This is a genomic window from Limosilactobacillus pontis DSM 8475, from assembly GCF_001435345.1.
Lineage (GTDB): Bacteria > Bacillota > Bacilli > Lactobacillales > Lactobacillaceae > Limosilactobacillus > Limosilactobacillus pontis.
Genome location: NZ_AZGO01000060.1, coordinates 79,308 through 127,917 on the forward strand (window position 1 = coordinate 79,308; position 48,610 = coordinate 127,917).

The following is a 48,610-nucleotide window of genomic DNA, read 5'->3' on the forward strand; positions in this document are numbered from 1 at the left end:
AAATGCAGGTATAACACACGTGAAAGGATGAATGATTTATGGGGAGCCTGGGTTTTGTTTTAGGGACTGCAGCGGTCGACCACCAGCAGGCGCTGGTCGATCAGCTGGCGGACCAGCTACGGACGGCGCCAAAGACGGACACTTTCTTCTACATCGTACCCAACCACATCAAGTTTGAGACAGAAATTAGTGTGCTCGCCGGCCTGCGTGATCGACTGAATCACGGTGGTAGCCAGGATTGCTTTGCCGCCAGTCGGATCCAGGTACTTTCCTTTAGCCGGCTGGCCTGGTACCTCCTGCGGGACACCCCGCTTTTCAAGCGCACCCGACTTTCCAAGGTTGGCACGGCGATGCTGACGACCAAGATCCTCCAGGAACACGCGGCGGATCTCCGTCTTTACGGCAGTGAGATCCAGCACCCCGGCTTCGTCCAGAAGCTGACCGAACAGTTGTCCGAGCTCCAGGGAGCCAACATTACTGCCGATGACTTTTCCGCTATCCTCAAGCAGGCTCAGGCCGATGATCGAGTCAGGCGCAACCCGGCCTGGCTGGCCAAGATGCACGATGTCGAGTTGATCTACCACGCTTTTGAGGAGCGGATGCAGAAGTATTTCCTGGGAAATAATGACCTCTACCAGCAACTCGCCCAGTACCTCTATTCCCAGCCGACCAGCCGGCACATGCACTTTTTTCTCGACCGGTTCACCCAGTTCACGGCCATGGAGCAGCAGGTCGTCGACGCCATCATCCTTAACGCCCAGACGACCACGGTTTCTTTGACCCTGGACCGTGGCTACCCCGATCAGCGCCACCCTAACCCTAGTGAGTTGCCGGGGAAACGTGACCTCTTCTACAATTCGGCGATGCAGTATCACCGTCTCTGGAAGTTTGCTCAGTCCCACCCCCAGCAGGTCCAGTTGGTGGATAATGTCGAATATGCCCAGACACCACGGGTCAGTGGGGACCTGGCGGAGTTCGACCACTTCTTCCAGCGCTACGCGGCCGCCCCAATTGACCTAACGGCGGGAATGCCACTGGCCGATCCACAAAGCATCCAAGTCCAATCGGTTCCCAACAGGCTGGCTGAGCTCAACCACGTGGCTACCCAGATCCGGCAGCTGGTGGCGACCGGGAAGTACCGCTACCGGGACTTCCTGATCCTGACCCGGCACCTGGACGGCTACCAGACGATGATTGGCCCGGTCTTTGCTAACCACCAGATCCCGGCCTTCAACGACCATGAACGGCGGATGGACAAGCACCCCCTGGTTGTCCTGCTGACCACCCTCCTGCAGATTCCCCTCTATGGCTACCAGACGGCCGACATCATTCAGCTCCTGAAGACCTGGCTCCTGCTACCGGCGGGGGAGGAGGCGGCCAAGCTGGCTGAAGCGGTCTTCACGACGGAAAACTGGTGTCTCAAGCAGGCAATCGCCGGTAAACATGCCTGGATCACTCAGGATCCCCAGGAGATTGCCGACCTCTGGCAGGTCAAAGGGACCAATCCCCAGGCAGCCAACTATGCTCATTCTCGGCAGAAGAAGGTTAATGACCAGCTAGCCCTGATCCGTAACTTTGCCGGTCAGACCCTGATCCCGTTTTTCGATGAGCTCAAGAATGTTCAGACGGGCCGTGAGCTGGCGACCAAGCTCTACCAGTTCCTCGTCGATAATGGGGTGACCGACCGTCTAAACAGTTGGCAAAACTACCAGGCCGACCAGGGCAACCTAGATCTGGCTCGGCAGCCTAAGCAGGTCTGGGCGACCTTCTGTCAGATCATTGAGGAGTACGTCATGATCCTTGGTGATCGTCAGGTGGGGGACGACAGCCGTGCAACCCTGTTGACTAATTTCGGTGAGATTCTCCAGGCTGGTTTTGCGGCGGCCCAGTACTCCCAGATTCCGGCAACCCTAGACCAGGTGGTCATCTCCGAAACCGGGATTACCCAGAGTCAGGGTCACCGGGTCGTCTTCATGATCGGGGCTACCGACGATGTCATGCCGGAGGTCCACGATGACGAGGGTCTGTTGACTGATAGTGACAAGGATCTGCTGAGTCAGTATCTTGATCAGGATTTCCAATACCTGCCGGCTACTGCGGTTGACCAGCTGGAAGACGAGCCCTTCCTTCATTACCAGGGCTTCATGAGTGCCCGGGAACGGCTGATCATCTCGGCTCCCCAGTTTGGTGAGGACGATAAGGAATTGAAGCCGTCGCCATACCTAACCGACGCGGCCCGTTACTTTCAGATCGAAGGGACAGTGATCCCGCTGGTCACCAGTCCCGCCGGCCAGGCGGATGCTAGCCCGTTCGTGAGTGCACCATTGGCTACCAGTAGCCAGCTGGTTCAGGTGGTCCGTCAGCTTGCCGATGATCAGGGGACGGCAATCGGTCAACGACCACGGTGGACCGCTAGTTGGCGACAGGTCGGCCGGGTTCTCAACCGCCTATCTAAAGACGATGAAGAACTCCGTAACCGGTTAGCGATTATCCAGCGGGGCTTTGCTTACCAGAACCAGACGAAGCGTATTACGGCCTCAATGGCCCAGGCCCTCTACCTACACACTGCAGCGGACGAACTGGGACGAGTTCTCTACGCCTCGATTTCTCAGCTCCAGGACTTCTACGTCAACCAGTACGAGTACTTCCTGAAGTATGGCCTGCGTCTGCGAAAGCGTGATGAACTGGCCCTCTCTACCGACCGGATCGGGACCTATTTCCACCGGGCAATGGAGGTATTCGTCAACCTTGTTCGTGCCTCTTCATTGACCTTTGCTGACCTGACTAAGCCGGGGAATCAGGCTGCTCTGACGGAATTCACCAGTCGGGCCCTGGATGCGGCCGACCAGCTCCAACCTGAGTTATTGCGGCTGGTTAGCTCATCCGCCCAGCCCCGCTTCCAGTACCAGCAGCTGACGGCGATTGTCAAGACGATGCTGACGACCCTCTGCCAACAAGCGGCCAATGCTCGCTTTGTTCCACGTGAAACAGAGATCCAGTTCGGTCAGATCAATGGCCAACAGGACAGTGACTGGGCGCCACTTGAGTACCCACTCGACGACCACCGGCACATTCAGCTGCGGGGACGGATTGATCGGATCGATCAAATTGACGTTGATAACCAGCGATACCTCGCCGTAGTCGATTACAAGTCGGGTGATCGTCTCTTTGACCTGACGGCGGCCTACTATGGAATTTCCCTTCAACTACTGACCTACCTCAGTGGGCTCGAGGTCAACCTCGATAAGCTTCAGCTGAACTCGGCTGGCCTTGCGGGGGCCCTCTACCTCCACCTAAATAACCCGACGATTTCGGCGGCCGAACTGCTGAAGGGGTCCACGGCTCACCAGGATCAACGCCTCACCGAGCTCCGTCTCAAGGCCCACCGGTACAAGGGCATCATCCTAAACAACAGTGACCTCCTAGCTAACCTTGCCAAGCAGGGGCACGCTGACCTGGTCTACCCCTTGCGCAAGAACCTCAAGTCGGGGAAAGGCGCCTTGCTGGCGGATGACCAGCAGCTCCAGTGGTTACGGGATAACAACCGTCGCCTAATCATTGATGCCGGTAAGCAGATCCTCAGCGGTCAACTCAAGCTAAATCCTTACCGCCTGATCGACGGCAGCACCCGGCAGACGGGACTAGACTACACGGACTACCTGGATATCTACCAGTTTGACAGCATGCTGGATCAGGGTCTCTACCATGAATTGGATACCCGGATTGCCAAGGAAAAGTTCGATGACGTGCGCAAACAAGAAGAGCAGAACAAAGATGATGGGGAGGATCAATAATGGCAGAATTTAAGCCTACCAAAGCCCAGTCAGCAGCAATCGACACCCGGGGGAAGAACATTCTGGTCTCGGCCTCGGCTGGTTCGGGGAAAACTGCCGTCCTGGTCAACCGGGTGATTAAGTTGATTCAGGAGGGCCAGGACATCGACCGGATGCTGCTGGTGACCTTCACCGACGCGGCAGCCAAGAATATGCGGGATAAGATCAGGGCGGCCCTCCAGAAGATTGTCCAGGACCCCAGCCAGCCCAAGGGGGTACGGGATCGGATGGCCAACCAGATCAACCGCCTGGCTGCGGCCGACATCAGTACCATCCATGCCTTTTGCCTGAAGTTGATTAAGCGTTATTACTACCTGATCAACCTGGATCCCCAGTTTCGGATGTTGACCGACCAGACGGAACAGCTGCTGCTCGAGGAGGAGGTCTGGAGTGCGGTCAGTGAGCGCTACTACGCAGACGCGGATCAAGAGGAGGACGGGATGGCGTCCTTTCGCCAGTTGGTCCTCAACTTCTCAAGCGACCGGGACGATCAGGGACTCGACGACCTGGTCCTAAAACTCTACGATGTGGCCAACGCCCAGGCCGACCCGGCTGCCTGGCTCCAGCAGCTGCCGGATAGCTATGATCTCGCGACGGGGGACGTGTTAGAATCGGCCTTCTACCAGTGCCGGCTCAAACCGGTCCTAATTGAGCGTCTTCGCCAGCTACAAAGCGATGCGGCCGAGGCCATCCAACGGGCTGAAGACGCGGCGCTGGATAACGACATTGCAACCCTTCGTCAGGATAAGGCGGGCCTCCAGCAGCTGATTGACCAGGCCAATGGTGGTGAGGACCGTGACGTACGGGTCGCATTGGCACAGGTACAGTTTGCTGGATTTCGGGGAAAGCCCAAGGATGATGGTGACTTGCTCACGACCTACAATTCCCTTAAGGACGACCGCAACCAGCTTAAGAAAGATTGGGAGCAGTTGGTTAAGGATTACCTGGGAGATGAGTTTGCTGATGCCCAGTTGGTGACCCGGGTTAGGGCACTACAAGGGCAGTTTGCTGACCTGACGAAACGGGCGGTCGACTTACCCACGGCCCAGCGAGTATTGACTCAGGACCAACGGCGCCTCCAGGTGGTACTCGACGTCTTCAAGCCGGTGACCTGGAACTCATTGCGGGCAGCCTTCACCAACCTGGCCTTTGCCAGCATCAAGCGGCTTGGTAAGGACCCAACGGCCGAGATGACCACCGCCCATGAGGCCATCAAGGCGACGCACCAGGGGATCAAGGACCAGCTGGGGAAGATCAACGAGCACTTCTTCATCTATGATGAGGAACAATTACGGACGGTCTCACGGCATGCCCAGGCAATTCTGCGTAAGTTGAGCGTGGTTACCCAGGACTTCTTGAACCAGTATCAGCAGACAAAGCTCAACCGCCACGTCCTCGAGTTCAGTGACCTGGAGCACTACGCCTACCAGATCCTTAATCCGCAGGAAGGCGACACGGACTGGCAAGCCCTGGTCGCCAACCTGCAGGACCACTACCAGGCAATCATGATTGACGAGTATCAAGACACCAACCAGCTTCAGGAGAGTATCCTGATGCGGCTGGCTAAGGACAGTGCCCACAACCTCTTTATGGTGGGGGACGTCAAGCAGTCAATCTACCGTTTCCGGGAGGCCGACCCATCGCTTTTCCTCAATAAGTACCAGCGCTACCAGCACGCGACCGACAGCGCGGCGATCGTATTGGGGGAGAACTTCCGCTCAATGAATAACATCACGACATTCACCAACCTGCTCTTCCGGCAGCTGATGGATCCGACGGTTGGGGAGATTGCCTATGACCAGGATGCGGAGCTCAAGTACGCCGCACACTACTACGACGATGCCGACAAGCCCAAGCCGGTCGAGGTGATGCTCTACGATGCCAACGCCCGCCAGCAGACCACCGCTGCCGATGAAAAGCCGCACCGGGAGACCGACAAGCTGGTTGGTGAGTTTCAGATGGTTGGTCGGCGGATCAAGCAGCTGGTCGCGGGCCACGCCCAGATCTATGACGCTGACCAGCAACGGATGCGTCCCGTCGAATACGGCGACATCGTGATTCTGGAGCGGACTAAGGCGATCAATAACACGTTGATGGAGCAGTTTAGCCGGCTAGACATTCCCCTGACCGTCCACGACGTTGAGAGCTACTTCCAGGCCACCGAGGTCCGGGTCATGCTGGCCCTGCTCAAGGTGATCGATAATCCCCACCAGGATATTCCACTGGTGGCGGTCCTGCGTTCGCCGATCGTCGGCTTGGACAACCAGGAGCTGTCCTTCATTCGCCTACAGAATCAGGCAGCCGACTACTATACCGCCCTGAAGACCTTCACCTACAGCTACCAGCACCACCACAAGATGCGGCCCTACAAGAACGCCAGTGAACTGCTGGACGCCGCCCATCAGCGGTCACTCTATGAAAAGGTATCAACCCTGATGGATCAGCTCGATCAGTTCCGCCATACCGCCCAGCAGGAGACCCTGGTCGACCTGATCTGGCAGATCTACCAGCGGACCGGCTACCTGGACTACGTGGGTGCGATGCGCGGTGGCCAGCAACGTCAGGCCAACCTGCACGCCCTTTACCAGCGGGCTCACGCTTACGAGGACAGCAGCTTCAAGGGCCTTTACCAGTTCATCCGCTTCATCGAGAAGATGCAGGAACACGACAAGGACCTCGGGGTGGCCCCCACCCAGCTGACGGCTAACACGGTCAACGTGATGACCGTCCACGGAAGCAAGGGCCTTCAGTTTCCGATCGTCTTTCTGGTTGACGCTACCCACGGTTTCAACGACAGTGCCAAGCGGACCCCCGCTGTGGTGGACGCCAAGGCCGGGGCCGGGATTCGTTGGCTGGATAGCGACCGGGTGGTTTACGATACCCCGCAGCGTCAGGTAATTGCCGACATGATTAGTCGTAGCGAACGCGCGGAGGACCTGCGGGTACTCTACGTGGCCCTGACCCGGGCAGAACAGCGGCTCTTCATTACCGGCTCCTTCAATGAGGAGACCAAGAAGCAGGGGCTGACGCTTGCTTGGTCCCGCTGGCAGAAAGCCTTCCAGAGTCCGGGGACGGTGCTGAGCCCCCAGCCCCGGCTTGATGCCAACTCGTTCATGGACTGGGTCGGTCTGGCCCTCGCCCGCTATGCCAATGACCGCAACGGCTTCACCGCTCCGGCCCTGGCAGTGGGGGACGTGGAACTGACCGCCAGTGCCCTGGCCGGCGACGACCACCGGGCCGAGGACGCAGCAGCCCAGGACTTTGTTGTCCGGGCCTATGACGCGGTCGGCCTTGCCAAGCTGACGGCCACCGCCAATCCGGCTGACGCCCCGGCAACTATCCCAGTGGCCCCTACCAAGCAGTCGGCTCATCATGTGGACTTTGCCCAGGTGCTCGGCTACCAGTACCCGCACCAGACGGCGACGGTGACGACGGCCTACCAGTCGGTGACCGACGTCAAGCGGGTCTTCGAGGACGATGACCCCCGTCTGGGTCAGCGCGACTACGGGGGTGACTCCGACCAGTTAGATGATCAGGCAGCCAAACGACAGCACAGCGGGATCTACATCAACCCTGACTTTGCGGTCCCAAGTTTCGTCCAGCAGGACACTAGTCGGCCCAAGGCCACTCAGGTGGGGACGGCGACTCACCTTGTCTTCCAGAAGTTACCGCTCGACGCCCCAGTCACGACAAACGTGGTTAGAGACGAGATCGCTGACCTCCAGCGCCAGGGGCTAGTAACCCCGGCCGTTGCCAGTCAGATTAACGTCCCCGGGATTGTGAATTTCTTTAAGACTGCGGTTGGTCAGCAGATCCTGGCTGCACCGGACAACTATCACCGCGAGGAACCGTTTGCGATGATTATGAACGGCCACGAACCGTTTGCCGATATCGCCCCCGACGACGATGACCAGGTCCTGATTCACGGGATCATCGACGGTTACCTGACTGGCGACGATGGGATCATCCTGGTTGACTACAAGACCGACCACCTGCCGACCCAGACGACCGCGGCGGTCAAGCAGGTCGTCCAGAAGTACAGCGGTCAGCTCCGCCTGTATGCCGAGGCGTTGAACATCATGCAACCAAGACCGGTTGTCCAAATGGGCCTATACCTGTTAGAATTGAATGAGTTTGTATCAATTCAAGGTAGAGGTGAGCAGAGTGGCAACCATTAAGGACATTGCTCAGCGCGCCGGGGTATCGGTCTCAACCGCGTCCCGGGCGCTCAATGATAACCCGCGGATCAGCCAGGCGACCCGGCTGAAGGTTAAACGGGTGGCCAGCGAGTTGAACTACCAGCCCAACTACAACGCCCAGAACCTGACGCGGGGTGAATCGAACATGGTGGGGTTGGTCTTTCCAGTAACCAGCGATACGGCGCCGGCCAATCCCTTCCACATCGACCTGATGCGGGGGATCAGCAGTGCCCTTAAACCACTGCAGTACGAAATGGTGGTGGCGATCGCACCAAATCCCCAGGAGCTTTTAGCCAGCGTCAAGTCGATGGTGACCCAGTCTAAGATCCATAACTTCCTGGTCTTCTACACGATGGCCAATGATCCGGTTACCGCCTACCTGCGAAAGAATGGGCTTAACTTCGTGGTGATTGGCCGGCCGACCGCCCAGCACCACGACCGCTTCGTCGATAATGACAATGTCAAGGCGGGGCAGGTAGCGACGGAACAGCTGCTGACCCGGCACGGGGCCCGGCATCCGCTCTTCATCGAGTCGGGTGATAACTGGACCTATGAGTTGGCCCGCCGCGATGGCTACCGTCAGTGCATGACTGCCCATCGGCTGCCGGCCCTCACCTGGGCGGCCAGTCGGGACACGGGCATTAGCCAGTTCCTGGACCACCATCCTGAGGTCGATGGGATTGTCTGCGCAGATGATATCCTCTATGGTCGCCTGAACCGTGACCTGCAACGCTATGACCTGCCGACAGTTTGCTTCAACAACAGCCGTCTGATGGGGATGCTACTGCACGAGAGCGAGCGGGTCGACCTCCAGCCCCGGGAACTGGGTCGAGCGGCGGTTGAGCTGCTCTTCAACTCCCGCAAGGACCACCAGCTGGTTGATTTTAGGATTTATGATTAAGCGATGCAGCTGGGAAATAAGCTTCTCCGCAACTGTACGGTAAAAAGGAGTCCACGATGGGCTCTTTTTTTGCCTAATAACGAGTAAATTGCTACACTAATTGGGTTGATAATTGAGAGATGGGGGAATCAATTCATGGAGAAAGTTTACATTGTGGCGGCCCAGCGGACACCGATCGGCAAGTTCAACGGGGCCCTGGCGTCACTGTCGGCCGTCCAGCTTGGTGCGACGGTGATCAAGGACACGGTGAATAAGGCCGGGTTGGCCGCCGACCAAGTCGACCAGGTCCTGATGGGTAACGTTATTCAGGCTGGCAGTGGTCAGAACCCGGCCCGCCAGGCCGCCATGGCCGCGGGAATGGGCCAGGGGGTGCCGGCGATTACGATCAACGACGTCTGCGCCTCTGGCCTCTCCAGTATCAACCTGGCGGCGAGCCTGATCCAGTCTGGCCAAGCCCGGGTCATCGTTGCTGGGGGAATGGAGAGCATGACCAACGCCCCCTACGTCCTCGAACAGGCCCGGGGCGGCTATCACTTCGGCCATGGCACCCTGATCGATGCCATGCAAAAGGATGCCCTCCAGGACGTCTACGGTGACTACCCGATGGGGATCACGGCGGAGAATATCAACGAGCGTTATCATGTTACCCGCCAGCAGCAGGATGAGTTCGCCCTGGCCAGTCATCAGAAGGTGGTCCGCGCCCAGCAAGCGGGGGTGTTTACTGCGGAGATCACCCCGGTAACGGTCACCGACCGCCACGGCAGTCACGTGGTCGCTACGGACGAGGCGCCGCGCCCCGACACCTCCTTGGCTGCCCTGGCCAAACTAAAGCCGGCCTTTAAGCCGGACGGGACCGTCACGGCTGGTAACGCCTCGGGGATTAATGACGGGGCGGCGGCTGTGGCTTTGGCGTCGGCCAGCGCGGTGGAAGAATTTGGGCTGACCCCGTTGGCCGAGTGGGCGGGGGCCTCCCTGGTCGGGATTGATCCGGCGGTGATGGGCCTCGGTCCTTACTACGCCATCAAACGGCTCTTCAAGACGACTGACCTGACCGACGCGGATATTGACTGCTACGAGGTCAATGAGGCCTTCGCCACCCAGGCCCTGGTCTGCCAGGACTGGCTCGGCCTCGACCCGTCGAAAGTCAACCCGCACGGTGGGGCGATTGCCCTCGGTCACCCGGTCGGCTGTTCTGGGGCCCGGATCCTGGTTACCCTAGTTCACGAGATGGGTGAACTAGACCAGCACACCGGGATTGCCTCCCTCTGCGTCGGTGGGGGGATGGGAATTGCTGCTTTGGTCCGCCGCCAGGGATAATTTTTAAAATTAATTAAATTTTTTTGCCGTGATAAATGCCGTCATCACGGCCTTTTTCTTTATTTTTTCTGCAAACGGTTGCACTAATTTTGCGCAAACGGTTGCACAATTAGAACAATTCTGGTATATTATTATCGTAAAAGTTGTGAAGCGCTTACAAGGGTGTTTCACAAGAGAGCAATTATTGTTGTATGAATTAAGGAGTTGTTTGTAATGAGTCAAGAAAAGTCCGCCGGTGCCGGGCTGCCAGCGCTCTCGAAGTCAACCATTTGGATGATTAACTTCGGGTTCCTGGGTGTCCAAACCGCCTTTACCTTGCAAAGTTCACAAATGAGCCGGATCTTCCAAACCATTGGTGCCGACCCTAACAACCTGGGATGGTTCTTCATTCTGCCACCACTGGCTGGTTTAATTGTTCAACCAATTATTGGTTACTACTCAGACCGTACCTGGGCCCCAAAGCTCGGTGGTCGCCGTCTTCCATACCTGCTCTTAGGTATGATTGTGGCGGTTATTGTTATGTTGCTGCTGCCGAACTCCGGTAGCTTCGGCTTCGGTTATGGTTCACTGGCCGCCCTGTGGTTTGGTGCCATCACCGTTGCCCTCCTGGACCTGTCATCCAACGTGGCCATGCAGCCATTCAAGATGATGGTCGGGGACATGGTCAACGATGACCAGAAGAGTTACGCATACGGGATTCAGAGTTTCTTGTCAAACACCGGTGCCGTTCTGGCCGCTATCTTCCCGTTCCTGCTGACCTGGTTTGGAGTCGCCAACATTGCCAAGAAGGGTGTCGTTCCTGACTCCGTTATTATTTCCTTCTACGTTGGTGCCGCCCTGCTAATCATCACCAGTCTGTTCACGGTCTTCCGTGTTCACGAATATGATCCAGCAACCTACGCAATGTACCACGGAATTTCCGAGGAAGATAACAGTGAAGGTGGTAACTGGATCGAACTGCTGAAGCATGCGCCAAAGGCCTTCTGGACCGTTACCCTGGTTCAATTCTTCTGCTGGTTCGCCTTCCAATACCTGTGGACTTACTCCGCCGGTGCGATTGCCAAGAACGTTTGGAACACGACCAATGCGACTTCCGCCGGCTACCAGACCGCTGGTAACTGGTACGGTGTCTTAGCCGCCGTTCAATCAATCGCTGCCGTTGTATGGTCATACGTCCTGGCCAAGGTTCCTAACAAGTACCACAAGGCTGGTTACGCCGGTAGTCTGCTGCTCGGTGCCTTTGGTTTCCTGTCAGTATTCTTCATCCACTCACAAGGTGCCCTGATCGTATCTTACATCCTGGTCGGGATCGCCTGGGCTGGTATGAATACCTACCCACTGACCATCGTTACGAACGCCCTCTCTGGTAAGCACATGGGTACTTACCTGGGCCTGTTCAACGGTTCAATCTGTCTTCCACAAATTGTTGCCTCCCTGCTCAGTTTCGCACTCTTCCCGTTGCTCGGTGGTTCCCAAGTCAACATGTTCTTAGTTGCTGGGATCGTCCTTGCCTGTGGTGCTCTGGCCGTTGGCTCAATTAAGGAAACCTACGCTGAATAATTAAAATAGTTGATAAATGGATTTATAATAAGGGCGTAGTCGATACACCCTTATTTCTATGAAAGGATTGAGAAAGCAATGAAACGGACATTCGATATTGCTCCATGGCATGTTGCTACCAAGACTTGGGATCCTGAAGACAAGCGTCTCCAAGAATCCATGACGAGTCTGGCAAACGAAAACCTCGGGATGCGGGGCTTCTTTGAAGAAGGTTACTCTGGTGACCACATGCAGGGTCTCTACCTCGGTGGGGTATGGTTCCCTGACAAGACCCGTGTTGGTTGGTGGAAGAACGGTTACCCGAAGTACTTCGGTAAGATGATCAACGCCGTCAACTTCATGAAGCTGGTCATTAAGGTCAACGGCGAACAGCTGGACCTGGCCAAGCAGACGCCAAAGGACTTCAAGCTGGACCTCGACATGAAGCGTGGGGTTCTGGAACGTGAATTCACCGTTGAAATCGGTGGTACGACCATGTACTTTAACTTCGAACGGTTCGTCAGCGCCACCCAGAAGGAACTGGTTGGCCAACGCCTCCACATCAAGAACCGCGGGACCGACGATGCCAAGATTGAAATTACCAGCATGATCGACGCCGACGTCTACAACGAAGACTCCAACTATGATGAACAATTCTGGAACGTCCTCAACAAGAGCGCTAAGGATGAACACGCCGAACTGACCTCCATGACCAAGAAGAACGACTTCGGTACGCCGCAATTCATCGTGGGCATGAAGACGACCACCAAGACCGACCTCGACCACGCCGGCGACGGCACCAGCGACAAGACGGCCTACAACACCTTTGAAGGTACAGTAGCTGCTGGTAAGGAAGTCAATTTCGAAAAGCGGAGCCTGACGGTTACTTCCCGGGACTTCGACACTGAAGAAGCCATCGAAAAGCACCTCGACGAACTGAGCGAGAAGCTTGACGACCAGAGCTTTACCGACCTGCTCGCCGATCATATTTCCGAGTGGGCAGAACGGTGGACCAAGTCCGATGTTGAAATCGAGGGTGACGAGGAAGCACAACAGGGGATTCGTTTCAACCTCTTCCAGCTCTTCTCAACTTACTACGGCAACGATTACCGCCTGAACATTTCACCAAAGGGCTTCACCGGTGAGAAGTACGGTGGTGCTACTTACTGGGACACCGAAGCCTACTGTATCCCAGTCTACCTGGGGGTTGCCAACCCCGAGATCGCTCGTAACTTGCTGACGTATCGTTACAAGCAACTTGATGGCGCCTTCATCAACGCCAAGGAACAAGGCCTCAAGGGGGCACTGTTCCCAATGGTTACCTTCAACGGGATTGAGTGCCACAACGAATGGGAAATCACCTTTGAAGAAATTCACCGTAACGGGGACATTGCCTACGCCATCTACCTCTACACGAAGTACACCGGCGACAAGTCCTACGTTCTGAACGAGGGTGCCGAAGTCCTGACCGAAGTCTCACGGTTCTGGGCTGACCGGGTTCACTACTCACAGAGCAAGAACAAGTACATGCTTCACGGCGTAACTGGTCCGGACGAATACGACAACAACGTCAACAACGACTGGTACACTAACCTGCTCTGCCGTTGGACCCTGAAGTACACCCTGGAAATCCTCAAGGAAGTTGACGACAAGGTTGCCAAGAAGCTGAACGTCTCCGAGGATGAAAAGCGGCAATGGCAAGCAATCGTGGACAACATGTACCTGCCATACGACAAGGAACGCGACATCTTCCCAGAAAACGACGGCTTCATGGACAAGGACCTCAAGCCGGTTGCCGACATTCCAAGCGACCAACTGCCAATCAACCAGCACTGGTCATGGGATAAGATCCTGCGGTCACCATACGTCAAGCAGGGTGACGTTATCCAGGGCCTCTGGGACTTCATCGACGACTTCACCAAGGAACAGAAGAAGCACAACTTCGACTTCTACGAACAATACACGGTTCACGAATCAAGTCTGTCCGCTTCCGTCTACTCCATCATCGCGGCTGACCTCGGCTACGAGGACAAGGCCGTCGAGATGTACGAACGGTCTGCACGGCTTGACCTGGACAACTACAATAACGATACCGTCGATGGTCTGCACATCACGTCCATGACTGGTTCATGGCTCGATATTGTGCAAGGGTTCGCTGGCATGCGGGTTCGTGATGGTCAACTCCACTACGCACCATTCCTGCCAAAGAAGTGGGATTCCTATCAGTTCCGTCAGATGTTCCGTGGCCGGATCCTGAAGGTCAAGGTTGATAAGCACGGTACCAAGATCGACCTGGTATCCGGTGACCCAATCACCATCGACCTTGCTGGCAAGAAGCTCGAATTAAAGTAATTACGGGGGCAGACAGAGAATGAAGTTTGAAGATCTTAAAGGTTTTGCTTTTGACCTTGACGGTGTGATTGCCGACACGGCCCGTTTCCACGGCCAGGCATGGCACCAGCTCGCTGACAAGGTGGGCACCGAATGGACACCCGAACTGGCGGACAGCCTGAAGGGGGTCAGCCGGATGGATTCTCTTGAGTTGATCCTGAAGGCCGGTGGCCACGAAAACGACTACAGCCAGGATGAGAAGATCGCCCTGGCCACGGAGAAGAACGACAACTACATCAAGCTGGTTGAGACCCTGACGCCGGCCGACATCCTACCCGGGATGAAGGCCCTGCTGGATGAACTGAAGGCTAACAATTATCACATTGTGCTGGCCTCGGCTTCCAAGAATGCGCCCAAGGTTCTCAAGTACCTGCAAATCACCGACTACTTCGAGGGGATCGTTGACCCGGCCAAGCTGACGCATGGTAAGCCAGACCCGGAGATCTACAGCGAAGCAGCTAAACTGATGAACCTGCCTGCTAACCAGGTTGCTGGGCTGGAAGACGCCCAGGCCGGGATTGAATCAATCAACCGGGGCGGCGAAACGTCGATCGGCTTCGGCTCATCACTGCAGGATGCCGATGTAAAGTTCGCTCACACTGGTGACGTTTCATTGGCAGCCATTAAGGAACAAATGGACAAGTAACAAATAACAAATGACTCTCATACTACAACCGATCAATCAATGGTCATTTGTTTCTTAAGGAAAATGCGCTCGCGACGGCATGTTGCGGGCGTATTTTTTTACTATTTTAGCTTGTTAATCGTTCAACAATAGGGTATATTATTAGAAAATTATTTAATTATTAGAAAAATCTCATTTAAGGGGGGGAATTAATATGTTTAGCAGGATCGGTCAACTAATCTTTGACAACGAGGCGGTTGCCAAGACTTCGGACTTCACGATGGGCCTGGAGATCGAGATGCAACGGGTCGACGAGACCGGCCACATCAGTCAGGAACCGTATCCTGCCGGCATCGGCGACGAGAAGACCAATCCTTGGCTGACCAACGATTACCTGGAGACGATGGCCGAGATGGTCACCCCGTCGGCCAAGCACGCCCTCGATGCCATGCACTACCTTTACGTCATCAACAACACCCTGCGCTCAGCCCTGGCGCCAGGTGAACTCCTCTGGCCGCTCTCGATGCCGCCCAAGCTTCCCAAGGATAAGACCCAGCTCCGGTTTGCCAAGATGGGACCGAAGAAGGAGGCTTACCTGAAGGAGTGGACCAAGCGCCATAGTTATTCCAAGGGTACGCCCTGCGGTGCTCACATCAACCTGAGCATCGATTCCCACGTCATCCAGCTGGTCCTGGACAAGTGCGGTGACCAGTTTAAAGACGAGGTGGCGGTCCGTAACCACATCTACACCGTCCTTGCCCAGGGCTTCGTCCGCTATCGCTGGTTCATCACCTACCTGTTCGGAGCTAGCCCGATCGCCGAAGAGAACTACTTCGCGCCCGGCCATGAATTGGCCCATCCCATCCGCAGCATCCGTCAGAGCAGTCACGGCTTTGGCACCAAGTTTGCCGGGGACTACACAAACGTCCAGCGCTACGTTGACCGGATTGAGGAGGGGGTCAAGCAGGGCATTTTGACCTCGGACTACGAGTTCCACGACTCGGTCCGCTTTAAGGGGAACGAGAACCTCAAGCAGCTACCACAGACCGGGGTCGAGTACCTTGAATTACGGATGCTGGACCTTGACCCGAGCAGTTCGGTGGGGGTGCGGACGGGGACCCTGCGCTTCATCCGCCTGCTGGCCTCCTACTTCATCATGCACCCGGCGCTTAAGGACGACGAGGTCAACCCGGTGCTCGACCTGGCCAACCAGATGAACGAGGTGGTGGCTGAGGAATCGCCGACCGCCGCCTGCCACTACCGGACTAAGGCCTTGGCCCTCATCAAGCACCTGGAGCGCTACGCCAACCAGATCCAGCTAGGGCCGGAGTACGCCGAGATCCTGGAAGACTTGGAGGACCGGGTCATTAACCCGGCGACGACGCCAAGTGCCAAGTTACTCAACTATGTTCAAGACGGCTCCCTGACTGCCTACGCACTGCGCCGGGCCAAGCGCTACCAGGAGGCGGCCCTAGAGACTATCCAGCCCTTCAAGGGATTTGAGGATGGCCGGGTCTACACCGCCGCCGAGTTGCGCGCCGCTTTGGCAAAATAAAAAAACTGGAGGAAAAGTTCCTCCAGTTTTTTTATTGGGCTGCCCGTTGGATCAGGTCTGCAAAGAGCCGTTGGGAATAATCATAGTGCTTGAACATATTCTCCGGGTGCCACTGGACGGCGAGAATGCGGTCGTTGGCGAAGGACTCAACTGCCTCGGGCACCTGGTCGTCGGCCATCGCCGTGACCCGGAGTGCGGGCGCAATCTCGTGAAGGGCCTGGTGGTGACGGGAGTTAACGTAGGGGCGCCTACCGACCAGCTGGAAGATCCGGCTGTCCTCTTCAACGGTGACGTGGTGGGAGGGCAGGTTGCCCGGGGCTGCCTGAGCATGTTTGAGGGTCTTACGCGGGTCCTCCGACAGGTCCTGGTAGACCGAACCACCAAGGGCGATGTTGATTAGCTGCATTCCCCGGCAGATCCCCATGATGGCCTTGCCAGCATGGACGGCCTCCTTGAGTAGGGCGATTTCGAAGAGGTCCCGCTTGCGGTAGGTTGGGCCCAACGCCTGGTGGGGTTCCTCGCCGAAGAATGTCGGGTCGACGTCAGCCCCGCCGGCGAAGATTATGCCGTCAAACAGGTCACGGTAGTCGGCGGCCAAGGCTGGGTCAATACTGGGGAGGATCACCGGCAGGCCACCCGACTTGACGATCGCCTCGATCAGGGGCCGGGGGGCAAAGGCAGCGTTGCGCTCGTTAATGATGTTGGTGGCCTCGGTCAGGGTGTCAGCAGGGATAGCAATTCGTGGTCGCATAGGATGACCTCCTTAGTTTTCTAATTTGTTTTTAATAATTTACTATAGATCGGGCCAGAAGTCATGATCTGTGCAATTATTATGGATTGATTATACAATTGAATTATCATCAAAAGGAGTGAGAGCATATGGCAGAATTAAAGAACATCAACTCGCCACTGCGGCTGAACAATGGTGTCACGATCCCCTGCGTCGGCTACGGGACCTTCCGCACCCCGGCTGACGTCGCTGAGCAGGCCGTTGCCGATGCAATCGAGGTCGGCTACCGTCACATCGACACGGCCGCCGTCTATGGCAACGAGGAAGCTGTCGGTAAGGGGATCAAGGACTCCGGGATTGACCGGCACCGCCTCTTTGTCACGAGTAAACTCTGGAACACGGAGCGGGGCTACGAATCGACCAAGAAGGCCTTGGATGAGAGCCTGGAGAAGCTGGGGATGGACTACCTGGACCTCTACCTGATCCACTGGCCGGCCAACCAGAAGCAGTTCGGCGACCGGGCTGCCGAGATCAACGCCGAAACCTGGCGGGCAATGGAAGATGCCTACCATGAGGGCAAGATCCGGGCCCTGGGCCTCAGTAACTTCATGCCCCATCACGTCATCGACCTGATGAAGACGGCCAAGGTGGCTCCCGCGGTTGACCAGATCGAGGTCCACCCCGGCTGGCCACACACCCAGGAGGTCAAGTACCTTCAGGCCCACAATATCCTAGTCGAGGCCTGGGGACCACTGGGGGGCCAGGGCGCTAAGGTCCTGACTAACCCAACGATGGAGAAACTGGCCGCCAAGTACGGCAAGACGACCGCCCAGATCAGCCTACGCTGGATCCTCCAGCAGGGCGTCCTGCCGCTACCGAAGTCTGTTCACCCCGACCGGATGGTGCAGAATACCCAGATCTTCGACTTTGAGCTGAGCGACGAGGACATGAAGACGATCAGTGAGCTGCCAAACCTTGGGGGCCAGTGCAAGGACCCCGATGAGGTTGACTTCTAAGGTAAACGGTTTTTGAACAGATGACACCGGATAAACCCGCAGATTTATCCGGTGTCATTTTCGCTTCCGGCGGTTTTCGACCCGGGAAACACGTATAATGTTCAATAAAGACTATTGGAAAGAAGCAAGATCATGAAAAACATCCTATCGGAAATCAGGCAGGGGACCCGCCACTTCAACCAGCACTGGTGGATCTACCTGACCCTCTTCGTCAGCGTGGACCTGGTGATCCAGCTGGTGGTCATCCCCAGCTTTCGCCTGGTGACCACCTTCGTCCTCCAGGCAGGGGCGATTCCGTTCGTCTCCTATCAGAACATCGTGACGATCGTCAGCCAGCACCCCCTGGTTGTGGTGGCCCTATTGCTAGAGTTGGTGGCCCTCCTACTGGTCATCTACTGGCAGTTTGCCATCATCCTCCTCGGGGTGCGTGACATTCAGGACGGCACGATCAGCGTTCGTCGGCTCCTGGCCGAGAGTGGGCAATCCCTCCGTCAGCTTCGGGCTTCCTCACTCCTGGTCCTGCTGGGTTACTTTGTCCTGGTGATCCCCTTTGCCGACCTGGTCTTCCGGACGCCGCTCTTATCAAAGGTTCAGATTCCGGCCTTCATCCTGGATTTCATGACCCGCAACGCCTTCCTGCTGATGGTGCTAATTATCTTCTACACGGTGGTGGTCGTGCTCGGCGTTCGCTACCTGCTGGCCCTGCCGCTGATGGTTTATGAGAAACAGCGGCCACGGGTGGCCCTGGCCAATAGTTGGCGCCAGACCAGTCACGGGCGGTGGTGGCCACTACTTACCCGGATCCTGGTGATCGGCCTGGTTGCCAGTGTTGTTATGGTCGTCTTCTACGGCCTGCTGGTGGGCCTCCAGTTCCTCTTCGATTTATTTCCCGGGAAATTATCCCTGGTGACTGCCGTTGTCGACCTGACCCTGGTCCAGTTGGGTAGTGAGTGCCTGGCCGTTTGGATCGGTGTGGTGACAATCCAGATCTTGGTCCAGCCGTTGGGCAATATCCTAGCCACCAGTCCGGCCACCTTTACGGTCAGTCGGGGCGTCAAACGGACCATGGCCGTGGCCGGGAGCCTGATCGTCCTCGTGACCCTGATCAGCGCCAGTTTTTACCTCACCGGAACGGGTAGGCGACCGGTAACGATTTCACACCGGGGGGTCGCCGAGGAGAACGGGGTCCAGAATACGATCCCGGCGATGGAGAAGACCCACCGCCTCCACCCCGATTACATCGAGATGGACATTCACGAGACCAAGGACCATCAGTTTGTCGTCATGCACGACGAGAACCTTAAGGATCTGACCGGGGTAAACAAGGCGCCCCACCAGCTGACCCTCCGCCAGTTGACCCGCCTGACGGCTCACGAGAACGGCCACCGGGCCAAACTTGCCAGCTTCGACGACTACCTGAGGGTGGCCCACCGCCTCCACCAGAAGCTTCTGATTGAGATCAAGACGACCCCGTACGACTCCAAGGACATGCTGGCGCGGTTTAGTCACCGCTACGCCAGCACTCTCCTGTCCCACCACGATCAGGCCCAGTCCCTGGATTACCGGGTGGTCACGGGAATGCACCGGGATGCACCACGGCTGCCGGTCATCTACATCCAGCCCTACAACTTTACTTACCCAAATACGGCGGCAGCCGGCTACTCAATGGAGTATTCAACCCTGACGGATGACTTCATCAACCTGGCCCACCTCCAAAAGAAGGTCGTCTACGCCTGGACGGTGGACCAGCGACCGGTGATGATGCAGGAGATGTACGATAACGTCGACGGCCTCATCACCAATAACCTCGGTGAGCTCAACGTCGCCATTCAGTCCTACGAGAGCAAGCAGTCCTACGCCCGACGGATCCTTAACTACATCATGGTAATCCCGGGCAGTCAGGAGTTTGAACCATAAACGAGAGGGGATAATCAAATGTCTAAATTGAAAATTTTGGTAGCTGGCTTGGTCCCCGATGAGGGCTTGGTCGAGTTGAAACGCGACTTTGCGGTCGACCACCAGCCGGATGCCAGCCGCGCTTGGATCCTAAAGCACCTGGGGGAGTACGATGGTCTCCTACTGGCCAGCACCCGGGCCGATCGGGAACTGATCGACGCGGGGAAGAAGCTGAAGATCATCACGACCTTTGGGGTGGGGTACGACCACGTCGACGTCGACTACGCCAGGGAGTGCGGGATCGTTGTCACTAACTGCCCGATCAGTGTCCGGATACCGACCGCGGAGATGGCCCTGACCCTAATGCTGGCGACGGTGCGCCGCCTCCACTTCTATGATCACGCAATGCGGCAAGGGGAGTGGGTCAACGTCTCCCAGCCAGTCAACATGGGGACTAGTATGCAGGGTAAGACTCTCGGCGTCTACGGTATGGGGCGGATCGGGGCGGCAGTTGCCCGCTTCGGCCGGATGCTGGGGATGCGGGTGATCTATCACAACCGGCACCGGGTTGACCCGCAACTGGAGCAGGAGCTGGCTGCCCGTTACGTTGACTTTACTACCCTGGTCAAGACGGCCGACGTGCTGACCCTCCACGCGCCGGCGCTGCCGAGCACGCAGGGTGTTTTCAACGCGGCGGTCTTCGCCCAGATGAAAGACACCGCCTACCTGATCAATACGGCCCGCGGCGCCCTGGTTAACCAGGATGACCTGGCCGTAGCCCTCAGGGACCGCCAGATTGCCGGGGCCGGCCTCGATGTCTTCGTCGACGAGCCGGCGATTCCGATGGCCCTGACCAAACTCGACAACGTGGTTCTGTCACCGCACGCCGGCACCGGGACGAGGGAGGCCCGGCTGGCGATTGCCCGGGAGGCGGCCGACAACCTGATTTCCTACCTGCGTGATGGTCAGGTAGTCAACCGGGTCAATTAAAAAACGCCCATCCGAAGAGAGGCGCTGGTTTAAATTCTGCCGACTACTAAAGCGGATGCTTTAGCAGCTTGATGCCAGGCTGCGTCAGTTTTTCAGCCTCTTTCAACCAATTTACAAGTATGTGCTCGGTATAATAGAATCATGGATTAGCAACTTTTACCGACCGTCTGGCTTCGGCTGGACGGCCTTTTTTGCTTATGAGGGGCCCTGCCCACCGCGGGCAAGCCCCCGAACATACTAATAATCTCCGTTCAAAATGGAGTTTTTGACGATCACATAGTCGACCTTGCGGATAGCCTCCAGGTCGCGGCCCCCGGCGTAAGAGATGGCGGATTGCAGGTCCTCTTCCATCTCGCGGAGGGTATCCTTGATTGACCCGCGGAACGGGACCAGCATCTGCTTGCCTTCGACGTTCCGGTAGGCCCCCTTTTGCACCTCGGAGGCCGAGCCCCAGTATTGCTTGTAGCGCTTGCCGTCGATCGTGATGACGTGGCCCGGCGACTCCAGGTGACCGGCTAGCATCGACCCGATCATAACCATCGAGGCACCGAAGCGGACAGACTTGGCGATGTCGCCGTTGTGGCGGATTCCCCCATCGGCGATGATTGGCTTGCGGGCGGCCTTGGCGCAGAGGCGGATGGCCGCTAGCTGCCATCCCCCGGTCCCGAAGCCGGTCTTCAGCTTGGTGATGCAGGCCTTACCGGGACCCACCCCGACCTTAGTGGCGTCGGCCCCAGAGTTTTCCAGGTCCCGGACCGCCTCGGGGGTGGCGACGTTGCCGGCCGTCACGAAGCTGTTCGGCAGGTTCTTCTTGATATATTTGATCATCTTGATGACAAAATCCGAATGACCGTGGGCAACATCAATCGTGACGTACTCCGGATCCGAATGTTCGGCTTTTAGCTGGTCGATGAAGTCGTACTCGGTGTCCTTGATACCGACCGAGATCGAGGCGAAGAGCCCACGCTCGTGCATCCGCTTGATAAAGCCGGCCCGGTCCGCGGGTTCGAAACGGTGCATCACGTAGTAGTATCCGTTCTGCGCCAGCCAGACAGCCAGGTCCTCGTTGATGACACTCTCCATGTTGGCGGGGACGACCGGAATCTTGAAGGTCCGCGGGCCGAACTTCACACTGGTGTCAGCTTCCCGGCGGCTCTTGATGATGCACTTGTTAGGAATCAGTTGGATATCATCATAATCGAACGTTTGCACAAGAATTGCTCCTTTTTGTCATAAAATTACCGTAAGCTATTATGCACTTCCCACCAGCTCACGTCAACATAAACGTGGACTATTTTGACTGGTAGTCGAAAAATAGTTCGGAAAAGTTGTTGACGGCGGGGGGCTTTTTCGGTAGGATTATGAAGTAAAAGCATTTTTTACGAAATAAAACGATGAGGTGAATAGGAAATGTCATCAGTTGTAATTGTTGGTAGTCAATGGGGTGATGAAGGAAAGGGGAAGATGACCGATTACCTCAGCCGGGACGCGGACGTTGTTGTCCGTTCCCAGGGTGGTAATAACGCCGGTCACACCATTGCCTTCGATGGAAAGAAGTTCGCCCTGCGGTTGGTACCGTCCGGGATCTTTGGGAAGGACAGGCTGGCCGTCATCGGTAACGGGGTGGTCATCAACCCACCGGCCCTGCTGAAGGAACTCCACTATCTGCAAGACAACGGGATTGATATTTCCGGTCTGCGGATCTCCAGCCGCTCGCACGTGACCTTCCCATACCACATCCTGCTCGATAAGTGCCAGGAGGCGGCCAAGGGTGATCACAAGGTCGGGACCACCAAGAATGGGATCGGCCCAACTTACATGGATAAGGTTTCCCGGGTCGGGATCCGGATGAGTGACCTACTCGAAAAGGACACCTTCAAGGTTAAGTTACAGCGTAACCTGGCCGAGAAGAATGAGCTCTTCACCAAGCTCTACCATGTTGATCCGATCAGCTTCGACGATATTTTTGAGAGCTACTATGAATATGGTCAGGAACTGAAGAAGTACGTCACCGATACGTCCCGGATTGTCAATGACGCTCTTGACCAGGGCAAGAAGGTTCTCTTTGAAGGGGCCCAGGGGGTAATGTTGGACGTCGACCAGGGGACCTACCCATACGTCACCGCCTCCAACCCAATCGCCGGGGGTGTCTGCACCGGGGTCGGCGTTGGCCCGAATAAAATCGACACGGTCGTCGGCATCTGCAAGGCTTACTCCACCCGGGTCGGAGCCGGTCCGTTCCCAACCGAACTGACCGACGAAATCGGTGACCGGATCCGCGAGACCGGTCACGAGTACGGGACCGTCACCGGGCGCCCACGCCGGGTCGGCTGGTTTGATAGTGTGGCCATGCGTCACGCCCGGCGCGTTTCCGGCCTGTCCTGCCTCAGTCTGAACCTGCTGGACGTCCTGACCGGGTTGAAGACCGTCAAAATCTGCACCTCCTACAAGTTGGACGGCAAGCAGATTGACTACTACCCAGCCAGCCTGAAGGAACTGGACCGCTGCGAGCCCGTTTACGAAGAACTGCCGGGCTGGGACGAGGATATCACCGGAGTCAAGAGGTTCGAGGACCTGCCGATTAATGCTCAGAACTACCTGAAGCGGGTCAGTGAATTGTCTGAGACGCCGCTGGCCACGGTTTCCGTTGGTGCTGACCGGATCCAGACGATTATCGTCAAGAACCCGTGGGAACTATAGTGTTAAATAATTGATTGACTGCCAGAGGGCACCGAGCAAGACGAGAGGGTTTTGCTTGGTGCCCCTTTTGTTTAGGTATGCTTATCACCGAATAAGGATGTGGACATGGGTGATTAAGGGGGGATTGGTTAGTACATAGGCGGGATATGCTGAAATAATGGCACTTGAGGTAACTTTCAAACTACATATGAAAAGAAAATCATATTTAACTTACAATTTTCGTTAGTATTTTAATATTAGGCAATCATCTAACCGTTGATTTATCAATGGATTTAATGATGATGCAATTATCATTTTGGTGTTTTGATAACCAGCATTATAAGCGCGATACTTGCGCTAAATTTTAATTTTTTCTGTATTTATTAACAATGCGAATGCAACGAATAGTGTCTGCTTGATTCCTGAGGTTGATGGGCAGGGGAACATTATTCCTAATAAATATGCGGGGATGCTGTTCTTGAGTTGGGTTGATCCTTCGGCCAAGACAACCAACATTCGTCTAAACTATGTTTCGATGGATAGTAATTATAGCGGGAAGCTTTTACCGGTCTATGGTTATTCGTTTACTCCAGAGTATCAAGGTTTCTTTACCTTGCCGATTTAAAATCAGACGACTGGTCAGGTAAAGTTTATGGACGTTACTGATCCAGATAATCCGATTGAATTGACCAATGGTGATAGCAAGGATAGTTTAACTGGTCAGGTCGGGGATAGTATGGTCCTTACCATTCCACAACAGCAATTAAATGATTACTTGGACACGGACGAGTATGAACTAGCTGACAATAATCCTAATGTAGATGTGAATAGTAAGACAATTAATCCGCGGAAGTTTGCCGTACAGACTACGGATAACGTTATTACGATCAACCTTGTTCAATCACAAAAGGCTGACTTGAAGTTCGTTGACCAGGATACTAGTGGTTGCGATTCTGATAATCCTTACAATAGCCCGGTAATTAATGTTACAGGAATTACGACAACCTATGCTGCCACTGGTAAGCCAGAAGCAGTGATTAGCTTTGGCAAAGGTACACCGATTGCGGACGCTATTAGTGCTCTTAATAAAAAAGGCTATGAACTGGTAAGCAATAATTTTGGTGATAGCACAAAGTTTGATACCGACAGTAAGAATGATCAGCACTTCGTTGTCATTATGAAACACGCTACCTGCCAGCTTAACGACAACCATACGGTTCACGAAACTATCCACTATCAATACGAGAACGGTGATATGGCCGAACCAGACTACATCGCTGAGGCTAGTTTCAATTGGACGGGGACCTACGATGATGTGACTAAACAGACGACTTGGAATTACCCGACTGAAGGCCAAACCTTTGACAAGGTCAGTTCTCCTACGATCAAGGGCTATACGCCTGATCAAGCCTCAATTCCTCAAGTCACGGTTAAATATAACAGTTACAATATCGTGAAGACCGTTATCTACAAGGCTGATAATCAGACCGCTAAGATCACTTACATCGACGATACTGATAACCAGCCTTTATCGACCGACAATGCCAGTGGGAAGTTCGACACGGTAATTACCTTCTCGCCTGACGTCCTAAACAAGATCAACGATTATGAACGGCAGGGATACCGGCTCGTCTCCAACAACTTCGATAACCAAACCTACCAGGCCAATAACGGCGATAACGCATTTACCGTGCACCTTGCCCATAACATCGTCAATGTTTCGGATACGGACACGGTCAATGAAATTATCCATTATGTTTACACTGACGGTTCGCAAGCTGCTCCGGATTACCTGGCCCACGTCACCTGGATACGAAGCGGCAAGCAGGACATGACCAAGACGGGGGAGAAAGATAGGGGAATCATCTGGGATAAGACCGAGCTACAGACGCTGCCGGTCGTTGATTCACCACAAATTTCTGGCTACGTTGCCGATCAGGGCTCAATCCCGGCCCAGACCGTTAACTTCGGTGATAAAGACATCGTCAAGACGGTTACCTACCATGCGGGTGACCAAAAGGCAACGATCACCTACATTGACCAGGCCACGGGGAAGACGCTGAAGATCATCCCCCAGAAAGGGAACGCTGACACGCCTATCCAGTACCTGTCTAAGAACGATCTGCAGGGTTACTTCGATGATGGTTATCAACTGGTTAAGGATGGTAATGGTTATGATCCGAAGGGGGTAGCACCAAACTTCGACGACAACAGCAATGTTGACCAGAACTTCAATATTTACTTGGAGCATACTTACCAGACGATTAACCCGAGTCATCCAGGCAACCCAGGTAAGCCAATTAACAATAATCCGAACGGCGTTAAGTACCAGTCAGGGACGGATGCCAAGAGTCTGACCATCAATGGTACCCAGACGATTATCTATACTGGCCTGCCGAAGGATAAGCAGCTGGCAAACGATACCAGTCAGCATGTTCGATTCACCCATGAGATCGTGATCGATAAGGTCACCGGGCAAACAGTCGAAGACCACGGCTGGACAGGCCCACAGACCTACCAGACGGTCAAGACCCCTGAGGTTGCCGGGTACACACCGGACAAAACAGTTTCCGGTGGGGAGACGGTGACCTACCAGAATCCTGATAGTCAGGATATTGTCCACTTCACGCCGGTTAATGATACTCAAAAGGCGACGATCATCTATGTTGATCAAAATACTGGTGATCACGTTAAGACCGTCACAGAGAGTGGCAAGTCTAATTCGGTCATTGATTATTACTCCGCTAGCGATCTACAGAAATTGAGTGATCAGGGTTACCAGCTTGTCAACAACGGCTATGATCCGGATAATCAGGTACCAAGCTTTGATGATAGTAGCGATATTGATCAGACCTTCTACATCCACTTGGCCCATGGTACGCAGGAGACGACTCGTGATGACACAATCAACGAAACCATCCACTATATCTACGCTGGTGGTAAGAAGGCTCATGATGATGTAATCGCTGAAAAGACCTTTACCCAGAATGGGACCAAGGACCTCGTCACCGGTGATATTACCTGGCGGCCAGTTACTAGCCAACAGTTCGCTAGTGTTAAGTCACCGACGATTTCCGGTTACACACCTGATTATACGGTGGTTCCAGCGGTCACCGTTAACTATGGTGATCCAGATATTAACACCACGGTAACCTATACGGCTGGTCAGCAGGTTGCAACGATTGTGTACGTCGATCGGACAACTGGTCAGACACTGAATACGTTGATGGAACACGGGGCCTCCGATACGACGATTCCTTATCAATCCGCCAATGACCTGAAGACCTACGAGGGTCAAGGTTACGTCCTGGACGATAACCAGTATGATCCGACGACAACGCCGAAATTCGATGACGACAGTAACGTCGACCAGACCTACTATATCTACTTGAAGCACGGTACGAAGAATGTCAGTGAAACGCCAACTGTTCATGAGACGATTCACTATGTCTATGCGGATGGTACTACCGCTGCTAAGGACGTCACTGCTCAGAAGCAATTTAGTCGGCAGGGGACGGAGGATCTGGTTACTAAGCAGATCACCTGGCAGCCAGTTGCTAGCCAACAGTTCGCCAGTGTCAAGTCACCGACGATCACTGGCTACACTCCAGATCAATTGAGCATTCCGGCCATCATGGTTAACTACAACGATGGTGATGTTGTTCGGCGGGTTACCTACACCCCGGCTGAGCTACAAGCCACCATCAAGTATATTGACGATAACACGGGTGCGGTTCTGCAGACTGACAATGGGACTGGCAAGTACCAGGATCCAATCAAGTTCGCTAATGACGTCAACACCCAGATTAAGGACTACGAGGGTCAAGGCTACACCCTGGTTTCCAATAACTTTGCCGGGCAGAAGTACCAGGCAGATAATGCTAAGAATACCTTTTAAGTCCACCTGAAGCACGCTATGGCCGATGTTACCCGTGACAGTGTGGTTCATGAGGCCATCAGCTATCTCTATAGCAATGGGCGGACCGCCCATGCCCCAGTAACAGCTGAGGTTAAGTTTACCCAGCACGGTAGCCAGGATCAGGTAACTAAGCAGATTACCTGGCAGCCAGTTGCCAGTCAACAGCTCACTAGTGTTAAGTCACCAGTTATCGCTGGCTATGTACCGGACGTTACCGAGGTACCAGCAATTGCGGTCAACTTTGGCGGCAGTGATATATTCAAGAGCGTTATCTATACTAGTACTCAACAACAGGCCATAATTATCTACGTTGATCAAACAACAGGCCAGAACCTGAAGAGTGTTGAACAACACGGGGATGCTGATACCACAATTCCATACCGTTCCAAGAGTGATCTCCAAGGTTACCTTGATAATGGGTACCTATTAGTTAAGAACGGTTACGATCCAGCTGATAAGGCACCAAGTTTTGATAACGATCAAAATATTGACCAAACCTTCTACGTTACGTTGAAGCATGACATTCAAACGATCAATCCGGAGCACCCTGGTAAACCAGGCCAGCCGATCAATAAGAATCCGGGTGGCCCAAAGTATGGTCCACACACGGACGCTAAGAGTTTGACCATCAATGGGACCCAGATGATTCACTATGTTGACCAAGATGGAAATTCAGTCGCTCCCGATGATAATAGTCAACACGTTCAATTTACTCATGAGATCGTGATTGATAAGGTAACCGGCGAACAGATTGCTGACCATGGTTGGACGACGGCGCAGACCTATAAGCAGGTGAAGTCACCGACAGTCAAGGGATATACCACTGATCAGACAATGGCGGGCGGTAAGACGGTTACTCATCAACAACCGGATAGCGTCGTCTACGTTCACTATATGCCGGTTGCCCAACAACGGGCTAAGATCGTCTTTGTTGATCAGGTGACGGGAGACGACCTGAAGACTGTTACTCAGAGTGGTCAGTCTGATACGGTTATTCCATACTTATCTGAGGACGACCAGGCCACCTTTGCTAATGAACATTATGTTCTGGTCAAGAATGGTTACGACCCGGCTGGCAATGCACCGAACTTTGACAGCAACGATGCGGTCGATCAGATCTACTACATCACGTTAAAGCATGGTACCCAGCCGACGACCAGGCAGAGTGACGTTACGGAAACGATTCATTACGTTTACAGTAATGGTAAGCCAGCTCATGATGATGTGGTTGTGACTAAGCATTTCACCCAGAATGGGACTAAGGACTTAGTCACTGGTCAAACTGAATGGCAGCCAGTAGATAGCCAACAATTTACCAGTGTTATGTCTCCGGAGATTGTCGGTTACCAGGCAGATAAGAAATTTATTCCAGCCATTACGGTTAACTTTGGTGATGGTAATGTGACTCGGACAGTCACCTATAGTAAAGTAGTCCAGCCGACGAAGCCAACGAGTCCGACGCAACCGACGGCTCAGCCGACGAAGCCAACGAGTCCGACGCAACCGACGAATCAGCCGACGAAGCCAACGAGTCCGACACAACCGACGGCTCAGCCGACAAAGCCAAGTGGTCAACAACCAACAGGTTCAAGCGTACCAACACCGCGGCCAGTACCAGCTGGTCGGCCGACTATTCCAACGGCTGCACCTGAGCCGGTACCGGTAGTTCAACCAGTAGCCAAGGTGGTTACTGCCCAACCGGTCAGCCTGCACCAGGGTCAGCCGACACCACGGGCGGCGCAACGGAACAACACTACCTTGCCACAGACCGGCAACGCAGAAGTTGTTTCTGCCGCTGCTCTTGGCCTGATGGGCTTAGCACTTGCCGGCGGTTTTGCTGCCACGAAGAAGCGTCATGAATAACGCCAGTCTTGGCATTGATAGACCCTAAACACAAATTAAATTAAACCCCCTAAACCATGACGAATAATTTGGGGTTACCACTGCCAAGCAAAAGCGACTCACGATCAATTTGATCGTGGGCCGCTTTTCTTTTGGCCGCGTGGTACAATTGAGGAAAATGAAAGATAAGGGAAATAACAATGGCATTGACGATAACCACCGTGCGGCAGTACCTTGACTGGCCGCTGGGACAGACGATTAACCAGGAGGATCTCAAGCGCCAGCTCGGCGTTCACGTGACCGGCAACAACGGTGAAGACCTGACCGACAAGGCCCTGTTCAACCTCACCCAGGTCAATATCAATCAGGAAGGGGAGTACCCGGTGCTCATCAGCGTGATGGACGCCACCGGCCAGACCGCCCAGACGAGTGTGACCCTGGACGTGCGGCCACTGCGGAGCCAATCAAGCCAACCAACCGCACCAAGTCAGCCGACCCAGCCGACTAATCAGACCGCGATGCCGCAGAAGAAGCGTGGATGGCTTTGGGGTCTGCTCGCGGTGATCGTGATTATCTGCCTACTGTGGGGCTGGTCGAGCCACCGGCGCCAGCAGCAGGACCAGGCGGCTAATAACGCCCAGCAGAGCAGCCAGATTGCCAACAATTCCAGTAGTGTTTCCAAACTGAATGGTGATAACCAAAAGCTGGCTAACCAGGTCGCCGAGCTCCGGGGCGCTGTCAAGCAGTACCAACACGATAAAGACCAGGACGCCCTCAACCAGCGCCTGGATAAGATTGAAAATCAAAACCAGCAGCTGACTAACCAGGTCAATAATGACAGCACCAAGAGTCGGCTGAACCAGGTTACCAACGTGGTGCAGCAGGTACGTCAGGACCCGGACAACGGGATTCAGATCGTCAACGACCTGAAGAACCAGAGCGGCTTTAAGAATATTTGGAACAACATCAGCAGCATGGTTCAGGGCTGGATGGACAAGTTTGCGGAATAGCAATGTTTGACAGGGTCCAGATTGGCCCGTAAAATAAATACAATTACCTTTAATGGCGGTTCCGTGAGGCCACCAAGGGGCGGTAGAAAGTCGACGACGCTTCTTTAATGGTAATTTTTGAAGTGTCGTTTATTGAAAAGGAAGAGGAGTGGCAAAATGGCACACGAAGTTGTTGATGGATCAAGCATGCAGCGGGCGCTAACCCGGATTACCTACGAGATTATCGAACAGAACAAGGGGGTCGAAAACCTGGTCTTTGTCGGCATCAAGACTAGGGGGGTCTACCTTGCCAAGCGCCTCGCTAAGCGGCTCAACCAGCTCGAAAATGTCAGTGTGCCGGTTGCGGCCCTCGACGTCTCCCTCTACCGGGATGACCGCCACGTGCCGGACCACCACCGCGAGCCAACGGTCAATACCGACCAACTCGACACCGACATCACCGACAAGCATGTCATCCTGGTCGACGATGTCCTCTTCACCGGGCGGACGGTCCGTGCCGCCCTGGATGCCTTGATGGACATGGGCCGGCCGAAGCGGATCTCCCTGGCCGTCCTGGTTGACCGGGGACACCGCGAGTTGCCGATCCGGCCTGATTTTGTCGGTAAGAACATCCCAACGGCCATGAACGAGACGGTTCACGTGGCGGTTGAGGAATATGACGGGCACGAAGACGTTACGATCGATCATAATTAACGATAAATAAAATAACGGCGCTGACCAATCACGCGGTCAGCGCCGTTTTTTTCACATTTTTGTGTTATTCTTTCCAGTATCGGGCCCGGGTCAGTAGCTCACGGGAGCGCTGGTCGGCCGGGTGGTAGCCCTTGTTGAAGAGATGCTTGAAGTACATCATGTTGTAGAAGAAGCCGAACGCAATCGACGGCCACGGGAATTCAAGCAGCTGGTTCCAGCCAAAGAACATTGCCACCAGGACATAGTCCATGTCCAGGACGATCATCAGGAGAAAATTATAGTAGTCCCCCCGGAAGAGAGCCGGGATGGGGCCAAACCAGAGGGTCGTCCACGAGAAGCCGACCTTGGCAATACGCAGGTCCCCCTGGTTGTTAACAATCTTAGCGTAGTTTGGTGGTAAGGGGAGATTGTTGAGGTTAAACAGGTTTTGGTCATTATTATTGTTATTGCCAAATGGGTTTTGCATATCTCTTCCACTTCTTTCTATATAATAATGATAATAACACACTCGGCCGCTTCCTCCCACACATCAGACCCGCGGATTGCGAAAAGTATGCTAAACTCAACTTGTGAAACAGAAAAGGGGAATGTCTAATGCTATTTTTCTTAAATGACGGCATTCAGGAAAATAAATCGGGGATCGAACACGCCCAGATGAAGCGGCTCAAGCTGTTCAAGCAGTTTGACCAGCCGGGCAAGATCGTCACCCGCCAGTACTCCAACGAGCTCCACCTGGTGACTGAGCACGCCGGGATCGCTGACGCCGACTTCGTAAACCTATTCGACTATTTCCAGGACGCCTGCACCGTCACGCCCAAAGACGTCACCATCCGCGACCTCCAGCTTGATCCGTCCTGGCGCCGGCAGGCTGATGGCATCAACTACTCCTACGCCCGTGATGGCCACCGGATCCTCTATGTCCGGCGGCGCAACGACGCCAAGAAGCACATCATCAACTTGCAGTACTTCGACCACTATGGCAAGCTGCTCAACGTCAAGTGGTATGACGTGCGCGGCTTCCTCTCCGTAGAACAGGTCTACGACTGGCAGGGCAACATCACCACAGAGAACTACTTCACGCCGACCGGTAAGCTGGCCCTCCAGCTGGCCCACATGAAGGACAAGCGGGGCAAGGAGATCAAAACCTACCACCTCTTCGATTACCGCGGTCAGGACTATCAGTTTGCCGGCCTCGACGAGCTGACCCGCTTCTTCTACGACCAGCTGGTCACCGACCGGTCGATCTGCGGGGAGGGTCCCGTCGGTCTGGTCGTTGACCGGGTCTACGAGGTGGGCTGGTCGGTCCTCCACATGAAGAACCGGGTGCCGCGTTACATGCAGTTGCATAACGACCATATCAACAATAACAACGACATCCTCCACTCGACTTTGAACTACAACTACGAGTGGGGCCTGCACCACCTCACTGCCTGGGACGGGGTAATTGCTCTAACCCCCCAGCAACAGGACGACGTCAAGGCCCGCTTCAGCCAGGCTGGGGTCCCGATCTTCCGGATCCCAGGACCGATCGTGCCCGATGCGGTCTTGAACAAGCCCCACGTGCCGTTTGCAAAGCGGACCAAGAACCGGGTGGTCATGGTGGCCCGCCTGTCCCCCGAGAAACAGCAGGACCAGTTGCTGAAGGCCTGGCCACAGGTGCTGGCCAGCGTTCCCGGTGCCCATCTGGACTTCTGGGGCTACGCCAATGACAACTTCGACCAGCAGCTCAAGAAGATGGTGGCCGACGAGGGAATTGGTCATTCGGTTACCTTCCATGGCTACACGACCGATGTCAACGCCGTCTACGAGGATGCCCAGTTACTGATCTTGCCGAGCCGGGTCGAGGGCCTGCCGCTCTCCCTGGTTGAGGCCCAGTCGCACGGCCTGCCGATCATTGCCAACGATATTAAGTACGGGCCCGCCGACGTGGTGATCGACGGGCGCGACGGTCTGTTGACCACCAACGGCGACATTGATGGCCTGTCCCAGGCAATCATTGCCCTGCTGAGTGACCAGGACCGGCTGGCGAAGATGAGTGCCAACGCCTACGCGGACAGTGAACGCTACTCGGCGCCCAACGTCATGAAGCTCTGGCAGGGGATCATCACGGATATGCAGGAAAAGGAGGCCCAGAAATAGTGTTTTTCTTTGTGAACCAATACCTACTCAGTAGTAATTCGAGTGTTGAGCACGCTGAGATCAAGCGGGTCCAGCTCTTCACCGACCACGGCGCGGCCGCCAAGATCGCCACCCGTGACTTTGATCCGGTCCTTCACCATACTATGCCGCGCTTCGGCCTCCGTGACGACCAGCTCGTCAACATGTTTGACTTCTTCGCCGGAACAACGGATTATCAGGGGCGGCCCCGTCATACCGAGGACCTTCACCTTTCCGCTGACTACCAGGTTGGCACTGGGAACAACTCTCGCGAGGTCAAAGACGGACAGCGCCTGGTCGCTGAGGTCTTCTTCGCCGGGGGCACGGTCGGCGAGGTCAACCGGGTCGACTGGTACGACCCCGCCGGTAACCTGACCCTCCGTCAGCACTACGACCTACGCGGTTTCAAGGTGGTCGACGCCTTTTTCGGCCAGGACGGCCAGGAGTTCTTTGAGCGCTACTACCGACCGGACGGCAGCACCTACCTGGAGCGCTACTACGTCCAGTCCGTCCAGAACACGCCGATCAACTCCCTAAACGTCCTGCGGGACTACCAGGGCCATGACCACTACTTCGACAGTCTCGACGACCTCTTCACTTTCTTCCTCGACGAGTTGAACCGGACTAACGGCACGGGCAATACCTTTATCGCCGACCGGCCGGCGATGGCGATCCAGCCGGTACTGGGGATGACCAGTGATGCCAAGCGTTACCTCTGGCTGCCGATCAACCACGTCGACGATGGCCAGGACCCACTGAACGGGCCGCTGGACGGGATGCTCCAGGAGCCGCTGACCAGTGAGCTCAAGCGGTGGGATGGCATCATCGTGATGACCGACCACCAGGCTGAGAACCTCCGCCAACGGATCGGCGACCAGATTCCAGTCCTGGCAATTAACGGGACGCCGGTCAAGCGGTCCGCGACAACCGTGGCGATGGCCGACCGGACACCGGGTCAGCTGATCTACGTCGGCCGGCTGGGTGAGGACAAGCAGGTTGGTCAGCTGCTGACAATGTTTGCTGCCATCCATAAGCAGGTGCCGACCAGTCGGCTAACCCTGTACGGCTACGGGGTAGCAGAGGATGTTAAACGCTACAAGGACCAGGTCAAGCAGGCCGGTCTCGACAATTGTGTAACCTTCGCTGGCTACCAGGTCGACCTCACCACTGCCTATGACCGGGCTCAGTTGTTCGTCGATGCCAGCCGGATCGACGCCCAGCCGCTAGCGATGGGTGAGGCCTTGAACCATGGGGTGCCGGTGGTTAGCTACGACTACTCATACGGCCCGGCCGACATGGTCCAGTCCGGGGTCAACGGCGAGCTGGTCCCGCTGGGCAACCAGGATCGCTTCGTTGCCACGGTCGTCAAGCTCCTGGAGGACCCGACCGCCCTGCAGCGGCTGAGCACGGGTGCCTACACCAATCAGGACCCAATCAGCGAGGCAACGACCTGGGCGCAGTGGACTCCGGTCTTAGACAATGAATAATATTAATAAAGGCGGCCAAGATGCGGCCGCCTTTTGTGAATCAGAGGAGGACTAGGCATGAAGAACAATCATTGGTGGAAGAACGCGGTGGTCTACCAGATCTACCCGAAGAGCTTCCAGGACAGTAACAACGACGGGGTCGGTGACCTCCAGGGGATTATCAGCCGCCTGGACTACCTGCAGAAACTGGGGGTCGACATCCTCTGGCTCAACCCGATCTACGAGTCACCCCAGGTCGACAATGGCTATGACATCAGCGACTACCGGGCGATCAATCCAACCCTGGGGACGATGGCCGACTTTGACCAGCTCTTGGCCGCCGTCCACCAGCGGGGAATGAAGTTGGTCATGGACCTGGTCGTCAACCACACCTCCGATCAGCACCGCTGGTTCGTGGCGGCCAAGCAGGGGCACGATAACCCCTACCGCGACTTCTACATCTGGCGGGACGGCAAGGATGGCCATGCCCCGAACAACTGGGGCTCCTACTTCTCGGGTCCGGCCTGGAAGTACGATCCGGCCAGCGACCAGTACTACCTCCACCTCTTCGCCCCCGAGCAGCCAGACCTCAACTGGGCCAACCCCAAGGTGCGGACGGCAGTCTACGAGATGATGAACTGGTGGGCTGACAAGGGGGTCGACGGCTTCCGGATGGACGTTATTAATTTGATTTCCAAACCCCAGGGCCTGCCGGACGGTCCCCAGAGTGCCGACGAGAAGTATGCTACCGTCGAAGGCTTCGTACCCAACGGTCCTCGCGTCCACGACTACCTGCGCGAGATGAACCGACACGTCATGAGCAAGCACCGGATGATCACAGTTGGCGAGACGCCGGGGGTCACCCCGACCGACGCCCAGCGCTACGCTAACCTGGACAACCAGGAGCTCAACATGGTATTTCAATTTGAACACATGAACCTCGATGCCAACCCGAACCCGGCCCTGGGCAAGTGGTATGATCAGAAGCCATGCCTGACCGACCTGCGCGCCAACCTGTCTAAGTGGCAGACTGAGCTGGCAGGGACGGCCTGGAACTCGCTCTACTGGAACAACCACGATCAGCCCCGGGTCGTCTCCCGCTTCGGCGACGTTTCGACTGAGGACTACCGGGTCAAGTCGGCCAAGATGCTGGCGACAATGACCCACTTCATGCAAGGCACCCCCTACATCTACGAGGGTGAGGAGATTGGCATGACCAACGCCGGCTTCACCAGGCTGGCGGACTACGTGGACCTGGAGTCGTTGAACGCCTACCACCAGCTGGTGGAGGAGCAGGGGTTAGTCGACGGGCCGACGATGCTGAAATATCTGGCGATGCACTCGCGAGATAACGCCCGGACGCCGATGCAGTGGGACGGCAGCGCCAATGCCGGCTTCTCGACCCACCAGCCCTGGGAGAAGGTCATGGCCAACTACCGGCGGATCAACGTTGACAACGCACTGGCCGACCCCAACTCGATCTTCTACTACTACCAGCGTCTGATCAGGCTCCGCCACACCATGCCGGTGATCACTGACGGGGCCTACGCCCTGGTGGTGGGCAATGAGGACGATCCGGCGGTCTTCGCCTACACCCGCCACGACCAGGAGACGACCCTGCTGGTTATCCTAAACTACACCGCTCAGCCCCTGGAACGGCACTATGATATTCCGGACACCGCTGAGCGCTTGATCAGTAACTACCACGATGATCAAGGTGACACCCTCCGGCCATACGAGGCCAAGGTTTACCAATACTAAAACATTACTAGAAATTCGGTACGGCCCAACACCGTGCCGAATTTTTTAAATTGGTAAGCATTAAACAGCGAATGGCTGATAGATAATTAATTGAATCTTGAATAACATTACATAAATTATAGCTTTTTTAGAAATCCATATTAAAATTATTATTGCAATTATGATAATTCATGGGCTGGTTACGCACGGCTTATTAAAAAGTTGGGCTGACGATTTTACTGAAAGAGTAGACGCGTTAGTCCATTTTGTTTTAGGAGGATTTTGAATGGTATCGAAGAACAATCATAAGTTTCAACAGTACAGGCAGGAGGACAAGAAACAACGATTCGCCCTCCGGAAGCTGACGATTGGGGTCGCATCTGTCCTGCTGGGAACGACCTTCGCCATTGGCGGGACGGTTGCGCACGCCGATGAAGTAACGCCGTCAACTACCACTCCAGAAACTGAACAAACAGCAGCGAATGGAGATGAGCACAAGCCTCAAAGTGGCGTGATTGACCTTAACGTAAAGCAAAGTAGCATTGCGACTCCTGCTGAATCTGACAATAACGCAAAAACCAGTGCAAGTTCAGTGGCAGTGGTGCAACGTATCCAGCCTGATGGGGCTACTAAGGCATCCCAGTCGTCCACGTCAGCGTCGAATGAGGCTAATGCTGAGCAAGTAGCCCAAATAATTCGAATCAAGCGTCGACGCCTAATTTTGCACCAGTAGTGTTGGCACAGCAGGCTGACACTACGACAGTTCCTACTGATCAGGAGAACGAAGGGGTAATTAACTTTACCTTCCATGATAAGTTTACAAATAGATCCTTAGGCTGGATGTCATCAGTGGATGGTAAAACGCGGACCAATCAGAGCTATCAGTTTGGATCTGAGTATGTCGGCAAAACGATTGGTGACTACATCAACGCTAATGGTACTGATTGTCTGAATCATATTCTTCGACAAATTTCTGGATATAAATACACGGGTGACTTAAGTGCTCTCAAGCAAACGGTTATTACTGGTGACGATCAGCGGATTTCGCTTGAATACACGCGTTTATCGCCAATATATGTGCGCTATATCGACTGGACCAATAAAAAGGTTCTCTATGTAGCTAATTTTCATGTCCAAGATATAGCCTTGCCACAAAATTTTGATGATAAAAATGCATATAAGGGTGATACTTTTGATACGTTACCGATTGATCCATCGGGATATACAGACCTCGGTAGTGATGGTTACCAAGCCAACATTCCCGGGTATACTTATAAGCAAGTTCATAGTCAGGTAACATCTGGTGATATTACCCGAACTTGGAAATCAGCGACGGATTCTGACCCGATTATCATTGACTACCTTTATGAAGTTAGTGATCCGGTGGTCGCAAAATACTCGCGAGAACATCCAAAACCCGGAAAGTCTGTCCAAATGGATATCGGGCCGCTCTTTGGATATATCCAAGATCAATTTAATTATCCCTTAGCCAAACAGGAATTAAAGAGATTATTAACAAAAAATGGTGTAGCCCTTATCGGTGGTGTCGCCATTAGGGATAGTTATCTTTACTTATACAGCCACAGCTCCTTATTATTACTTCCTTGGTAACAGCGATGTTACGGTCAACTACATTAACGAGGCGACCGGTGAAAAGATGGCGACGGTGAGTGCTACGCCGACGTCAGAGCACCTTACAGCTGGCCCAAATCGGAACCCGTATTTTGGCAACTGGACATCTGAAAAGAACCCTTTTCCTAACTTGGTCTTCCATAAGGTTGATCGATCGACAAGTGGTCGTTATGGTATTTTCCCTCAAGAGGTTAACTATTACTACCTGCTGATTGCTAAACAACAGCAGGAAGTTAAGACGGCAACCCGAACGATCCACTATGTTGCAAATGACATTCATGGTGAGCAGCTTCAGAAAGATGCTACCCAAACGGTTCAATTAACGGGAACCTACTTTGTAGATGCTAATCAGAAGCGGGTAAACGCTGTTGAACTGAAGGACGATCAGGGTAAGGTTCAAACAGATACGAACGGTAAGCCAATTTTCGTCGTTACAACGGGCGATGCAACGGAAACCTGGAAAATTGATAATAAGTCAGATGATGTAACAAGCAATGTTGATCAATCAGTCACGTTTGGTGCAGCGCAGGGCGATGAAAAGCCTGATTCGATCCACGTTAATAACAACTGGTCAGCTCAGCATAACAATGTGCCAACTGGTGATTGGATATATGTAGACGAATCTAATAATAAGGATGCTAGCTTTGCGCCGAAGAATGCAGCTGATAAGGACACGACGCTGGATCCGGTTTACCTGATCTATAAGCAGCGGGCCAGCAAGCAGACCGAAAAGAAGACGGTAACTCGGAAGATCCACTACTATGAAAATAAGGTTGGTGGTACCGAGCTTTCATCTCCGGTTACTCAGCATGTAACGGTAACTGGCACCTACTATGAAGCCAACGGCAAGCGGGTCAATGCTAAGCCGCTGACGGATGCCCAGGGTAACGATATCTATGTTGTTACCGATGGCAACGCGACCGAGACTTGGATGGTTGATGACAAGTCAACTGATGTTACGGTTGATAATCAGAAGTACAACTTTGCAAAGGCTACTAGTGAGAATGGTGAGTACCATGCCTCATTTAAGGATCCTGTTAAGTCCACCGACGCAAAGTATGATTGGCATTATGTTGGAGATAATAACGGGACCAACCAGGAAGCCACGTTTGACCCAGCGGCCATGACGAATGTTGTCTGGGATGCCGACAATGGTAAACTCGCCGACGTTGATCTGATCTACATGCAGAAGGCGACGACTGCTCACAAGAAGATTACCCGGACGATCTACTTCGTTACCGATGATCATGATCACAAGACGCTTAAAGATAAGGTTGATCAAATAGCTAATCTATCATCGGACTTCTACGTTGGACCCGATGGTAACCCGGTTGCGGTTAAGAAAGTCGGTAACGACTATTACGTTGATCCTGATGGTACGGTGCCCGCTAAGGCCTGGACAGTTGATGCCACGGGTAACGTGGGTGTTACCGATGGTGCATTCAAACAGATCGTACAGGATGACATCAAGATCCCAAGTGGGGACCTACAGGGTAACTGGCATATCAAATATGCTGCTAATGATAGTGCAGACAGTACCCATCTAACTGAAAATAATGCCCCGCAGACGGTACTTAATACTAACGCTAAGAATGGGTCACACCAGGATGTTTACCTGGTCTACAGTCATGACGTCAATGCCGACATCACCTACTGGGACATCACTGACGGTATGGAGCACAAGGTTCAACTTGGCAAGACCGATAACGACAACGATGACCATGGTAAGACTGGCAGCACGATTAGTCTTAACAATAACAAAAAGCGGATTCCTGACCTTAAAGCTGACTACTATGTCTTTGTTGATACTGATTACCACCAGGGTGATAAGTACGGCAATGAAGACAGTCACTTTAACGTTTACTTCAGCCACGCTGTTAAGCAAATTACGTCCAAGACGCCAAGCAATAAAGTGCCTAAGGACAAGGATGGCAATCCAGTTGTTGACCCATCTAGTTTGAAGAAGAAATTCACTCGTAATATCTACTTCAAGGCAAATACTGAAGATGGCCCAACTTTAAAGGATTCAGTTCAACAAAAAGTTGAATTCAATGGTACGGTCTATGTTGACTTGGTCGATAAGACAACAGCTACTCCAGAAACCGTCAAGGATGTTAACGGCAACGATGTTCAAGTGGCAACGACCACGCCAGACACTGTGAAGTGGGATGCTGCTGGTAGCCACACCATGAATAAAGTTGAACAGCACTTTATCAAGCTGGCTAAGGGCGACAAGTACGCAACTAGCTCGGACATGGTTGGTACTTGGCAATTGACGTCTGGCAAGGCTGACCAACTGACCTTAACGCCAACGTCTAAGAATCCGAACGACGAAACACTCGTTTATATCTTGCAAAAACACGACACTGGTATTCCAGAAGTTCATCCGGATAAGCCAAGTATTGATGTTAAGCAGGAAACCAAGACGTTTATCCGGACGATTGTTTACCGTGGGACGAAAGACCAGGGTTACAGTTACGAAGACGTCAATGGTTCACCAGAGAAGACACATAAGGTTGTCCAAAAGATTACTTACACTCGCAACATTCTTAGTGAAGGTGATAAGGTGCTTGAAACTACTCCATGGACTAGTGAACAAAAGGGTTTGAGCGCCGTTAAGTCACAAGATCCAAAGAGTGTGGGTTACGATCGTGTGGATAAACCACAAGTCGATGGTCGGACAGTAAATCCAGATACGGATAATACTGATTTAGGCACGATTGTTGTAACTTACACCACTGATCCACATCATGAAACCGGTATTCCAGAGATCCACCCAGAAAAGCCAGCGGTCGATGTGACGACGGAAACCAAGACCTTTGTTCGGACGATTGTTTACCGGGGGACCAAGGACGGCAATAAGACCTTTAATGCTGTTGATGGTTCACCGGATGGCACGAGTTCTTATAAGCAGACGGTCACCTTCACCCGCCATATCCTCAAGCAGGGTGATCAGGTCCTCGAAACGACGCCGTGGACCAGTGACGACCCAACCATGGCCAAGGTTGATTCCAAGACGCCGGCCACGGTTGGTTACGAGATGGTCGACAAGGACGCCGTCGAAAGTGTCACGGTCGAGCCAGACAAGTCACCAGAAGACCTTGGTAAAGTGGTCGTTACCTACCGGGTTAACCCCGTTGAAAAGACCTCGGTATCGCGGAACATCTACTACCGGGATGCCGCAACGGGTAAGACGATCAACGAGGAACTCGGCAAGGACGCCGCTCCAGCTGTTAAGCAAACCGTCGACTATGTGCGGATGCCAATCTTCAACCGCTTCGGCCTGTTCTTTGGCTTTGCCGAGTTGGCTACCAATAAAAACGGCACGGTTAAGTTCAATGGTGATGGTCAACCAGTGATTAAGAAGGATGCCAACGGTCAACCAGTGATTGCGACGACCGATCCTAACCAGGCTTGGGTTGCCAGTGGTATGCATACCGAATACCCTGAGCAGGGTTCACCAGATCTGACCAAGTATGGTTACAAGAAAGTTCGGGCACTCGATAGCCGTGATGAGGACGACCATGATAGCGGTAAGGCAGTCGGTAACAAGGCCTCTGACCCAACGAGGAATGGTGCTGACGTCAATGTTTACTACTTCCACGACCAGGATGACGTAACCTCGGACCGGCCGGAATATGGCATTGATGTTAAGAACCTGGAAAAGACCTTCATTCGGACGATCGTTTACCGCGGAACCAAGGACGGTGGTAAGACCTATGAGGCAGTTAATGGATCACCGGAGCATACGGCCAAGTACCAGCAGACCGTTACCTTCACGCGGCGCGCAGTTATTGATAAGGTAATGAAGAAGGTATTGAGTTACACCGATTGGGTAGCAAAGAAGGCCGGCATGGACGCAGTTGCTTCGTAGTCACCGGATACGGTTGGCTACGATGAGGTTGATAAGCCACAGGTTGATGGGGTAACCGTTGATCCTAACTCAGCCCAGACTGACTTAGGCACTATCACCGTTACTTACGTGGCAAAGTCGAGTCAGCCAACGACACCGAAGAATCCGGAGACACCAACGAGTCCAACGACACCGAAGAATCCGGAAACACCGACGAGCCCGACAAACCCGACGACACCAAGCTCAAAGACCTACAAGACAACGGTCAAGTACGTTGACCAAGACGCCCACGAGCTGCTCCCATCAGTTGATGGTCAAAAGGACCTGAAGCCAGGCGAGGGCTTTGACAACGCTGGTGCCAAGAAGGACGTAATTACGATACCTGATGGTACCCAGTACAAGCTGGTCAAGCACACGAACGTCACCGGTCAGGCGACAGCACAAGGTGCGGTGACGGTCTACGTCTACGAGAAGGTGACGACCCCAACGCCGGGTCAAGCCACGACGCCTAGTCACACTAAGACACCTGATCAGACCGGGACACTGGCTCAGCCAACAACGCCGCAACCGGCACCGCAACCCGATCAGTCGCAGCCAACGCCAAGTGCCACCCCTGAGCCGACCGTTCAGACCGTGGCGCCGGCACCGGCTAAGACGACTGCTACTGCCAAGGAAACGCCAACCCAGTCAGCCGCACGGCAGCTGCCACAGACCGGTAACGTCAAGGGCGCAACTCTTGCGGCATCCATCCTCGGTGTGATGGGTGCGGTTCTGGGCCTTGGCCTCGGTAAGAAGCGTCACCATGAATAAAGTTGCATAAGCGGGAAACGGCTTAGTTCCCGTGAGGATTACAAAAGGCTCCATCCAGGATAATCCCGGGTGGAGCCTTTTCGTATGGGTTAAGATATTATTTTATAAATCACGCGTGCCAGAGGTGGGTGCCGACCCGCTTGACAGCGCCGAGATCCACGCTTTCGTCGATCATGTAGATCGAATCGAGGTCGATGAAGCGGACGTTGGTGTGGGCATTGGCAAAGGCCACGGCCGCCGCAATGCTCTCCGGGGCCTCGATCATGCAGCCAACCATGCAGGGAACGCCGGCTGCTTCACAGATCTGGTTGATCCTGGTGGCCTGGTAGATCCCGCCGGCCTTCATCAGCTTGATGTTGACGTAGTCGGCCGCGTGGGCGCTGACCGCCCGCAGTGCGTCCGCCGGCGAGAAGACGCTCTCGTCCAGCATGATCGGCAGGTCACTCTCCTGACGCAGGAGGGCGAGCTCGTGCAGCTGGTCGGCTGGCAGTGGTTGCTCAACGAAGGCGATGTTCAATCCGTCCGCCGCCAGCTGGGCCAGGCCCCGTTGCGCCTGCTTGTAGGACCAGGCCTGGTTGACGTCCAGACGCAGGCTGATCTGGGGCCCGACCGCGTGGGCGATCGCCGTGACCGTGGCCACATCCTCCGCCACCGGGGCGTTGCCAATCTTGATCTTCAGGGCGGAGAAACCTTTCTCGACTAGGGCCCGGGCTTCAGCCACCATCTGGTCACGGTCACCGATGCTGATCGTGTAGTCGGTGGCCATCGACTGCTTGCTGCCGCCGAGTAGGTGGTTCAGCGTGACCTGGTAGACCTGGCAGAGGAGGTCGTAAACGGCAATGTCGAAGGCCGCCTTGGCCCCCGGATTGCCAACGACACAGGCCTGGAGCTTGTTTTCCAGTGGCTCGACGTGGGTCAGGGACTCCCCAATCATCTGGGGAATGATGACGTCATCGAGGATCGCCTTCATGCTGGTCAGGTTGTCGCCGGTGACCACTGGATTAGGGGTGGCGGCCCCGACGCCGACCATCCCGTTGGCGAGGGTGACCTTCAGCTTGACCGCGTTGATTGCCGTGACCGTGTGTAGGCGGGTGACGAACGGGCGCTTGAGGGGAATCTTGACGAGTTGTGTTGCTGCGTGTTGAATGATAAGACTATCTTTCATTATTAGCCATCTCGATTTTTTTCTTTCCCCCATTCTAACATTTTCACCAGGAGGGGGTTATTCCCAGTAATCCTCGAACTTCTGCGAAGCAGCGGTGGAGGCGTCGGTTGCCGGAGTCGGAGAATCACTCGTCGGCGTGGTGGTCATGGTTGACTGCTCCTTGGTGAAGGTGAAGCGCGGCTGGTCAGTGCCAGACTGGTAGTCGACCGTCGTCACCAGGCCGGAGAAGAACCACTCGTCGGCAAAGTTATAGTAGTTGATCCCGTCCCTACTGGTGGTCAAGACGGCGTCAGCGAGGTCGTCCTCAACTGCGAAGCCCTGGTCGGGGGTGTGGGCGACATGGTGGGGTTGGACCGTCTTGCCGAAGAGCTTGACCCCCTGGCCGCGGGTCAAGTTAAGATGTTGCTGGAACCATTGACTAGCCGCGGTGGTGATAATTTACTTCATACTGATCACTCCTTTGGTTTCACCATACCTATGGTCGGCCGTGGGGATCAACGATTGTGCCTGACCAGAAAGTCCCGGTAGGCGGTCAGACCGTTGACGTTGTTGTCGGTCCGGGCAACTAGCTGGACGGTGTAGTGCTGGTTGGCAAAGGAGCCGTTAGTCTTAAGGCGACGGTAGACAATCTCATCACTGGGGAAGAGGGGCAGACTCTGGGGGTAGAAGGCTATTGCCTGGTCGAGCGACACCAGGGTCTGCATCTGCTCGATCGTTCCCACCCGCTGGACCTGGCACTCCGGATTACGCGACTTTAGGGTGGCCAAAAAGGCGGTCTGGAGGTAGGTCGAACTCTCATTGCTGTAGTAGAGGATCGGCCGCTGGGCGAGGTCCGCACTGGTGAGAAAGTCCTTGTCAGCGCGGGGGTTGCGCCGGCTGAGACCGAGGACCATCTCCCCGTCGGCGACCGTCGTACTGGTGAGCTCGGCGTGGACCAGGTGTTCGTGGGTCCCATAATCCAGGATGTAGGCGCAGTCAAGCATCCCCATGGTCACGTCGGCGATCAGGTGCTCGATGCTGGCCTCGCTGACGTGGAAGCGGATGGGGACGTTGGCGGGATTATCCTGGTAGGCGTGGATGTGGCGGACCAGAAGCCGCCCCTCGAATGGCGAGAAGTAACTGATCCGGAGGTGCTGGAAGTTTCGCTGGCTGATGCTGTGGAGCTTGATGATGCTGTCGTCGAGTTGGTTGAGCAGCTCGGTGGCCCGCTGAACAAAGTAGGCGCCCGCGTTGGTCAGGGTGATCTTGTTCGGCCCGCGGAAGAAGAGTTGGACCCCGAGCTCGTCCTCCAGGCTGGTCATCTGCTTGGAGACGGTCCGCTGGGAGATGAATTGCTGGTCAGCGACCCGCTGAAAGCTGCCCAGCTGGGCCACTGCCAGGAAGTTCTTGAGCTGTTCAATATCCATTGTCGTCCTCCTTACCCGTCGTTTTAGTGCGGGTGTCACCAATATTCAACATATTAACTCTTTCACAATCTCATTATAATAAAAGCATGACGAAATTACCAAGAGGATGGTGCAATTATGAAGAGCAAACAAGATAATTATGATGTTGTTATTGTTGGTTCCGGAGCTGCCGGCATCGCGGCTGGTTTGACGGCGGTTCAGGACGGTCACCGGGTGCTCCTGCTTGAGAAGGGGAAGACCACCGGCGGGAGCAGTAACTACACGGAGGGGCTGGTTGCCATCAATTCCTACCTGCAAAAGGCCAAGGGGATCAAGATCAAGGCTACCGATGTCCTGAGTGAAGAGGTGAACTATTCCAAGTACAAGGCCGACTCACGGATCTGGCGCGACTATATCAACAACAGTGCCGAGAACGTCCAGTGGCTTCATGATCAGGGCGTTGAATTTGAAGGCGTTCAGGCGATGGGGGCCGGGGAAGCTACCTGGCACATCTACAAGGGGATGGGTCATGGTGTGATCCACGATGTTCTCCAGCCGAAGTTTGAACAGCTGGGTGGTGAAGTTCTGACACTGACCCGGGCAATTAAACTGACCCGGCAGGCCGACGGACAAGTGCGGGTAACCCTGCGCGACCACCGGACCGGTGACAAGTATGACGTAACTGCTCGGGCCGTGGTTCTGGCCGCCGGTGGTTACCTGAACAACGCCAAGATGATCGCTACGGAAACCCCCTATGACGAAACCCGGCTGGTCCCGGTTAGCTCCGGAAAGGGGACCGGTGATGGCCTGCGGATGGCCTGGAACATCGGGGCGCAGAAGTACGGCACCGGGATGGCAATGCTGTTTGGTGGCTACCTACGTGACGAGGACGAGCCATCCTACAAGATGATGGCCTCCCAGATGAACACCGCAGCCGGTCAGCAGCCCCTCCTCTGGGTCAACCAGGACGGGGAACGCTTCGTCAACGAGGAGGTTGTCTACAACTTCTCCCTGGCCGGCAACGCTCTCTACACTCAGTCTCAGGTTTACAGCATCCTGGACCAGGCTGTGATTGATAAGATGGCTACGACTGGTAACTTCATGGGTCTCGGGATCTACTTCAAGCGGGGCCAGAAGATGGACCAGTTGCAGGACGAGCTCGACCGGGCCGTCGCCGCTAAGAAGTCCTTCATCTTCAAGGCCGATACCATTGAGGACCTAGCCCGACAGATGGGGCTGCCGGTCGAGAAGCTGACCGCGACGATTCAGCGCTACAACCGATTTGCTGACCAGGGGAGTGACGATGACTTCGGCAAGGATCCGAAATACCTCCAGAAGGTTGCCCAGGGGCCATTCTACGGCTTCCACCTGAACATTGGGGCCTTCTGCACCATGGGTGGTCTGAAGGTGACCCCGGCCAACGAGGTCTTGAATGACCACGCCCACGTCATTTCCGGCCTGTACGCCGCGGGAAACGACGCCTCTGGACTGGTCGGCGACACCTACGGCCCTAACATGCCGGGAACTTGTGTTGGTTACGCCTTCTACTCCGGTCGCAACGCTGCTCACCATATCAACGATTACCTGAAGTAGGCCGATCAGGACGATGTTAAAAAGCCCGTGGCTGATCATCAACTGATCGCCCACGGGCTTTGCTGGTTATTTGATTATTTACGCAGGGACAGCTTGACGACCGCCTCACAGCGGGCCGTCTGCGGCATCATGTCGACCGGTTGGATGTAGTCAACATGGTAGACGCTGGTCAGCCGGCGCAGGTTACGGGCCAGGGAGGCCATCCCACAGGAGACGTAGGCAAACTTGCGCGGCTTAGTCTTGAGGATTGCCTTAATCAGGTCGTCGTCGAGGCCGGCTCGCGGCGGATCGACTACCAGGGCGTCGAAATTGAGGCCGTCACGTTGCCACTGGGGTAGGATCTCTTCGACCTTGCCGACCACATACTCGGCGTTGGTGATTCCGTTGACCCGGGCGTTCTCGTTGGCATCGGCCACCGCTTCAGGGATGACCTCCATTCCGCGGACTGCCTTGACCCGGGAGGCCAGGGATAGGCCGATGGTGCCGATCCCGGCGTAGGCATCGATCAGGGTGTCCTCTGGTGCCAGGTCGAGGGCCTTGGCCGCCTCCTCGTACAGGGTCTCGGTTTGCTCAGGATTCAACTGGAGGAAGGACCGGGCGGAGAGCTTGAAGTCCAGCCCCATCAGGCTCTCGGTGATCGCGTCTTTCCCGGCCAGGTGGATCATCTGGTCGCCCCAGACCAATGGGGTATCGCCGGGGTTGACGTTTTGCATGACCGAGACGACCTCGGGAAGCTGGTCGGCGATGGCATCGAGCAGCTGGTGCTTGTGGATCAGCTTGGGGGTGTTGGTGATGATCGTCAGCTGGACCTCACCGGTTGTCCGGGACTCCCGTACCGCCAGGGTCTTGATGATTCCACTGTTGTGGTCCTCGTCATAGACCGGGATGTCTAACTCCTCAATCAGCTTGACCATCGTCCGGACGACGTGCACCGTCTGCGGCATCTGAACCGCGCACTCCTGCATATCGACTAGGTCGTGGCTGTCCGGCTTGTAGAGCCCAGCGGCCACGTGGCCGTCGATCATCCGGACCTGGAACTGGGCCTTGTTCCGGTAGCCGTACTCTTGGGGCGCGGCGATCGTTGGCCGAACCTCGTAGTTACGGTAACCATAGGGCTGAAACTTGGCTAGGCTATCGATAACTACCTGACGCTTAAACTTCAGTTGCTCCGGGTAGGCGAGGTTTTCGAGCTCAAAGCCCCCGGCCACGTCGGCGTAGGAATCGCGCGGGGTGACCCGGTGCTTGCTGGTGCGGCGGAGACGGTGGATCTTGGCCGTCAGGTAGCGCGGCATAACCCTGGTGACCTCGGCGACGACAACCTCCCCGGGCAGGGCGCCAGGAACAAAGCAGACCTTATGTTTGAAGTAGCCGATCCCGTGGCCGTTGACCCCGAGGCGGCGAATCGTCAGTGGGAAGCGGTCCCCCACATTGACGGTGACATCTTGTTTCGTGTGATTCTGTGTCATAATGATTTCTCCGATCTAGTGGTGTGCCTTAATTTTAGCATATCGAACCACGGGAGCCGACCCCGCACCCTGTCCGATTAGCTTACTTTTATAATCAAAACGTTGAAAAATCTCTAACTATTTAAAAGATTACTAATAATCAGTTTTTATCCTTGGCAGATTGCAAGAAATAACTTGAACGAATTTAGTGACGTAGATTAAGCAAGAA

At 54.8% G+C, this 48,610-nt stretch carries 32 protein-coding genes; 25 read left to right on the forward strand and 7 right to left on the reverse strand.

Annotated features, from left to right (window positions below):
- The first annotated feature begins 38 nt into the window (after window positions 1-38).
- From FD34_RS06325 to FD34_RS06360, 8 genes are all read left to right on the forward strand, one after another.
- Window positions 39-3,794 (forward strand): PD-(D/E)XK nuclease family protein, encoded by a 3,756-nt coding sequence (locus FD34_RS06325; RefSeq protein ID WP_057807858.1) that lies wholly within the window; start codon window positions 39-41, stop codon window positions 3,792-3,794.
- On the forward strand, window positions 3,794-8,011 hold the full coding sequence (gene addA, locus FD34_RS06330; RefSeq protein WP_057807860.1) for a helicase-exonuclease AddAB subunit AddA: 4,218 nt from the start codon (window positions 3,794-3,796) through the stop codon (window positions 8,009-8,011). Before FD34_RS06325 ends, addA begins: the two co-directional genes overlap by 1 nt.
- Entirely contained in the window at window positions 7,998-8,933 is a 936-nt protein-coding gene (locus FD34_RS06335; RefSeq protein WP_057807862.1) for a LacI family DNA-binding transcriptional regulator, read from the forward strand. Before addA ends, FD34_RS06335 begins: the two co-directional genes overlap by 14 nt.
- Before the next feature lie 135 nt (window positions 8,934-9,068).
- A complete protein-coding gene (locus tag FD34_RS06340; RefSeq protein ID WP_057807864.1) occupies window positions 9,069-10,250 on the forward strand; it encodes an acetyl-CoA C-acetyltransferase in 1,182 nt (393 codons plus the stop codon).
- Between the two features lie 213 nt (window positions 10,251-10,463).
- Window positions 10,464-11,810 carry an SLC45 family MFS transporter gene (locus FD34_RS06345; protein WP_057807866.1) on the forward strand — a complete coding sequence of 449 codons (1,347 nt, stop codon included), beginning with the start codon at window positions 10,464-10,466 and terminating at the stop codon, window positions 11,808-11,810.
- A 78-nt stretch (window positions 11,811-11,888) separates the two neighbouring features.
- Entirely contained in the window at window positions 11,889-14,141 is a 2,253-nt protein-coding gene (locus FD34_RS06350) for a glycoside hydrolase family 65 protein (RefSeq protein ID WP_057807867.1), read from the forward strand.
- A gap of 19 nt (window positions 14,142-14,160) precedes the next feature.
- On the forward strand, window positions 14,161-14,826 hold the full coding sequence (gene pgmB, locus FD34_RS06355) for a beta-phosphoglucomutase (RefSeq protein ID WP_057807869.1): 666 nt from the start codon (window positions 14,161-14,163) through the stop codon (window positions 14,824-14,826).
- A 193-nt stretch (window positions 14,827-15,019) separates the two neighbouring features.
- Window positions 15,020-16,360, forward strand: a complete 1,341-nt coding sequence (locus FD34_RS06360; RefSeq protein WP_057807871.1) for a glutamate--cysteine ligase — start codon at window positions 15,020-15,022, stop codon at window positions 16,358-16,360.
- A 31-nt stretch (window positions 16,361-16,391) separates the two neighbouring features.
- Here FD34_RS06360 and FD34_RS06365 read toward each other — a convergent pair whose 3' ends face one another.
- The gene (locus tag FD34_RS06365; protein ID WP_057807873.1) at window positions 16,392-17,111 is read right to left on the reverse strand and encodes a gamma-glutamyl-gamma-aminobutyrate hydrolase family protein; all 720 of its coding nucleotides are present in this window, start codon (window positions 17,109-17,111) and stop codon (window positions 16,392-16,394) included.
- 128 nt (window positions 17,112-17,239) lie between these two features.
- Here FD34_RS06365 and FD34_RS06370 point away from each other — a divergent pair, with 128 nt between their 5' ends.
- From FD34_RS06370 to FD34_RS06380, 3 genes are all read left to right on the forward strand, one after another.
- On the forward strand, window positions 17,240-18,106 hold the full coding sequence (locus FD34_RS06370) for an aldo/keto reductase (RefSeq protein ID WP_057807875.1): 867 nt from the start codon (window positions 17,240-17,242) through the stop codon (window positions 18,104-18,106).
- Between the two features lie 132 nt (window positions 18,107-18,238).
- A complete protein-coding gene (locus FD34_RS06375; protein ID WP_057807877.1) occupies window positions 18,239-20,023 on the forward strand; it encodes a glycerophosphoryl diester phosphodiesterase membrane domain-containing protein in 1,785 nt (594 codons plus the stop codon).
- An 18-nt stretch (window positions 20,024-20,041) separates the two neighbouring features.
- Window positions 20,042-20,992 carry an NAD(P)-dependent oxidoreductase gene (locus FD34_RS06380; RefSeq protein WP_057807879.1) on the forward strand — a complete coding sequence of 317 codons (951 nt, stop codon included), beginning with the start codon at window positions 20,042-20,044 and terminating at the stop codon, window positions 20,990-20,992.
- A gap of 237 nt (window positions 20,993-21,229) precedes the next feature.
- Here the strand turns inward: FD34_RS06380 and FD34_RS06385 are convergent, their stop codons facing one another.
- Window positions 21,230-22,204, reverse strand: a complete 975-nt coding sequence (locus FD34_RS06385) for a GMP reductase (RefSeq protein WP_057807881.1) — start codon at window positions 22,202-22,204, stop codon at window positions 21,230-21,232.
- Between the two features lie 198 nt (window positions 22,205-22,402).
- On the opposite strand from FD34_RS06385, the gene FD34_RS06390 reads away from it, so the two are divergent.
- The 6 genes from FD34_RS06390 (at window position 22,403) to pyrR (ending at window position 31,135) form a co-directional block, all read left to right on the forward strand.
- Window positions 22,403-23,692 (forward strand): adenylosuccinate synthase, encoded by a 1,290-nt coding sequence (locus FD34_RS06390; protein ID WP_057807883.1) that lies wholly within the window; start codon window positions 22,403-22,405, stop codon window positions 23,690-23,692.
- 394 nt (window positions 23,693-24,086) lie between these two features.
- Entirely contained in the window at window positions 24,087-24,296 is a 210-nt protein-coding gene (locus FD34_RS08825; RefSeq protein ID WP_235806007.1) for a hypothetical protein, read from the forward strand.
- Between the two features lie 27 nt (window positions 24,297-24,323).
- Window positions 24,324-27,569: a mucin-binding protein gene (locus FD34_RS06395; protein WP_057807885.1), complete on the forward strand. Its 3,246-nt coding sequence runs from the start codon at window positions 24,324-24,326 to the stop codon at window positions 27,567-27,569.
- An 18-nt stretch (window positions 27,570-27,587) separates the two neighbouring features.
- Window positions 27,588-29,453, forward strand: coding sequence for a mucin-binding protein (locus FD34_RS06400; RefSeq protein WP_057807887.1), 1,866 nt, complete (start codon window positions 27,588-27,590; stop codon window positions 29,451-29,453).
- 179 nt (window positions 29,454-29,632) lie between these two features.
- Window positions 29,633-30,442, forward strand: a complete 810-nt coding sequence (locus tag FD34_RS06405; protein ID WP_057807890.1) for a hypothetical protein — start codon at window positions 29,633-29,635, stop codon at window positions 30,440-30,442.
- Between the two features lie 156 nt (window positions 30,443-30,598).
- A complete protein-coding gene (pyrR, locus tag FD34_RS06410) occupies window positions 30,599-31,135 on the forward strand; it encodes a bifunctional pyr operon transcriptional regulator/uracil phosphoribosyltransferase PyrR (protein WP_057807892.1) in 537 nt (178 codons plus the stop codon).
- 64 nt (window positions 31,136-31,199) lie between these two features.
- On the opposite strand, the gene FD34_RS06415 is transcribed toward pyrR, so the two are convergent.
- Window positions 31,200-31,601, reverse strand: coding sequence for a hypothetical protein (locus FD34_RS06415; RefSeq protein WP_057807894.1), 402 nt, complete (start codon window positions 31,599-31,601; stop codon window positions 31,200-31,202).
- Between the two features lie 128 nt (window positions 31,602-31,729).
- Between FD34_RS06415 and FD34_RS06420 the strand changes: the two genes are divergently transcribed.
- The 7 genes from FD34_RS06420 (at window position 31,730) to FD34_RS08630 (ending at window position 42,793) form a co-directional block, all read left to right on the forward strand.
- Window positions 31,730-33,274, forward strand: coding sequence for a glycosyltransferase (locus FD34_RS06420; protein WP_057807896.1), 1,545 nt, complete (start codon window positions 31,730-31,732; stop codon window positions 33,272-33,274).
- Window positions 33,274-34,779 (forward strand): glycosyltransferase, encoded by a 1,506-nt coding sequence (locus tag FD34_RS06425; RefSeq protein WP_057807898.1) that lies wholly within the window; start codon window positions 33,274-33,276, stop codon window positions 34,777-34,779. Before FD34_RS06420 ends, FD34_RS06425 begins: the two co-directional genes overlap by 1 nt.
- Window positions 34,780-34,836: 57 nt before the next feature.
- Entirely contained in the window at window positions 34,837-36,519 is a 1,683-nt protein-coding gene (locus tag FD34_RS06430; protein ID WP_057807901.1) for a glycoside hydrolase family 13 protein, read from the forward strand.
- A gap of 265 nt (window positions 36,520-36,784) precedes the next feature.
- Window positions 36,785-37,231: a YSIRK-type signal peptide-containing protein gene (locus FD34_RS06435; RefSeq protein ID WP_057807903.1), complete on the forward strand. Its 447-nt coding sequence runs from the start codon at window positions 36,785-36,787 to the stop codon at window positions 37,229-37,231.
- A gap of 2 nt (window positions 37,232-37,233) precedes the next feature.
- The gene (locus tag FD34_RS06440) at window positions 37,234-38,109 is read left to right on the forward strand and encodes a hypothetical protein (protein ID WP_152936692.1); all 876 of its coding nucleotides are present in this window, start codon (window positions 37,234-37,236) and stop codon (window positions 38,107-38,109) included.
- A 151-nt stretch (window positions 38,110-38,260) separates the two neighbouring features.
- Entirely contained in the window at window positions 38,261-42,004 is a 3,744-nt protein-coding gene (locus FD34_RS08830) for a mucin-binding protein (protein WP_057807907.1), read from the forward strand.
- Window positions 42,005-42,112: 108 nt separating this feature from the next.
- On the forward strand, window positions 42,113-42,793 hold the full coding sequence (locus FD34_RS08630) for an LPXTG cell wall anchor domain-containing protein (protein WP_057807909.1): 681 nt from the start codon (window positions 42,113-42,115) through the stop codon (window positions 42,791-42,793).
- A 109-nt stretch (window positions 42,794-42,902) separates the two neighbouring features.
- On the opposite strand, the gene FD34_RS06455 is transcribed toward FD34_RS08630, so the two are convergent.
- The 3 genes from FD34_RS06455 to FD34_RS06465 form a co-directional block, all read right to left on the reverse strand.
- Complete coding sequence (locus tag FD34_RS06455; protein WP_057807911.1) at window positions 42,903-43,958, reverse strand: dipeptide epimerase; 1,056 nt, start codon at window positions 43,956-43,958, stop codon at window positions 42,903-42,905.
- Between the two features lie 57 nt (window positions 43,959-44,015).
- Window positions 44,016-44,351, reverse strand: a complete 336-nt coding sequence (locus tag FD34_RS06460; protein WP_235806009.1) for a Fe-S cluster assembly protein HesB — start codon at window positions 44,349-44,351, stop codon at window positions 44,016-44,018.
- A gap of 101 nt (window positions 44,352-44,452) precedes the next feature.
- Window positions 44,453-45,364 carry a LysR family transcriptional regulator gene (locus FD34_RS06465; protein WP_057807913.1) on the reverse strand — a complete coding sequence of 304 codons (912 nt, stop codon included), beginning with the start codon at window positions 45,362-45,364 and terminating at the stop codon, window positions 44,453-44,455.
- Between the two features lie 117 nt (window positions 45,365-45,481).
- Between FD34_RS06465 and FD34_RS06470 the strand changes: the two genes are divergently transcribed.
- Window positions 45,482-46,936, forward strand: coding sequence for a vinyl phenol reductase (locus FD34_RS06470; protein WP_057807916.1), 1,455 nt, complete (start codon window positions 45,482-45,484; stop codon window positions 46,934-46,936).
- 74 nt (window positions 46,937-47,010) lie between these two features.
- On the opposite strand, the gene rlmD is transcribed toward FD34_RS06470, so the two are convergent.
- On the reverse strand, window positions 47,011-48,402 hold the full coding sequence (rlmD, locus tag FD34_RS06475) for a 23S rRNA (uracil(1939)-C(5))-methyltransferase RlmD (RefSeq protein ID WP_057807918.1): 1,392 nt from the start codon (window positions 48,400-48,402) through the stop codon (window positions 47,011-47,013).
- Between the last annotated feature and the right edge of the window lie 208 nt (window positions 48,403-48,610).

Excerpts from the sequence above, each read along its gene's own strand:
- FD34_RS06350 (WP_057807867.1), top strand. The coding sequence starts at position 11,889 with ATGAAACGGACATTCGATATTGCTCCATGGCATGTTGCTACCAAGACT.
- FD34_RS06470 (WP_057807916.1), top strand. The coding sequence starts at position 45,482 with ATGAAGAGCAAACAAGATAATTATGATGTTGTTATTGTTGGTTCCGGA.
- FD34_RS06435 (WP_057807903.1), top strand. The coding sequence starts at position 36,785 with ATGGTATCGAAGAACAATCATAAGTTTCAACAGTACAGGCAGGAGGAC.
- FD34_RS06405 (WP_057807890.1), top strand. The coding sequence starts at position 29,633 with ATGGCATTGACGATAACCACCGTGCGGCAGTACCTTGACTGGCCGCTG.
- FD34_RS06380 (WP_057807879.1), top strand. The coding sequence starts at position 20,042 with ATGTCTAAATTGAAAATTTTGGTAGCTGGCTTGGTCCCCGATGAGGGC.
- FD34_RS06455 (WP_057807911.1), bottom strand. The coding sequence starts at position 43,958 with ATGAAAGATAGTCTTATCATTCAACACGCAGCAACACAACTCGTCAAG.
- pgmB (WP_057807869.1), top strand. The coding sequence starts at position 14,161 with ATGAAGTTTGAAGATCTTAAAGGTTTTGCTTTTGACCTTGACGGTGTG.
- FD34_RS06465 (WP_057807913.1), bottom strand. The coding sequence starts at position 45,364 with ATGGATATTGAACAGCTCAAGAACTTCCTGGCAGTGGCCCAGCTGGGC.
- rlmD (WP_057807918.1), bottom strand. The coding sequence starts at position 48,402 with ATGACACAGAATCACACGAAACAAGATGTCACCGTCAATGTGGGGGAC.
- FD34_RS06325 (WP_057807858.1), top strand. The coding sequence starts at position 39 with ATGGGGAGCCTGGGTTTTGTTTTAGGGACTGCAGCGGTCGACCACCAG.
- FD34_RS06360 (WP_057807871.1), top strand. The coding sequence starts at position 15,020 with ATGTTTAGCAGGATCGGTCAACTAATCTTTGACAACGAGGCGGTTGCC.
- FD34_RS06390 (WP_057807883.1), top strand. The coding sequence starts at position 22,403 with ATGTCATCAGTTGTAATTGTTGGTAGTCAATGGGGTGATGAAGGAAAG.
- pyrR (WP_057807892.1), top strand. The coding sequence starts at position 30,599 with ATGGCACACGAAGTTGTTGATGGATCAAGCATGCAGCGGGCGCTAACC.
- FD34_RS06395 (WP_057807885.1), top strand. The coding sequence starts at position 24,324 with ATGGACGTTACTGATCCAGATAATCCGATTGAATTGACCAATGGTGAT.
- FD34_RS06365 (WP_057807873.1), bottom strand. The coding sequence starts at position 17,111 with ATGCGACCACGAATTGCTATCCCTGCTGACACCCTGACCGAGGCCACC.
- FD34_RS06420 (WP_057807896.1), top strand. The coding sequence starts at position 31,730 with ATGCTATTTTTCTTAAATGACGGCATTCAGGAAAATAAATCGGGGATC.
- FD34_RS06375 (WP_057807877.1), top strand. The coding sequence starts at position 18,239 with ATGAAAAACATCCTATCGGAAATCAGGCAGGGGACCCGCCACTTCAAC.
- FD34_RS06340 (WP_057807864.1), top strand. The coding sequence starts at position 9,069 with ATGGAGAAAGTTTACATTGTGGCGGCCCAGCGGACACCGATCGGCAAG.
- FD34_RS06415 (WP_057807894.1), bottom strand. The coding sequence starts at position 31,601 with ATGCAAAACCCATTTGGCAATAACAATAATAATGACCAAAACCTGTTT.
- addA (WP_057807860.1), top strand. The coding sequence starts at position 3,794 with ATGGCAGAATTTAAGCCTACCAAAGCCCAGTCAGCAGCAATCGACACC.
- FD34_RS06345 (WP_057807866.1), top strand. The coding sequence starts at position 10,464 with ATGAGTCAAGAAAAGTCCGCCGGTGCCGGGCTGCCAGCGCTCTCGAAG.
- FD34_RS06400 (WP_057807887.1), top strand. The coding sequence starts at position 27,588 with ATGGCCGATGTTACCCGTGACAGTGTGGTTCATGAGGCCATCAGCTAT.
- FD34_RS06370 (WP_057807875.1), top strand. The coding sequence starts at position 17,240 with ATGGCAGAATTAAAGAACATCAACTCGCCACTGCGGCTGAACAATGGT.
- FD34_RS06430 (WP_057807901.1), top strand. The coding sequence starts at position 34,837 with ATGAAGAACAATCATTGGTGGAAGAACGCGGTGGTCTACCAGATCTAC.